32 protein-coding genes are annotated in these 43,491 nt (G+C 73.2%); 19 read left to right on the forward strand and 13 right to left on the reverse strand.

Features of this window, described 5'->3' with window-relative positions:
• The 3 genes from BBK14_RS28465 to BBK14_RS28475 all read right to left on the reverse strand — a co-directional run.
• A partial coding sequence (locus tag BBK14_RS28465) for a helix-turn-helix domain-containing protein (protein ID WP_131802438.1) occupies positions 1 to 348 on the reverse strand: 348 nt, incomplete at its 3' end.
• 212 nt (positions 349 to 560) lie between these two features.
• The gene (locus BBK14_RS40780) at positions 561 to 2,876 is read right to left on the reverse strand and encodes a class I SAM-dependent methyltransferase (protein WP_241831908.1); all 2,316 of its coding nucleotides are present in this window, start codon (positions 2,874 to 2,876) and stop codon (positions 561 to 563) included.
• Positions 2,873 to 5,464 (reverse strand): HAD family hydrolase, encoded by a 2,592-nt coding sequence (locus BBK14_RS28475; RefSeq protein ID WP_071066287.1) that lies wholly within the window; start codon positions 5,462 to 5,464, stop codon positions 2,873 to 2,875. Before BBK14_RS28475 ends, BBK14_RS40780 begins: the two co-directional genes overlap by 4 nt.
• A 341-nt stretch (positions 5,465 to 5,805) precedes the next feature.
• On the opposite strand from BBK14_RS28475, the gene BBK14_RS28480 reads away from it, so the two are divergent.
• The 5 genes from BBK14_RS28480 to BBK14_RS28500 all read left to right on the forward strand — a co-directional run bounded on the left by BBK14_RS28480 (position 5,806) and on the right by BBK14_RS28500 (position 12,259).
• Positions 5,806 to 6,738 (forward strand): ABC transporter permease, encoded by a 933-nt coding sequence (locus BBK14_RS28480; protein ID WP_071066309.1) that lies wholly within the window; start codon positions 5,806 to 5,808, stop codon positions 6,736 to 6,738.
• Positions 6,738 to 7,994: an ABC transporter ATP-binding protein gene (locus tag BBK14_RS28485; protein ID WP_071066288.1), complete on the forward strand. Its 1,257-nt coding sequence runs from the start codon at positions 6,738 to 6,740 to the stop codon at positions 7,992 to 7,994. The genes BBK14_RS28480 and BBK14_RS28485 overlap by 1 nt, the downstream gene beginning before the upstream one ends.
• Before the next feature lie 26 nt (positions 7,995 to 8,020).
• The gene (locus BBK14_RS28490; protein ID WP_071066310.1) at positions 8,021 to 9,421 is read left to right on the forward strand and encodes a glycosyltransferase family 2 protein; all 1,401 of its coding nucleotides are present in this window, start codon (positions 8,021 to 8,023) and stop codon (positions 9,419 to 9,421) included.
• On the forward strand, positions 9,418 to 11,067 hold the full coding sequence (locus BBK14_RS28495) for a glycosyltransferase (RefSeq protein WP_071066289.1): 1,650 nt from the start codon (positions 9,418 to 9,420) through the stop codon (positions 11,065 to 11,067). The genes BBK14_RS28490 and BBK14_RS28495 overlap by 4 nt, the downstream gene beginning before the upstream one ends.
• Positions 11,068 to 11,131: 64 nt before the next feature.
• Positions 11,132 to 12,259, forward strand: a complete 1,128-nt coding sequence (locus tag BBK14_RS28500; RefSeq protein WP_071066311.1) for a glycosyltransferase family 4 protein — start codon at positions 11,132 to 11,134, stop codon at positions 12,257 to 12,259.
• A 197-nt stretch (positions 12,260 to 12,456) separates the two neighbouring features.
• Here BBK14_RS28500 and BBK14_RS28505 read toward each other — a convergent pair whose 3' ends face one another.
• The 5 genes from BBK14_RS28505 to rfbD form a co-directional block, all read right to left on the reverse strand.
• The gene (locus BBK14_RS28505; RefSeq protein ID WP_241831909.1) at positions 12,457 to 14,172 is read right to left on the reverse strand and encodes a DUF2142 domain-containing protein; all 1,716 of its coding nucleotides are present in this window, start codon (positions 14,170 to 14,172) and stop codon (positions 12,457 to 12,459) included.
• Between the two features lie 88 nt (positions 14,173 to 14,260).
• Positions 14,261 to 14,956 (reverse strand): NAD(P)-dependent oxidoreductase, encoded by a 696-nt coding sequence (locus BBK14_RS28510; RefSeq protein ID WP_071066291.1) that lies wholly within the window; start codon positions 14,954 to 14,956, stop codon positions 14,261 to 14,263.
• The gene (locus BBK14_RS28515) at positions 14,953 to 16,596 is read right to left on the reverse strand and encodes a hypothetical protein (protein ID WP_071066292.1); all 1,644 of its coding nucleotides are present in this window, start codon (positions 16,594 to 16,596) and stop codon (positions 14,953 to 14,955) included. Before BBK14_RS28515 ends, BBK14_RS28510 begins: the two co-directional genes overlap by 4 nt.
• Positions 16,597 to 16,662: 66 nt before the next feature.
• On the reverse strand, positions 16,663 to 18,360 hold the full coding sequence (metG, locus tag BBK14_RS28520) for a methionine--tRNA ligase (protein ID WP_071066293.1): 1,698 nt from the start codon (positions 18,358 to 18,360) through the stop codon (positions 16,663 to 16,665).
• A 96-nt stretch (positions 18,361 to 18,456) separates the two neighbouring features.
• Positions 18,457 to 19,422 carry a dTDP-4-dehydrorhamnose reductase gene (gene rfbD, locus BBK14_RS28525; RefSeq protein ID WP_241831910.1) on the reverse strand — a complete coding sequence of 322 codons (966 nt, stop codon included), beginning with the start codon at positions 19,420 to 19,422 and terminating at the stop codon, positions 18,457 to 18,459.
• A 403-nt stretch (positions 19,423 to 19,825) separates the two neighbouring features.
• Here rfbD and BBK14_RS28530 point away from each other — a divergent pair, with 403 nt between their 5' ends.
• The gene (locus tag BBK14_RS28530; RefSeq protein WP_071066312.1) at positions 19,826 to 21,559 is read left to right on the forward strand and encodes a glycosyltransferase family 39 protein; all 1,734 of its coding nucleotides are present in this window, start codon (positions 19,826 to 19,828) and stop codon (positions 21,557 to 21,559) included.
• A gap of 452 nt (positions 21,560 to 22,011) precedes the next feature.
• Here the strand turns inward: BBK14_RS28530 and BBK14_RS28535 are convergent, their stop codons facing one another.
• Both BBK14_RS28535 and BBK14_RS40785 read right to left on the reverse strand, forming a co-directional pair.
• Positions 22,012 to 23,082 carry a glucose-1-phosphate thymidylyltransferase gene (locus BBK14_RS28535; protein ID WP_071066295.1) on the reverse strand — a complete coding sequence of 357 codons (1,071 nt, stop codon included), beginning with the start codon at positions 23,080 to 23,082 and terminating at the stop codon, positions 22,012 to 22,014.
• A gap of 384 nt (positions 23,083 to 23,466) precedes the next feature.
• Positions 23,467 to 23,760 (reverse strand): hypothetical protein, encoded by a 294-nt coding sequence (locus BBK14_RS40785; protein WP_241831912.1) that lies wholly within the window; start codon positions 23,758 to 23,760, stop codon positions 23,467 to 23,469.
• 42 nt (positions 23,761 to 23,802) lie between these two features.
• Here BBK14_RS40785 and BBK14_RS28540 point away from each other — a divergent pair, with 42 nt between their 5' ends.
• The 4 genes from BBK14_RS28540 (at position 23,803) to BBK14_RS28555 (ending at position 29,626) form a co-directional block, all read left to right on the forward strand.
• Positions 23,803 to 25,275, forward strand: a complete 1,473-nt coding sequence (locus BBK14_RS28540) for an LCP family protein (protein ID WP_241831913.1) — start codon at positions 23,803 to 23,805, stop codon at positions 25,273 to 25,275.
• Positions 25,276 to 25,457: 182 nt separating this feature from the next.
• Positions 25,458 to 26,999, forward strand: coding sequence for an LCP family glycopolymer transferase (locus tag BBK14_RS28545; RefSeq protein ID WP_071066297.1), 1,542 nt, complete (start codon positions 25,458 to 25,460; stop codon positions 26,997 to 26,999).
• 197 nt (positions 27,000 to 27,196) lie between these two features.
• The gene (locus tag BBK14_RS28550; protein WP_071066298.1) at positions 27,197 to 28,162 is read left to right on the forward strand and encodes a TIGR03089 family protein; all 966 of its coding nucleotides are present in this window, start codon (positions 27,197 to 27,199) and stop codon (positions 28,160 to 28,162) included.
• Between the two features lie 111 nt (positions 28,163 to 28,273).
• On the forward strand, positions 28,274 to 29,626 hold the full coding sequence (locus BBK14_RS28555; protein ID WP_071066299.1) for a UDP-glucose dehydrogenase family protein: 1,353 nt from the start codon (positions 28,274 to 28,276) through the stop codon (positions 29,624 to 29,626).
• A gap of 42 nt (positions 29,627 to 29,668) precedes the next feature.
• Here BBK14_RS28555 and BBK14_RS28560 read toward each other — a convergent pair whose 3' ends face one another.
• Positions 29,669 to 30,247, reverse strand: a complete 579-nt coding sequence (locus BBK14_RS28560) for a beta-class carbonic anhydrase (protein WP_071066300.1) — start codon at positions 30,245 to 30,247, stop codon at positions 29,669 to 29,671.
• Between the two features lie 426 nt (positions 30,248 to 30,673).
• On the opposite strand from BBK14_RS28560, the gene BBK14_RS28565 reads away from it, so the two are divergent.
• The 5 genes from BBK14_RS28565 to BBK14_RS28585 all read left to right on the forward strand — a co-directional run bounded on the left by BBK14_RS28565 (position 30,674) and on the right by BBK14_RS28585 (position 36,787).
• A complete protein-coding gene (locus BBK14_RS28565) occupies positions 30,674 to 31,249 on the forward strand; it encodes a GtrA family protein (protein WP_241831914.1) in 576 nt (191 codons plus the stop codon).
• Positions 31,250 to 31,494: 245 nt separating this feature from the next.
• Positions 31,495 to 32,097, forward strand: a complete 603-nt coding sequence (locus tag BBK14_RS28570; protein WP_020463351.1) for a TetR/AcrR family transcriptional regulator — start codon at positions 31,495 to 31,497, stop codon at positions 32,095 to 32,097.
• Positions 32,098 to 32,523: 426 nt separating this feature from the next.
• Positions 32,524 to 33,813: a hypothetical protein gene (locus BBK14_RS28575; protein WP_071066301.1), complete on the forward strand. Its 1,290-nt coding sequence runs from the start codon at positions 32,524 to 32,526 to the stop codon at positions 33,811 to 33,813.
• Between the two features lie 230 nt (positions 33,814 to 34,043).
• Positions 34,044 to 36,110: a hypothetical protein gene (locus BBK14_RS37890; protein ID WP_131802440.1), complete on the forward strand. Its 2,067-nt coding sequence runs from the start codon at positions 34,044 to 34,046 to the stop codon at positions 36,108 to 36,110.
• Positions 36,107 to 36,787, forward strand: coding sequence for a hypothetical protein (locus BBK14_RS28585; protein ID WP_071066303.1), 681 nt, complete (start codon positions 36,107 to 36,109; stop codon positions 36,785 to 36,787). Before BBK14_RS37890 ends, BBK14_RS28585 begins: the two co-directional genes overlap by 4 nt.
• A 23-nt stretch (positions 36,788 to 36,810) precedes the next feature.
• Here BBK14_RS28585 and BBK14_RS28590 read toward each other — a convergent pair whose 3' ends face one another.
• Together BBK14_RS28590 and BBK14_RS28595 are read right to left on the reverse strand one after the other, a co-directional pair.
• Entirely contained in the window at positions 36,811 to 37,320 is a 510-nt protein-coding gene (locus BBK14_RS28590) for a PH domain-containing protein (RefSeq protein ID WP_071066304.1), read from the reverse strand.
• A 73-nt stretch (positions 37,321 to 37,393) separates the two neighbouring features.
• On the reverse strand, positions 37,394 to 38,323 hold the full coding sequence (locus tag BBK14_RS28595; RefSeq protein ID WP_083391313.1) for a biotin--[acetyl-CoA-carboxylase] ligase: 930 nt from the start codon (positions 38,321 to 38,323) through the stop codon (positions 37,394 to 37,396).
• Positions 38,324 to 38,406: 83 nt separating this feature from the next.
• Here BBK14_RS28595 and BBK14_RS28600 point away from each other — a divergent pair, with 83 nt between their 5' ends.
• The 4 genes from BBK14_RS28600 (at position 38,407) to BBK14_RS28615 (ending at position 43,386) form a co-directional block, all read left to right on the forward strand.
• Positions 38,407 to 40,002, forward strand: coding sequence for an acyl-CoA carboxylase subunit beta (locus BBK14_RS28600; RefSeq protein WP_071066305.1), 1,596 nt, complete (start codon positions 38,407 to 38,409; stop codon positions 40,000 to 40,002).
• An 81-nt stretch (positions 40,003 to 40,083) separates the two neighbouring features.
• Entirely contained in the window at positions 40,084 to 40,335 is a 252-nt protein-coding gene (locus BBK14_RS28605) for an acyl-CoA carboxylase epsilon subunit (RefSeq protein ID WP_020463358.1), read from the forward strand.
• Positions 40,336 to 40,469: 134 nt separating this feature from the next.
• Positions 40,470 to 42,233 carry an acetyl/propionyl/methylcrotonyl-CoA carboxylase subunit alpha gene (locus BBK14_RS28610; protein ID WP_071066306.1) on the forward strand — a complete coding sequence of 588 codons (1,764 nt, stop codon included), beginning with the start codon at positions 40,470 to 40,472 and terminating at the stop codon, positions 42,231 to 42,233.
• A gap of 436 nt (positions 42,234 to 42,669) precedes the next feature.
• A complete protein-coding gene (locus tag BBK14_RS28615; protein WP_071066307.1) occupies positions 42,670 to 43,386 on the forward strand; it encodes a histidine phosphatase family protein in 717 nt (238 codons plus the stop codon).
• Positions 43,387 to 43,491: the final 105 nt, after the last annotated feature.

Below are 43,491 nucleotides of genomic sequence, written 5' to 3' on the forward strand. Positions count from 1 at the left end.
CAGGCTCCAGCGGGTGAACGGCAGCCCCAGCGCCCTCGGCCTTGTGCGGGCGACCTCGACGATACGGGCCTCGCCCTCCGCGGTGATCCGCCGCGGACGGCCGCCCGCCCACCGCGGGTCCAGGCAGTCCAACCCCCGGTCGTTGAACGCGTGGATGACGTCCCGGACGGTGTCGGGATCAGCGGCGACCAGGGCGGCGATCGCCTCGTTGGTGTTCCCCGACGCCGACGCCAGGATCATCATCGCCCGGCGGATCCTCACCGCGTCGTGCCGACCCCGCCGCACGATCCGCAGCAGGGCTTGTCCCTCCTCGTCCGTCAACCGACGGACATGCACCGGCTTCGCCATCGCAGACCCCTCCCACGAGCAGGAGCAGATACCTGCGCATCACCGCAAACCGAGATCGCCACACCTCACCCGGCAGACGTTCACAGACAGCGCACTAGTGCCGGACCGACCGGTGCTGTCGGGCGGCCCGCCACCGGCAAGGCAGCGCTCTCCACCAATGCGTGGCGGCTCAGTGAGTCCTGGCTATCACCCAACCGCCACGGTTCGGAAGCCTAGTGCTCGGCGTCGGCAGATCCGGCAGATCCGGCCGGGCCGGTGCGCCCGGCCGCGGGGCGGTTGTTGCCGGATCCGTGGTCGGCGAGGCGGGTCAGGCCGGAGCCGAGCCGGGCGACGACGGCACCGCCGACGCGGCTGGCGGGGGAGCTCGCGGCGGACGGCGCGCCGGATCCTCCTGAGCCGCTGGACCCGCCACCGAGGCGGGACCGCAGCGCGGCGTTGGCGATCCGGGCCGCGGTGACCAGCTTCGGCTCGTCCGGGGATGCTGGCGCCCACGGCGGGCGGGGGACCTTGCGCGCGGCGGCCAGCTCCTGCTCGAGCTCGCTGATCCGGTTCAGCCGCTGCAGGTCACGGGCGGCGGCTTCGCTGCGCTCGGCGTCGATCCGGGCCCATTCCCGCTGCCGGGCGCGGGCAGCGCCGACCGCGTCGTCCTGCAGCGCGAGGACACGCAGGTACAGGTCGACGCGGTTGCGCTCCATCCGGGCCAGCAGGGTGTTGGCGACCCAGGGGGCGAGCAGGTCGGCGGCGCGGCGGGCCCAGGGGGCACGGCGGTCGAGGATCACACCGAGGCCGAAGATCGGCGCGATGGTGAAGAAGCGCAGGTCGGGATGCTCGGCGACGAAGTCCTCGACGGCGGTGCGCACACCGTTGCGGGGGCCGCCCTCGGCCAGGGCCCAGGAGAACGCGCCCATGCCGCGGAAGCCCCGGCCGGGGACGGCGTCCGTCCTGTCGATCTCCACGCCGACGTCCCACGAGTTGGGCTGGCGCACCGACTCCGGGATGCGGTCGGGGGCGTAGTACTGGTCCCGGCGGCCGGCGGGCCATCCGACGTCGTGCAGGATCACCAGCGGGAAGTAGGAGCGGCCGAAGTCACGCACGGCGGTCTCGATCATCCCGAGCTCGCCGCGGACCGTGGCGTAGTTGTGGTCTCCGTCGATCAGATAGGCGTCGGTCGGGGCGTGGCCGTCGAGCGCCTCGGGGCTGTAGCCACGGATGACCTCGACGTCGAGACCACCGCCGGAGGACGGCGCGACGCCCGGTTCGGGGTCGATGACCAGCAGCCGCCCGCCGCCGCCCCGCCGCAGCAGGTCGACGAGCAGGGACGTCGTCACGCCGCTCTCCGAGCCGATCTCGGCGATGCTGCGCGCGCCGGATGCCTCCAGCAGCGGAACCCACATCTCGCGCAGGTCCGACAGTGAGTGCAGCAGCAGGGGGGCGAGTGTCTTCTCGGTGATCTCAGTGATCTCGGGGGCGTGGTCGCCGCCGTCGTAGGTGACAGCCGCGAGCTCGGCGAAGCTGTCGCGCACCTCGACATCCGTCCCCGCGGCGGCGGGTGCGCGCCCGCCTGCCCCGCCTGCCCCGGCATCACCCGACTCGCTGCCGGCTGGCGCCTCGCCACCCGGGGCGGTGCCGCCTGGGGCGGTGCCACTCGGGGCTGCGTCTTCCGGGGCTGCGTCTTCCGGCGTCACGTCACTCGACGCGGCCTCACCGCGGGTGCCGCCGCCCGGTGCCCGGAGTTCGGGGCCGCCCGGCGAGGCGCCACCTGAACCCGGCCCCGGCACACCGCCGCCGCTCGCGGCGGAACGACGTGGCGCGGTCCCGGCACTGCCACGCCTTCCTCCAGCCAGTGGATCTGACCCACCCGCGAGCACGTCGAACGTCGCGGAGCTCCCCGGAGAGACGACGTAGCCGGACGAGACGGGAGCGGTCGGGCTCCCCGGCGGCCCAGGTCGTTCCGCGGCGGTTGCCGGCGGCCCGGGGGTGACCGGCGGTCCGGCGGCTACCGGTGGTCCAGCGGTGCCCGATGGTCCGGACGGCCGCGACGACACAGGTCCGGACGGCCGCTCGCCGGGCGCCGAGGCCGGGGCCGCCTCGGGGGGCGGCACCGAGCGCGGCGTGAAGAGCGAGGACGGGGGCAGCGCGGTCGGTGGCGGCGTCGCCGAGGGCCGCACGGACGGACGCTGCTCGGCCGGGGTCCGCGGCAGCGCCGCCGGCGGCACCACGGTCGGCGGCGGCACCACGGTCGGCGGCGGCGCGGCACTCGCGGGCGGCACCGCGCTCCGCGGCGGGGACTGCCCCGGGCCGGAGGCACCGCGTTCGGACGAGCGGCCCGGCCAGGCCACCGTCTGGTCTGTCGACGGGCGGAACCAGCGGCCGGCCGCGTCGACCCCGCCCGGCTGGCCGGCGGGGTCGTCCTGGCCCTGGGCCGGCTGCCTCCCGGCATCCCGCCCCAGGGCCGCACGGTCCCGGCTGTCCGCACGGTCCCGGCCGGTCCCGTCGGTGTCCTCCGGGCCGCCGGGCTCGGACGTCATCGCAGGCCGCCCAGCTCGCGACGGATCTTGCGGGCGGCGCGGACAGGCAGGCCGGTGCGGGCGACACCGGCCGTGCGCACCTGAAGCGGGTCGGCCCGGATCCCCAACCAGCCGAAAGCCATCTCGACCTCGATCGCGTACGTTCCGCCCAGCGTGGGCTGGGAGGTGAAATCGATCGTGTAGATGATCTGGGGATCGTCGCCGACGATCTCCAGCAGGTTGGCCTGCAGCAGGCGGACCCCGACCAGCGCGATCTGCTGGCCGGCGAGGTCGTCCAGCGACGTGACGGTCACCTTGTACGGCTCGACGGCGTTGTGCAGGTGGAACGAGATCGTCAGCCAGTCGAGACGGAGCAGGCCGCGACGGCCGGCCGGGTCGATGCGCACCCGCCGGACGCCGACCCCGTCGATGCGCAGGCGCACGATCGACATCCCGTCCCGGCCGGAACGGGTGACCGCGGTCTCCTTCTGCCCGTGGACGAAGTCGGTGCCGGTGTCGACGTACACCTCGACGGGGCCGGCCGCGGCCTCCGGGGAGACCTCCTCGGCGGGCACCCCGGCCGCGGCCGCCAGGCCGCTGATCACCGCGAGCGACCGGTTCGCGACCCCGGCCACGCCCGCGGGCCAGTACAGCTCCCGCATCGTGATCTTCTCGACGTCCGCGGGGGTCAGGTAGGGCATCCGGCGGACCAGCTCGGGCGGGAGCAGGCCCTCGGTGGAGTCGGAGCCGAAGTTGTCGTCGTGCGCCCAGGCCCCGAACGCCGACGCCTCGGCCGCGGTGGGACGGGAGACGAACCGGGTCAGCGTCCGCAGCGACGCGTGCCGGGCCCCGGGCTCGGACAGCGACGGCATCGCCGTCTCCGAGCGCCGGTAGCGCAGCCATTCCCGCTGGAAGGCGAGGATGCCGTCCTGGACGGCGGTCCGCTGGGCGACCTGGGTCCGCGACGTCCGGTCGATGCTCAGGACGGGCCGGCCGTCGTCGTCGAAGGAGACCAGCGAGCCGATGTCGGGCATACAGAGCTGTTCGAGCACCTCGGGGCTGCGCATGAGCTGGTTGGCCATCAGCTCGGGCTGCCCGCCGGAGGCCGCGTAACCCTCGATCTGCAGGCCGGCGAGGCGGTGCGTGCCGGCGGCGGCGTTCGTCGCCATGTACAGGCCGACGACGTCGAACTCGCGCCCGGTGGAGGCGAGCAGCCGGGCGAGCAGTGCCTGGATGGTGCCGCCCCAGCCCAGGTCGACCAGCACGATGCGGCCCGAGTCTGGCAGCTGGGTGTCGAGGTACTGGACGTAGCGGTCACGCAGCCGGCCGGCGGTCAGCACGATCTCGCTGCGGATGCGCTCGTCGGAGCACAGCGCCTCAAGGGTGTCGTCGAGCAGGCCGGGGACGTCGAGCCGGCGGTCGGTGAGCGAGGAGATGCCGGCGACGTTGTCGATGGCCACCCCGAGCTGGCGCAGCAGCTGGCCGACGCTGGGCGCGTGCCGGCGGACGAGGAACCCGCGCAGCTCCTCGGGGCTGCCCTCGAACACGTTGGCCAGCGCGCAGACCTGCCGGGACGCCCACAGCGTCGAGGTGGTCACCCCGGCGTCGGCGCCCGGGTCGGCGATCAGCCGGGAGAGGAAGTCACCCTCCCGCATCAGGCAGTAGATGTGGTCGGCGCCGTGGTCTCCGGTGCGTTCCACCGCCCAGTCGGCGAACCCGGTGAAGACCGGACCGAACACCGTCGCCCCGGATTCCCAGTAGCGCCGCAGCCCCGGCGGGACGGCGGCGGCGTCCGCCCGGTGCAGCGAGCGGGCCCGCAGCGCGGTCATGCCGTAGTCGCCGTTGGCGGCGTCGAGGGGGGTGTCGTCCCCGGGGCCGGTGAGCAGGCCCTCCAGCTCGATCGTCGCCTTCAGCGAACCCGAGTACTTCGGGTAGTGGATGGCGACCAGCCCGTGCTCGCGGGCGCTCTCCACGTCCGCGACCGGGTGGTCGCCGAGGTGGACGACCCGCGAGGGCTGCAGGTTCGAGGCCGCCAGCATGTGCCGGAACAGCCCGTCGCTCTTACTGATCCCCGAGTCGGAGGAGGTGAAGATCTGGGTGAACGGCACCCCGGCGAGCTCCGGGCGGCTGAGCAGCCGCTCGAGCTGGGCGGCCGAGAAGTATGTGTCGGAGAGCAGGTAGACCGGCAGGCCGAGCTTGGTCATGGCGAGCTCGGCGAGCTCCACCACGGCCAGGTCGGCGCGGCACAGGTCCCGCTCGACGGCGAGCTCGACGTCCATCAGGTCGCCGATGCTGCCCGCGCCGGGCAGCGCGGGGACGAGAACCTGCCAGATCTCGTCCAGGCGCACCTCGTGGGTGCCGCGCACCTCGTGCGAGTGCAGCCTGGCCTTGTGCTCGGCGAAGACCCGCAGCCGGGCGAACTCGCCCGGCGTGACACCGGACGGCAGCTGGCCGAGGTCGGCCAGCCGGTGCCCCAGGGTGATGAACGCGTGAACCGGCTCGGGCACCATGCGCCAGAGCAGAGTGTCGAATACGTCCAGAGTCAGGGCCTGCGCACCGCCCGACTCCAGATGCGACCAGACCTCGCGAAGTCGGACGTCGGTGAACACTGCCCGCCCCCTCCAGGCGACCGGGTCCCCGGTCACCTCTTCTGGGCCGGCCAGGCGCCCGGCGGGAACATGCGGCTCGGGTACGAGGCGCGGTGTTCGAGTCGTGGCGGCTGCCGGCCGGAGCCAGATAGACGGGTCGATACTATGAACCACCCTGGAGGTGGCAGTCACCGGACTGGGGGCATCACCTCTCGGGCGGGTGCGCGGTACGGTCTACGGCCATCGTCACGAACCCGAGTTGACGACACTCGAGGCCAACCGGTGACGGTTGCGCTGGGCGGAGGAGGGGCCGAGCACGGTGCGGGTCCGAGATGCACGCCCGACGCGGGGAGAAGCAGGCCATGTCGAGGGTGGCTGATCTGTCCACGCTCCCGAAACCGGAGCCGACGCGCGGCGCTCCGGCGAACCGTCCGCGCGGGTCCGGTGCGCGTCACGTCGACCATCGCAGCCGTGCGCAGACCCGGGTCCGCTGGGAGCTGCTGCGAAACCTGATCCGCAAGGACCTGAAGGTCAAGTACAAGGGGTCGTCGCTCGGTTTCGCCTGGTCACTGGCGAATCCGCTGCTCCTCCTGGCCGTCTACACCTTCGTCTTCCAGGTCGTTCTGAAAAGTGGGATCGACAACTTCGGCTTCTATCTGATGTCGGGACTGCTGGTCTGGAACGCGTTCTCAGGCAGTGTCTCGGCCGCCTGCGGCGCCGTGGTGGGCAATGCCAACCTGGTGAAAAAGGTGCGCTTCCCGCTGCTGGTGCTGCCGCTGTCGGCGGTCGGCTTCTCCGCGGTGCACTTCGCGCTCCAGCTCGCGGTGCTCTTCGTCGTCATGCTGGGGTTCGGCTACAGCCTGCTCGGGCCGGAGCTACTGCTGCTGATCCCGGCCGGCGCGGTGGCTCTGCTGTTCACCGTGGCGCTGTCGGTGCTGGTGTCCGCGCTCAACGTCCGTTACCGCGACACCCAGCACCTGCTGGACGTCGCCCTGCTCGCCTGGTTCTGGATCAACCCGATGGTCTACGCGTTCGGCCTGATCGAGAACAGGCTGAACGAGTGGACGTGGGTGTACATGCTCAATCCGATGGCGGTCGTCGTGACCACCTTCCAGCGGGCGATCTACGATCCGCCCGAGGGGAACTCGACCGGCTCGGCGCCGATCCTTGCCGATCTGGGGTACCGCTACTACCTCGAACACCTGGCGATCGCCGGGCTCATCTCGCTGGCCGTGCTGTGGCTGGGGCTGCGAGTGTTCCGGCGGCTGCAGGCCGACTTCGCCGAGGACCTCTAGTGCCGTCGCAACCGCTCGCCCCGCCCCCGATGCAGCCCGCGCAGCCGGCCGCCGTCGTGCCGTCGGCACCACCGGCGCCGGGCGCACCGGTGGTCATCCGCGCCGCCGGCGTCGGCAAGAAGTTCGTCGCCTACCACAAGCGCGCCACCAGCCTGAAGGAACGCTTCGTCCGGCGGGACACGACGAGCGGCGAGGATTTCTGGGCGCTGCGCGACATCGACGTCGAAATCGGCCGCGGGCAGACGGTGGGACTCGCCGGGGCGAACGGCTCGGGCAAGTCGACGCTGCTCAAGGTACTCGCCGGCATCCTGCGCCCGACCCACGGCAGCGTGTCCGTCAGTGGTCGGATCGCGTCCCTGCTGGAGCTGGGCGCGGGGTTCAACGGCGAGCTCTCCGGCCGGGACAACGTCTACCTCAACGCGTCCCTGCTCGGCCTGTCCAAGCGCGAGATCGACCGGCTCTTCGACTCGATCGTCGACTTCTCCGAGCTGCGCCACAAGATCGACGACGAGGTGAAGCACTACTCGTCCGGCCAGTACGTGCGCCTCGGCTTCGCCGTGGCCGTGCACGTCGACCCGGACGTCCTGCTCGTCGACGAGGTGCTCGCCGTCGGCGACGAGGCGTTCCAGCGCAAGTGCCTGGCCAAGATCGCCCAGTTCCGCGACGAGGGCCGGACGATCCTGTTCGTCACCCACTCCCTCGACCTGATCGAGAACATGTGCGACCGGATCCTGGTGCTGGAGTCCGGTGGCCTGATCTTCGACGGGCAGCCGGTCGTCGGGACGAAGCTGCTGCGCCAGCGGCTGGGCAGCCTGCCCGCGGACAGTCCGATCCCCTTCGACCTGGCGCCGGTGAAGCCGACGGCGGTGGCGTTCAGCCGCAACCCGGGCGGGCCGACCGAGGTGCAGTACGACCCGGGTGAGCAGCTCACGGTCAGCGTCGAGCTCGACCTCACCGACAGCGCGCCGCAGTACGTCTACCTGCACGTGGAGATCATGGGGCAGGGCGAGATACCGATCTGGATGATGGAGACCCCGCCGGGCGGGGTCAGTCCCGGCCCGGGGACCGCCGTGGTGGACTTCGTCGTCCCCCGGCTGCCCGAGCTGCTGGGGGCGTTCGCGATCAACGTCCGGGTGTCGGACGCGGCCACCGGCCAGCCGGTGACGGTACGGCGCTTCGAGGAGCTGTTCGGGGTCAGCGGCCCGCAGGTCGCCGGGCTGCTCAAGGTCGACTACGAGGCGAGGCTGCGCCGATGACGGACCGGGCGACGAGCAACGGGGCGATGACCACCATGGCCATGAACGTGGCCATGACGGGCCAGGCCGCACCCGAGCCACTCGCCACGATCGTCATCGTGAACTGGAACGGTGCCCACCTGCTCCCGCCCTGCCTGGACGCCGTCGCCAAGCAGGACGCGCCGTTCACCTTCGAGACGCACGTGGTCGACAACGCCTCGGCCGACGACTCGCGCGAGGTGCTGGCACAGCGCTACCCGTGGGCGAAGCTCGTCCCCTCGGACCGCAACCTCGGCTTCGCCGGCGGCAACAACCTCGCCCTGCGGGGTGTCACGACCCCGTACGCGGTACTGCTGAACAACGACGCGATCCCCGAGCCGGACTGGCTGGCCCGGCTGCTGGCCCCGTTCGCCGAGCCGGGCGGCAACCGGCTCGGCGCCGTCACCGGCAAGGTCGTGTTCCTCCCCCGCTTCCTGCGGCTGACCCTGTCGACGCACACCTTCTCGCCGGGGCCGCACGACCCGCGCGAGCTGGGCGTCCGGGTGAGCTCGGTGACGGTGAACGGCCGCGAGGCGCTGCGTGAGGTGCTGTGGGAGAAGCTCACCTTCGGCGCCGAGGGCCCGGCGGACGCGCCGTTCTTCTGGACCCGCGGCGAGGGTGAGCTGTGCGTGCCGGTGCCCGAGGGCGGCCCGGCCACCATCGGCCTCACCTGGGCCGCGGACACCGCCAAGCAGGTCACCCTGGGCTGGGCCGGCGCCGGTGACACCACCGCGACGCGCACGCTGCCGGTGGGCACCGAGCCGTCCACCGTGTCGTTCACCGTGGACGAGGGCGCCCCGCGCGTCGATGTGATCAACAACGTCGGCGGGATCGTGCTCACCGACGGCTACGGCGCCGACCGCGGCTACCAGCAGATCGACACCGGCCAGTTCGACAACCCCGAGGAGGTCTTCACCGCCTGCGGCAACGGCATGGCGATGCGGACCGAGCTCGGCCAGGCGCTCGGCTGGTTCGACGACGACTTCTTCCTCTACTACGAGGACACCGACCTCTCCTGGCGCATCCGGGCCCGCGGGTACCAGATCCGCTACGTCCCGGGCGCGGTGCTGCGGCACGTCCACTCGGCGTCGAGCGTCGAGTGGTCCCCGCTGTTCGTGTTCCACACCGACCGCAACCGGCTGCTGATGCTGACCAAGGACGCGACCGTGCGCACGGCCGTCTCGGCGGTCACGCGCTACCCGCTGACCACCGCGTCGATCGCCGTGCGGACGTGGCGACAGGCACTGCGCTCGCGCAGCCGCCCGGCGGTGCGGCCCACCGTGCTGCGGGTTCGGGTCTTCGCCTCCTACCTGCGGCTGCTGCCGGCGATGCTGCGCCGCCGCCGGGAGGTCGGCGCGACCGCCACCGAACGCCGGGTCAGCCTGCAGAGCTGGCTGGTGGAGCGATGACCACGCCCGGCTCCGGGGAGCCCGCGGCGACCGACCAGCCGGCGACCGATCCGGCGACGACCGTGGAGCCGGTGGCACCTGGCCCGCCGGTCGCGCCCGGGCTGCGGGCGGCGGTCTACAACCGCTTCTGGCACTCGATGGGCGGCGGCGAGCGCCACAACGGCATGATCGCGCAGGTGCTGGCCGCGGACGGGCTCGACGTCGACCTGATCGGGCATTCCGACGTCGACCTCGACGCGCTCGGCAGCCACCTGGGCCTGGATCTCTCCGGCTGCCGGTACCGGCGGCTGCCGGACCGTGGCGAGGACGCGATCGCCGCGCTGTCCGAGTCGTACCACCTGTTCGTGAACGGCTCGTACATGAGCCGGCTCGCCCCGCGCTCGCCGCGGTCGGCCTACCTGTGCTTCTTCCCGACGCCGTTCGACCACGACATGGCCGCCTGGCGCAAGGCCGCGGTGCGCACCGCCGGCCCGCTGCTGCGCGGGGTGAGCCCGGCCGTCAGCTTCGGGCAGGGCTGGTACCCGCCCGAGGGCGGCCGGCGCCGGCAGTGGACGTGGACGAACGGCGAGGGCATCCTGGCCGTCAACCCGGGCGGCGGGCGCACCCTGCGCGCGGACATCGGGCGTCCCGGGGCGAGCGGGGCCGTGCGGCTGCGGGTCGTCGACGCGGACGGCACCGTCCTCGCCAAGCTCCAGATCGACCAGGCGTTCGCGCCGTTCGAGGTAACCCTGCCGTCGTCGACCGCCGGGACGGAGCTCACCTTCGTCAGCGACGTCTTCTCCCCCGGGCCGGCGGACGTCCGCGAGCTCGGTGTGGCCGTCAGCCGGCCGCGGGTCACCGACGCCGACGAGGGGCCGCTGGAGCGGATGGCGCTGCGTTTCCCCTGGCTGCTGCGCGACCCGGCCGACCTCGGCTACCTCGAGGGCTACGACACCGTGATGGCCAACTCCGAGTACACCCGGGGCTGGATCCGGCGGATGTGGCGGCGGGACTCCGACGTGCTGTTCCCGCCGATCCAGGTCGACCGGCTCACCCCGGCGCCGGAGCGCGAGAAGGCCGTCATCACCGTCGGCCGGTTCTTCGCCCCCGGCCTCGGCCATGCCAAGCGGCAGCTCGAGATGGTGCAGTGGTTCGCCGAGCTGTACCGCTCCGGTGCGCTGCCCGACTGGCGGATGTACGTCGTCGGCGGATGCGAGGACTCGCAGAAGCCGTACGTCGAGCAGGTCCGCGCCGCCGGGGCGGGGGTGCCCGTCGAGGTCCTGCCGAACGCCCCGCGCGCCGAGGTGGAGCGGCTGCTGTCGACCAGCTCGGTCTTCTGGTCCGCGACCGGCTACGGCGAGGACGACCGCAAACGTCCCTGGACGGCGGAGCACTTCGGGATGACGACCGTCGAGGCGATGGCCGGCGGCTGCGTGCCTGTGGTCATCGACCGCGCCGGGCAGCGCGAGATCGTCCGGCACGGGGTGGACGGCTACCGCTGGACCGGCCCGGAGCAGGTCGCCTCGTTCACCCGCCGGCTCGCCGCCGAGGACGGGCTGCGCTCCCGGCTGGCCGCCGCCTCCGTGCAGCGGGCCCAGCAGTTCTCCGACGCCGCGTTCGCCGAACGCTGGCACGGCATCGCCGAGCAGCGCCGGCTCTACTCCTGACCGTGGACCCCCTCCTGAGCACGCACTCACTCCTGAGCACGGACTCCTGACCACGGTGCCGAAGCTGCGCGTCGTCCTCGACGGAACCCCGCTGCTCGGGCCGCGCACCGGCGTCGGCCGATACACGGCGGCGCTGCTGGCCGGCCTCGTCGAGCTGCCCGGGGCGGATCTCGACGTGGCGGCCACCGCCTTCACCTGGCGCGGCGGGGCGGGGCTCGACGCCGCCCTGCCCGCCGGGGTCCGCCCGGCGGCGCGCCGCGTCCCGGCGCGGCTGCTACAGGACGCCTGGACACGCTCGGAGCGCCCGCCCACCGAGTGGCTCACCGGGCGGGCGGACATCGTGCACGGGACGAACTTCGTCCTCGGCCCGCTGTCATCGGCGCGCGGTGTGCTGACCGTGCACGACCTGTCGTACCTCCGCACCCCGGACACAGTGTCGGCTGCCTCCGCGCGCTACGCGACGCTGGTGCCGCGCGGGCTGCGCCGCGCCGCCGCGGTGCTCACCCCCAGCCGCGCCGTCGCCGACGAGGTGATCGCCGCCTACCGGCTCGACCCGGACATGGTCACCCCGACCCCGCTCGGCGTCGACGCCGCCTGGTTCGACGCCGCTCCCCCGGCCCGCGGCTGGCTCGCCGCGCGCGGGCTGCCCGAGCGGTACCTGCTGTTCGTCGGGTCGGCGGAGCCGCGCAAGAACCTGCCGGTGCTGCTGGAGGCGCTGCGCCGGCTGCGCGCCGACGCGCCCGACACCCCGCCGCTGGCGCTCGTCGGCCCGCCCGGCTGGGGCCCGACGCTCGACACCTCGGGCTTGCCCGCGGACGCCGTCGTCACCGTCGGCTACCTCGACGACGCCGAGCTGCGCTCCGTGGTCGCCGGCGCGGCCGCGCTGTGCTTCCCGTCCCGCTACGAGGGCTTCGGGCTACCGCCGCTGGAGGCGCTGGCCGCCGGTACCCGGGTCGTGGCCGCCGACATCCCCGCGGTGCGCGAGGTGGTCGGCGCCGCCGCCGGTGTCCGCCTGGTCACCCCCGGCCGGTGGGACGTCTTCGCCGACGACCTCGCCGGAGCCCTCGGCGCCGCGCTCGCCGAACCGACCGACACCGCCCAGGCCGCCGCCGGCCGCGAGCACGCCCGCGCGTTCACCTGGCGGCGCACCGCCGAGCTGACCGCCGCCGTCTACCGCCGCGTCGCCGGCTGAGTCCCCCGCCACCCCGGTACCCCCGTCACCCCGTCACCCCGACGCGCCGGGGTGACGCCCCCGTGCGCCGGGGTGGCCTGCTCGCCGTTTGGTGCCTTTCTCGCCCTTTCGGAGCGAATTTCGCCGGGAATGCTGCCTCAAACGGCGAGAAAGAAACCAAACGGCGAGGAGCCGAGCATCAGAAAACGCGGTGTTCGCTACCTCGGGTAATCGGCTACCTGCGGAACCGGATCGGAGTCCTCCAGCGGTCGAGCACCCTCCGGCTGCCGATCAGCACTGACCCGGGTCGGACGCTTCGTCCTCTTTCGAGATTCCGCGGCGCCCAGCATGGCCATCGAAAGGCCGATCAGGCTTACTCCGAGCGCGCCCAGCACAGCCAGGACGCTCAGTAACACGAGGGCACCATCCGGGCCGACGGCCGTCGCCGCGAGCGCGTCGTGCAGCCGGCCGAGGACATTCCGCCCGGCGAGCTGCGGATCACGCCGAGCCAGCTCACGGCCGAGCATGACCATGACGGTGATCCCGAGCGCCGTGACCAGGGCGGACGTCGGCAGACCGCGTCGCGCGGCCGGGAGCGCCGAGCACGCGCCGGCCAACGCTACGGCCAGCAGAGGCAACGCCGGCAGCAGGTAACGGGTGAAGGGAGCGCCCCCGGCCGCGACGAAACCGACCAGCGTCGCGCCCGCGACCACAGCCTGCGCGATCGCGACAAGCCAGCACAGCACGCCCACCGCGGTACTCCACCGGTCGCTGTCGCACCGGCCACGGCCGCTGTCGCGCCGGAGGTTCCTGGCCGCGCGGACGGCCGCGGCGAGCAGCCCGACGACCGTGACCAGGCCGACGCAGACGGCCATCCACCGGGCCGCGCCGGTCAGCAGGGCCTGGCGGCCGAAGAAGCCGCGGTAGACGAACCACCAGAAGTCACCGGAGGTGAGGACCTCGCGCACCGACCGCGGTTCCGCTCCGGTGGGGAACATGTCGGCGATCAGCCCGGTGGCCGTCGGATCGCCGTAGAGCCTGATGTTGCGCAGGTAGAACCATCCGGCGACCAACACGGTGAGCGCGGCCGTCGCGACGGCGGCGGCGACTCCCAGCAGGAGGGTGCGGGCCCGCTCGGCGCGGGCCCAGCCCGGCGCGCCGCGGCCCAGCACGAACGCGACGCCGACCGCCGGCACGAGAACCGCGGCGGCCAGCGCGCCGCTGGCCCGGCTCAGCGCGGCCGCCGGGATCAGCAGCGCCAGCAGGACCAGAGTGCGCGCCGACGGCCCGCGCCGGGCGAGCGTGAGCGTCGCCACCGTCGCGCCGGTGATCAGCGTGACGGCGAGCGCGTCGTTGTAGACCTGGCCGGCGACCGCGACGAACCCACCGATCACAGCGGTGAAGGCCGCCGCGGCGACCGCCAGGTCGGGCCGGGTGGGCAGCAGGGCCCGGGCCAGTGCCGCCGTGGCCACCAGGGCGCCGATCCCGATCGCGAGGTTGAGCAGCCGCGCCCCGTAGAAGCCGGCCAGCGGATGCCCCGCGGCCCGGCCACCGCCGAGCGGGACGGCCTCGAGCAGGTAGAACAGCGGCGGATGGTTCGCCGTGTAGACGAGGTCGAAGTTGCTCAGCCCGCCGGGGCGTCGGGCGCAGGCGGGCAGGATCGCCACCTCCCGCAGGTCGATCGCGGCCCGCGCCTCCTCGGGGGGCACCCGGCAGCCGGCCGGCAGCCCGGGCATGCCCGGGACGGCCGCGCGCACGGCGGTGTCCAGCTCCGGCAGCCGGCCGTCGGCGACCTCGAGGGCGTAGGCGGTGTGCTGCGCCTCGTCGGCCCCCGCGAACGGGGCGGTCGCGAACGCGGTGAGCAGGCCGACGGAGCCGAACAGCAGGCCCGCGCCGGCCACGCCGAGCACCAGCCAGCGCCGCCGCGGGTCCACCCGGAACCAGCCCGAGCGGCGCTCACCCGGACTCGACCGAAACCAGCCTGAGCGGCGCCCACCCGGGACGGCTCCGGGTGGGGCGGGCTCAGGCCGGGTCGGGCACATCCGCGGCGGCCAGCGCGGCGAAGTCGTGCTCGGCGTGGCCGGCCCGGGTGGCGGCGGCGGTGAGGGCCAGGGTCGCCTCGGCGATCGGCAGCCGTCCCGCGACCGACTCGGTGGCCAGCCGGACGTCCTTGGCGAGCCCGGCCACGGTGAAGGCCGGCGTGGAGTAGTCGCCCGACTCCAGCATCGCCCGCTTGTACTCGACGATGAATCCCAGCGGCCCGGCGGCGAGCTCGGACAGCAGCAGGCTCCGGTCGACGCCGAGCTCGGTGCCGTAGCGGAGCACCTCGGCGGCGGCGGCCGTCGCCTCGGCCAGGCCGAGGTTGAACACCGTCTTGAGCGCGCTGGCGGCGCCGACCGGCCCGACATGGTCGATGCGCCCCGGGTCGCCGAAGGTCTCGAGGATCCCGCGGGCCGCGGCGAGATCGGCGTCGGCGGCGCCCACCAGGACGCGCAGGGTGCCCGCCTCGGCCGGCCCGATCGTGCCGATCACCGGCGCGTCCAGGTAGCGCAGGCCCGCTGCCAGGGCGACGCTGCCCTGCTCGCTGGCGCCGCGGGCCGTCAGCTCGCCGGCGCGCCCGGGTGTCCTGTTCCAGACGGCCAGCTCGTGCCCAGCGGCCAGGATGTGGTGGGCCATCCGGACGCCCATCCGGCCCAGGCCGAGAAACGCGACCTTCACGCGATACCTCCCTCGTTGACGCTCCCGCCGCGGTCGACCGGCCGCGGTCGAAGCACCCGCGCCAGCCCGGCCGCGCCGAGCAGCGCGGCCGGGGCGAGCAGGCCGACGACCGATCCCAGGTAGCGGTAATCGAACGCCGAGGTCAGGGAGCTTAGGAGCAGGGTGGACAGGCTTGCTCCCCCGAGCAGCCAGAACAGCCGACCGGGGCCGGCGCGCCCGCGCGCCCGCCCGACGATCTGAGCCAGCAGCCCGGCGAGCAGACCCAGGCCGACCAGGGGCATCGGCCCGTAGCCCAGCCGGGAATAGAAGGCGAGCAGCTCGACCGGAGGGTCGTTCAGCCGCGCGACGGAGAAGTACCCGTCGGCGGCGTGCGGGCCGTCCGAGACGAGGCGGTTGGTGCCCGTCCGGGGCAGCTCCCAGGTGTCGGCGCGGCTCGTGAGCCTGTTCTCGTACGGGACGGGCGAGAAGTACCCGGCCAGGTAGCGGGCGGTCGAGGTGACCATCGTCCAGGGCTGCTCGCGGATCACGCGCCGGGCGAACTCGCCGGCGAGCTCCTCGCGACCCGGTGGGACCAGGTCGTTGCCCTGGCGCAGCGGCGAGTCGTCCGGCCAGAGGTAGGTCACCGGGGAGCCGCGCTCGCCGACCGGGCGCGGGTCGCACAGCGACAGCAGGTCGGGATCGTCGGGCAGGCGGGCGCAGTCGGCGAACGGGGCGACCCGGCCGTACAGGAAGAACCCCGAGTGCGCGGTGACGGTGAAGCCCTTCCCCTGCCCCGCGCTCCACGCCGAGTACGCGACGACCGGGACGGCCGCTCCCAGGACGAACGCGAGCACGGCCCCCGCCGCCACGACCGCCGCGTGGGCCCGCCGCCAGTGCGTGACAGCCAGGACGACGGCACCGGCCGCGCCCACCGCGAGCGGGCCGTAGCCGACCGTGCGGACGGTGAGGCTGGCGCCGAGCAGCAGCCCGGCGACGGCGAAGCGCCACGCGGCCGGCCGCCCGGGCCAGGCCAGCAGCACGAGCCCGCCGAGGACGAGCGTCCCGAACAGGCTGTCGGCCAGGACGAACTGGCCGAGGTCGAGCACCCAGGGGGCCAGCAGTGCCGGTACCGCGACCACCGCGGCCGGCCAGCCCCCGGTGCGGCCGGCCGCCGCGACGGGACCGTGCCGCTCGAACAGCTGACGCGACGCCGCGTAGAGGGCGACCCCGGCCAGCAGGGCCGCCGTGTGCTGCACGACCACCAGCCGGGTCAGGTGGTCGGGGGCGCCGATGACCCGCAGGAACATCGGGTAGCCCGACGGCCGCCAGTCGCCCGCCCACAGCCGGTTGGTGGCCTGGTCGAGGTAGGCGGGCGAGTCGCCGTAGTAGAAGAGCGCGGGCCGGTAGGCCAGCAGGACGGCGGCCCGGGCCCCGACGGCCAGCGTGAGCAGGATCAGGAAGGCGGCATGGCGCCGCACGAAGCCCCAGCGGCGCGGCGCGGCGGACGGCCGATCCGCGCGCCACCGATCCTCACGATGAGGTCTCGAATTGTGACGATCAGGCTGGGCAGGGTCGGGCTGTAGCGGTAGGTTCCCCGCCGCCGGCCCGGCCTGGGAGGGTGGCGTGCCCAGGACAGGCGGCGGGCCCGATGAGCTCGCCATTGCGCCACAGTCTCCCAGGCCGGTCCGACGCGTTCGGCGGCGCCCCCGGCACGGCGGCCGCCCAGGTCAGGCGTCGGCGTCCAGCGAGGCCTTGTCCAGCGCGCCGACGTCCAGCTTGGTGAACAGGCCGCCGGACCACGCGAGGCGACGACCGGCCGGGACGGGCCGGCGCTCCCAGCCGTCGAGGTCGATGCCCAGCACCTCGGCCACCCGGGCCGAGCTGAACGGCAGGAACGGGGCCAGCGCGGTGGTGATGCCGGAGATCGCCTGGATGGAGACCGCAAGGCTGCGCGCCGCGGCCGCCCGGTCGACCTTGACGGTCTTCCACGGCTCCTCGCGGTAGAGGTAGGCGTTCACCTCGGCGGAGATCTCCATCGCCGCCCGCAGCGCCGCCCGCTGCTCGACCTTGCCCAGCAGCTCGCCGACCCGGACGAGGCCGGCGTCCACCGAGTCGAGCAGCGCCGCGTGCACGCCGTCGAGCTCGCCGGTCTCCGGCAGCTCGCCGTCGAAGAACTTGTTGATCTGGGCGAGGACCCGGTTGACGAGGTTACCCCAGTTGGCGATCAGCTCGTCGTTCACCCGGCGGATGATGTCCGCGTCCGAGATCTCGGTGTCGTTCTGCTCGGGCAGCACCGAGGCCAGGGCGAAGCGCAGCGCGTCCGGCTGGAGCAGGTCGAGGTACTCGCGCACCCCGCGCCCGATGCCCGCCGACTTCGACGCCTTCGCCCCGCCGAAGGTGACGTACTGGTTCGCCGGGACGTCCGTCGGCAGGTTCAGGCCGCCGTAGCCGATCAGCATCGCCGGCCAGATGACGGTGTGGAAGGGGATGTTGTCCTTGCCGACGAAGTAGTACGCCGCCGCCTCGGGGTCCTCCCACCAGGCCCGCCACGCCTCCGGATCACCCGTGGCGGCCGCCCACTCCTTGCTCGCCGACAGGTAGCCGATCACGGCCTCGAACCAGACGTAGAGCCGCTTGCCCGGACCGAGCTCGTCGGTCGGCAGCGGGACGCCCCAGTCCAGGTCCCGGGTGATCGCGCGGTCGTGCAGGCCGTCCTTGACGAACTGCACCGACCAGTTCAGGACGTGCCGGCGCCAGCCCTGGCGGGTCTGCAACCAGTCGAGAAGCTGGTCGGCCAGGCCCGACAGCCGCAGGAAGAAGTGCGTCGTCTGGCGCATCTCCGGGACGGCCCCGGTCACCTTGCTGCGCGGGTCGATCAGCAGCTCCGGGTCGAGGGTGCGCCCACAGTTCTCGCACTGGTCGCCGCGCGCCTGCTGATACGAGCAGTGCGGGCAGGTGCCGACGACGTACCGGTCGGGCAGGAAGCGCCCCGCGTCCGGGTCGTAGAACTGCGAGGTCTCCTTGGCGTAGATGTAACCGGCCTCGCGCAGGCGGGTGAACACGTCCTGGGCGACCGCGCTGTGGTTGTCCGTCCGGGTGCTCGTGAAAAGGTCGAAGCTGATCCCGAGCTCGGACCAGATGCGCAGGAACTCCGGGTGGTACCGGTCGACGATCTCCTGCGGGGAGACGCCCTCCTCGTCCGCCCGGACCGTGATCGGGGTGCCGTGCGCGTCGGACCCCGAGACCATCAGCACCCGGTTACCCGCCATGCGCTGGTAGCGGGCGAAGATGTCCGCGGGCAGGTAGGCGCCGGCGATGTGCCCGAGATGCGGTGCCCCGTTGGCATACGGCCACGCGACGGCGACAAGGACGGGACGGCTGCCGTGCCGCGCCGCCGTGTCGGGAGTCTGAGTGCTCACAGCCATCAAGCTACCCGCTGGACGTCAGCCGAGATCGGCACCGACGACGAGTGCCCGGCTTGGTCGAGGGCCGGGCGGCCCGTGGCCGTGGCAGTGGCGGTGTCAGCCCCGCAACTCGGCGCCGAACTCGGCGAACGCGGCGGCGAAGCCGTCGTCCCAGGAGCGCAGCGGCCGCAGGCCGGCGTCCAGCCAGGACCGGGCCGAGAGCACCGAGTAGGCCGGCCGGCGCGCCGGGCGGGGGAACTCGTCCGTCGTCGTCGGCCTGACCTTCGCCGGGTCCTGGCCGAGCGCGGCGACGATCGCGCGGGCGAAGCCGTACCAGGTCGTCTCCCCGGACGCGGTGCAGTGGTACACCCCGGGCGCCGGGCGCGCGGTGACCAGGTCGAGCAGGCCGGCGGCGAGGTCGGCCGACCAGGTCGGGCTGCCGTGCTGGTCCGCGACGACGGCGAGCTCGTCGCGCTCCCGGGCCAGCCGGGCGATCGTCTTCACGAAGTTGCCGCCGGTACGCCCGTACACCCACGCCGTCCGCACGACGTACGACTCCGGGCAGAGCGCCAGGACGGCCTCCTCCCCCGCGAGCTTCGTCCGGCCGTACACCGACACCGGCGCCGGCGGGTCGTCCGTCTCGTAGGGCTTGGTCGCGTCACCGTCGAAGACGTAGTCGGTGGAAAGGTGGACGAGCGCCGCGCCGGCCTGGGCGCACGCGGCGGCCAGGTGGGCCGCGCCGGTGGCGTTCACGGCGTACGCGCCCGCCTCGTCCGACTCGGCGCCGTCCACGTTCGTCCAGGCGGCGGTGTTGATCACGACGAGCCCGCCCTGGATCTTCGCCGGCCGGGCCTGGTCAGCGATGACCGCACGCACCTGGGCCGCGTCGGCGAGGTCGAGCTCGGATCGGGCGAGCCCGCACCAGGCCCGTACTCGCGGGTTGTCAACCTGCGACTGAGCGTCGAGGAGACGACACAGGTCGCTACCGAGCTGTCCACCGGCACCAGTGACGAGGATGCGCACCCCGCGAGTCTGGCAGACGTATACGAACAGCCGGCGACACCCCGACAGTGACGTCGCCATCACGCGCAGTCGGCCGGACGGCACCGGCCGGCCCGAGAAGGGTGCGGCTACCCTGATCCCGGTGACGCCCGAGACGCCAATGACCGAAAAGCCCGACCTGCGCGAGGATCAGCCCCGCAGGTCAGGCGGCCCGGCCGGCGCGGGCACCGAGGAGGCGACAACCGCCTTCAGGGAAGAGTCAGCTGACCTCGACGCGCCTCCCGGCCCGGACGTGCCAGCCGCACGGGCCACTCCGGTGCCAGCCATTCCGGTACCGGCCATTCCGGTACCGGCCCCGTCCGCCGAACCAGTGGCGTCCGCACCGACCCCGACCCCGACACCGCCCGCGCCCGCGTCGGACGTGCCCGCACCAGGCGTGGCGGCGTCCGCGGCCCGGTCTCCGCGGCGACCGCGGCGCGTTCCGGTGATCGTCCTGCTCATCACCGCACTGCATGTGGCCCTGCTCGTGACCTACTCGTTCGTGTACACGACCTGGGCGGGCTACGACGAGGCCCAGCACGTCGACATGGTCTACGGCCTGCAGCACGGGGCCGGCTGGCCGGCACCGGGCGAGAAGATGATCGCCACCGGGGTCGCGGCGACATCCGACGACTTCGACCGCGGCCGGTTCCAGGACATGTTCCAGTCCGGCGGCAAGCGGCGTGGCTCCCCGTCGTTCGCGGAGATCGCCCCCACCCCGCGCGACGCCCGGCAGTCGTTYGACGAGCTCGGCGGGCCGACCCCGGTGGACGACGGCCGGCTGTCCAACCAGATGATCCAGCATCCGCCGCTCGTCTACGCGATCGGAGCCGGCCTGCTGGAGGCACTGCCCGGCTCCGAGAACTGGGCCTACGACCAGCAGGTGCTGGTCCTGCGGCTGCTCAACATCCTGATCGTGGCCCCGCTGCCCCTGCTGGCCTGGGCCGCGGCGCGCCGGTTCGGCCTGCGCGGCCCGCTCGCCACCGCCGCGGCGGCCCTTCCGCTGGCGATACCCGGGTTCACCAGGGTCGGCGCGACCTTCAACAACGACGGCATCCTCATCCTGGCGACCGGTGCCCTCACCGTGGTCCTGGCCGGGGTCGTACGCGGCGACCTGCGCAAGCGGACCGCGCTGTGGGCCGGCGTCTGGTTCGGCGTGGCCATGCTGTCCAAGGCGTTCGCCTTCGCCCTCCCGTTCACAATCGCCGCCGCCTACCTCGTCGGCTGGCTCCACACCCGGCGAGCCTGGACGTCCGCAGCTACAGCCGGCTCCGAACCCGAACCCGAACCCGAACCCGGAGCCGAGTCGGTTCGGGGCGGGCCCCGGGGCCGGCTGCCGGTGCTGCCGGTGCTGCCGGTGCTGCCGGCGGCGATCGCCGTCGGGCTCGGGCTGGCCATCGGCGGCTGGTGGTGGGTCCGCAACTACCTGCTGTACGACGCCCTCCAGCCGAACGGCTGGGCGACGAACCCGCCGCGCCGCGAGCCTCTCCTGCTCCCCGACTCGTTCCTCACCTGGTTCTGGTACTTCGTCCGGACGATGATCAGCAGGTTCTGGGGCGGTCTCGGCATGTTCGAGCCACCGCAGCTCTCCCCGGTCGCGATCGTCGCCGCCACAGTGGTCACGACCGCGCTGTGCGCCCTCGCCGTGATCACTGCCGTCCGTCGCGCCCCGTCCCCCGCCGGGACACCCGGTTGGCAGGCTCGACTGGCTCGGCTGGCGGCGCCGCTGGTGCTGCTCACCCCGGTTGCCTTCGCGTACCTGATGGTCGGGCAGCGGAGCTGGGCCGAGTACGAGCGCTACACCCGCGGCATCGCCGTCCAGGGCCGCTACCTGTACCTGGGAATCGTCGGCCTCGCGGTCGTCGCGGTCGCCGGGCTCGGCCGGCTGTTGGGCGCGCGTGCCCGGTGGGCGCCGGTGATCATGCTGGTCGGCGGGCTCGTCATGCAGGCCCTCGCCCTGCTCGCCGTGTGCAGCTACTACTGGCTGCCGCGCCAGGTCTCCTTCACTCCCGCCCGCATCCCGGACGTCGTCGCCGCGATCTCCCGCTGGGCCCCACTCCCCGTGGGCGTCACCATCACCGTCGTCGTCGGGACGGCACTGTTGTGGATCATCGCCCTCGCGCTCACCCTCATCCCGGCCCTGCGCCACCGCACCACCGCCGACGCCACCGCCGGCTGACCGCCGCCCGCCAGGGCAAACCGAACCAGCTGATCCGCACCGACCCAAGGCCTCGGGGCTCGGAGGTCGAGGGCGGGTGCGCGGGCCTTGGAGGTCTGTGCGCCGGGGGTCGGAGGTCATGGGTCGACCGCGAGGGAGCCAGGTGTCGACTCAGTCCCACTCGCACGAGCAGTGAAGCCACAGCCCGCGCCGCCACCACCATCACCATCACACGGCCAGACCGCGATCTATCGGGCAAAATCCCCGCACACCCGGGTGGCCTGCTCGCCGTTTGGCATCCTTCTCGCCCTTTCGGAGCGAATTTCGCAGGAAATGCCGCCCGAAACGGCGAGAAAGAAATCAAACGGCGAGTAGCCGAGCACCAGAAACGGACCGGGGCCTCCACCGTCAGTCCGCCAGCCGACGCTCGGCCGGCGGCGGGCAGGCCGGGCGGGAGTCGGGTCCTTCTGCTGCTAGCTGGTCGCGACCGAGACCCTGGAGTGGTCGCCGATCATCAGGCGGTGCGCCTTGGGGAGAGCGCTCGACGGTACGACCTCGGCGTCCCGCCCGATCAGGGAGTCCTCGATGCGGCCGATGCCGCGGATGGTGGCCCGCTCGAGCACGATCGAGTACTCGATCTCGGTTCGTTCGACGACGCACGAGTGGTAGATCGAGGTGAAGGGGCCTACGTAGGTGTCGACGAGCCGGGTGCCGCGGCCGATGATCGCCGGGCCGCGCACCGTCGAGCGCACCAGGGACGCACCCTCCTCGATCACCACCCGGCCGACGATGGTGCTGTGCTCGTCCACGGTGCCGTGGATCGCGGGCTCGATTGACTCGAGGATGTGCCGGTTGGTCTCCAGCATGTCGTCGAGCCGGCCGGTGTCCTTCCAGTAGCCCTCGACGAGGTGCGGCGCGACGTCGTAGCCGCCGTCCACGAGCCACTGGATCGCTTCGGTGATCTCGAGCTCGCCGCGTCCTGAGGGCTTGATCGAGCGGACGGCCTCGTGGATCGCGAGACCGAACATGTAGACGCCGACGAGCGCGAGGTCGCTCGGCGGGTCGGCGGGCTTCTCGACGAGCCGGATGATCCGGCCGTCCGCGCCGAGCTCGGCGACGCCGAACGCCGAGGGGTTGTCGACCTTGGTGAGCAGGATGAGCGCATCGGAGGTGGTGTGGCGGAACTCCTCGACCAGCCCGGAGATCCCACCGATGATCATGTTGTCGCCGAGGTACATCACGAACGGCTCGCCGGCGAGGAAGTCCCGCGCGATGAGGACGGCGTGCGCCAGGCCGAGCGGCGCCTCCTGGCGGATGTAGGTGACGGTGATGCCGAACTGCGATCCGTCACCAACCGCGTTCTCGATCTCGGCCGCCGTCTCGCCGACGATGATCCCGACATCGGTGATCCCGGCGCCGCGGATCGCCTCGAGCCCGTAGAACAGCACCGGCTTGTTGGCGACGGGCACGAGTTGCTTGGCGGAGGTGTGGGTGATCGGCCGAAGACGGGTCCCGGAGCCACCGGCGAGCACGAGTGCCTTCATGATCCGAAACCCTATCGTGGGTCGTTCCAGGAGACAGGCCCTGACTGAAGGTAACCAAAACGTGATGCACGCCACAGCCAGATCTCCACATCGACCTTCTCCCTCGACAAGTCCGCGCGGACGCCGACCCATGAGCGCTTACGCCATCACGTTCCGGGTACGTTGAGTAACCAGGGGTGCGGGTCGCCGCCACCGCGGACCGGCGTGCCAGCCGTCCGACGGGCAGGCCGGTCGACCGACAGGCACGCCGAGATACCCGGCACACCACAGAGGGGGGACGCGGTGACCGGCGCTGGACCGCGCGCCTCGACAGGGCCTCGACAGGGGCCTGAGTCGCCCCGTACCGGCTCCGACCCCGCAGCGGGCGGGCGGCGCCGGCCGAGGTCACGGCCGCGCGCACGCTCGCGCCAGCGCGAGGTCACCCACGCGGACCAGGACGGGTCGGAGGCCGAGCTCACCGAACCGAGACCGAACCAGCGCCGCGGCGGCTGGGACAGGCTCCAGCGCCGGAACCCGGGCGAGGCCGGCTCGGACGCCCGAACCCGGGAGCAGCACCTGGAGCAGAGTCAGGACCACGCCCAGGACGGCGTTCACGACGACACCACCGACCACGACCACAGCACCGACCTCGGTCACGACCTCGGCCACGGCCACGGCCACGGCCACGGCCACGGCCACGGGTCAGGGTGGCTCCCGGGGTCGGCCGGTCGGCGGCGCGGCGTGGCGTCGCGGCTCGCCGTCGTCGTCTCCGCCATCCTGTCGTGCCTGATCTTCGCCTTCGCCGTCGGCGGGTTCGCCGTCTACGAGCACTTCGACCGCCAGATCAACCGGCTGCGGCTGAGCCTGGACGGCGACCGGCCCGCAAGCCCCGTCGAGGGGACGACCAACTTCCTGCTCGTCGGCTCGGACAGCCGGGCCGGCACCGGGGGCGAGTTCCAGCGCGGCGGCGAGGTCGCCGGCCAGCGCTCGGACACCACGATCCTCGCCCACCTCGACGCGAACGGGACGACGACCCTGGTGTCGTTCCCGCGCGACACCCTCGTGCGCATCCCCGGGCACGGCCGGGACAAGCTGACCCAGGCGATCTCCATCGGGGGCCCGGCGCTGCTGGTCCGGACCATCGAGAATCTCACCGACATCCGCGTCGACCACTATGTGTCGGTCGACCTCGCCGGGTTCCGCGAGATGACCGACGCGATCGGCGGGGTCACGGTCTGCGTGAAGGCGTTGCCGGACGGACGGCGGACGAACCTGCGTGACGAGTGGTCCCAGTGGCGGGGGCGGGTCGGCGAGAACCACCTGACCGGCGACCAGGCCCTCTCGTTCGTCCGCCAGCGCCACGGCCTGCCCGACAACGACTTCGACCGCATCCGCCGGCAGCAGCAGTTCATCGGGGCGGTCTTCCGCAAGGCCACCAGCGACGGCGTGCTGACGAACCCGGCCCGGCTGGAGAACCTGATCAGCGCGGTGACGCGGGCCCTGACCATCGATGACGGAACGGACATCGAGGATCTCCGGCTGCTCGCGAAGCGGATGGGGTCGATGAGCTCCGACCAGATCAGGTTCGTGACGATCCCCGTGCACGCGCCGTCGCCGGCCGAGGGCGGGAACGCGCTCGGCGAGCTGCCCCGGTTCGGTTCCGTGCAGCTTTACGACCAGGCGCAGCTTGACGCGTTCCTGGCGCCGCTGCGCGGCCGGGACGGCACCAGCCCGACGGCCGTCCCCACCCCGCCGGCGTCGCCCCCGGGCGAGGTCTCCGTCGACGTGTTCAACGCCGCGCGGATCGGGGGGCTCGCCGCGGCCGTGCGCAGTGACCTCGCCGGTCTCGGGTTCCGCGTCGGAACCCCGCGGGACTGGCCCGCCGGCTCGCTGCAGACCAGCGAGGTGCGGTACGGGCCCGGCGGCGAGGCGGCGGCGCGCGCCGTGCGGGCCGTCGTGCCCGACGCCAGGCTTGTCCGCGACGACGACCTGGCCGACCGGATCTCCCTGGTGCTGGGCGAGTCGTTCGAGAAGGTGGACGCGACCGGCGTCCCCGCGGCCGGGGCCCGAGCGGTCTCCGGGATGCGCCCGTCGGCACCGGGCAGCGCCTCGACGGGGTCCACGGGCCCGGCGGGCTCGACCCTGTTCGGAGCCCCCACCAGGCCGACCGCCCCGGTGACGGCGACCGAGCTGACCACCGGCTGCACGTACTGACCGGCGGCACGTACTGACCGGCTGCACCTCCTGACCGGCGGCGCGCCGATCCGGCCGTGGGCGCCCTCTATCCGCGGGCCGCCCACGGCGCCGGCGAACGGCGCGAATGTGCGGGGCGTCACACACCACCCTCGGATCACCCCAAACAACCACTGGCCATCACCGGGCGTCTGAAGTCTGCGATGAGACGCCCGAGAGACGAGCTTTCAGCCGAAAGATCCGACCTGACCAGGTCGGATGCGGCCGAGCCGCCCGCGCCCGCGACCTGGCGTCCACCGAGCCCACGCGAGCCGCACTTCCGGGAAGCGCGCGTCGCGGAGCCGAACCTCCCAGAGCCGCGTTCCGCGGAGCCGTACTTCACGGAGCCGTACTTCACGGAGGCGCGCCTCGCGGAACCGACGCCCGCGATCGGGTCGCACGCCGCGCTGCCACCGGAGCTGAGCCCGCGTCTTGTCCGGCGGCGGCGCTCGCCGCTGCGCCGGCTGTCCGTCACGCTGGTCGCGATGATCTCGCTGTGCGTCCTGGGGGCCACGTCGGTCGGGTGGGCGGCCTACCGGCACTTCGACAGCGCGATCGACCGCAAGGACTGGACGCCCGTCGCCGGCGCCCGGCCCGCGGTGGTCCCGGGCGACCTGAACGTTCTCCTGCTCGGCAACGACAGCCGGGAGGGCACCCACGGCGAGTTCGGCGACCCGGGCGGCATCCGGGCGGACACGACGATCGTCGCCCACTTCGACGCGGACCGCTCCGTCACGCTGGTGTCCTTCCCGCGCGACACGCTCGTGCCCGTCGTGCCCGCGGCCGCCGCCACCGCCCCGGACGGCCTGTCGAAAATCGCGGACGTCATCCCGCTCGCGGGCGTGCCCGGCCTGATCTCGACCCTCGAGGCGTTCACCGGGCTCAAGATCGACCACACCGTCTCGATCAACCTCGCCGGCTTCCGCGCGATGACGGATGCCGTCGGCGGCGTCACGGTATGCGTCCGGCCGCTGCCCGACGGCAGTACCCGCAACCTCCGGGACCGGGAGTCGGGGTGGCGGGGCCAGCTCGGCGAGAACCGGCTCAACGGCGACCAGGCGCTGGCGTTCGTCCGCACCCGCAAGGCGCTGGGCGAGGAGCGGCTGCGCATCCTGCGCCAGCAGCAGTTCCTCTCCCGGCTGCTCGACGCGGCGACGAGCGCCGGTGTGCTCACCAATCCCGCGCGGATCACCAGTCTGCTCGGCGCCGTCGGTGGCGCGCTGCAGATCAGTGACAGCCTGACCCAGACGGAGATGCTCCGGCTGGCGAAGCGGATCAGCGAGCTCGGCCCGGGCGGCCTGCGGTTCATCACGATCCCGACGTATGTCCCGCTGCCCTCGGCCGGCGCCGTCGACGAGATGGGCACGATCCCGCCGCACGGCATGGTCCTCCTGCACGACCCGGCCGGCCTGGAGGCGATCGTGGGCCCGATGCGGGTCACGGCCGAGAACGGCGGCGGCTCCGGATCGCCCACAGCGCCGGGCGTCTCCGTGGCCGCCGGCGCCGCGCCGGGGGCAACCACGCCGGGGGGAACGGCGCAGGCCTCCCCCTCCGCCAGCCCGAGCGGCACAGCGTCCGCCGGCACGACGGCCACCGGCACGACGGCCGACCGCACCGCGGCCGCCGGCACGACGCCGCTCCCCGGCACCGCCGCTGGGACGGCGTCGGCGGTGCCGGTGCCCGCCGACACCTCCTGCACCCCCTGACCGCCGAACCCGGCTGAGAGGGCCCGATCCCGGTGCGCGAACGGCGTCCGCGCCGTGTCGTGCCTGTGAACGTCCGAGCTGGGGACGGGAGTCGGTAGCGTTACCGCCCGCGGCGGATCGCCGGCGCTCAGCTCGCCGGAACCCGACCACCGCCGGGCCCGCCCGCCGACGAACGACCGGATTGGAGACCAGAACTGTTGGACGTCCGGTTCGTCCCAGCACCGTCGATCCTTCCCGACGGCTCCGTGCCGCCCGACGCGCCGCCCGCGCGGTTCCCCGGGGTGGCCGCCGCACTCGCCGCGCGGCTCGCGCGCGACCCGGCGCGTCCGATGATCACTTTTTACGACGACGCCACCGGCGAGCGGGTGGAGTTCTCCACCACGACGCTGGACAACTGGGTGGCGAAGACGGCGAACCTGCTCGGTGACACGGTCGGCCTCGCGCCCGGGGACACGGTGGGCGTCGACCTGCCGGCGCACTGGACGACCTGCGTCATCCTGCTGGCGGCCTGGTCGGCGGGGCTCGACGTGCATGTCGCCGTCGGCCCGGAGACGCCGGACGGCGGCCCCGGCGGCAAGGGAGCCGAGGGAGCGGAGGGTGCCGGGTCGCCGGCCACCGGCGCCGACGGCTACACCGGCGCAGGCACCGCTCCGGAGGAGCTCGGTGTCGTCTTCGTCAGCGAGGACCGGCTCGAGATCGCCACCGGACTGGGCGTCGACGAGATCGTCGCGCTGTCGCTGCGTCCGCTCGGTGGCCGGCTGCGGCGTCCGGTGCCGGGCGTGCTCGACTACGCGGTCGAGGTGCCGCCGCACGGCGACCGCTACGCGGCGCCGCCGCCGCCCGCGGGCCAGGCGGGGCTGATCCGCATCGCCGAGAGCGCCGCCCTCCGCGCCGGGCTGGGCCCGGACGACCGGATCCTCACCGCGGCCGGGCCCGCCACCGCCGTCGGCCTGCTCACCGGGATTCTCATCCCGCTGGTCAGCGGCGCGTCGGTCGTGCTGTGCCGCAACCTGGCCAGCATCGAACCGGCGGCGCTGGCCCGCCGGGCCGACAGCGAACGGATCACCGCGGTGGACTGGTCCGTGCCGGGGCCACTCACCGAAGCCCTGCCGGCCGGGGTTCGTCCCATCGACCCCGTCGACGCGCATGCCCGGCGGCGGTAGCGACGACGTGACCGGCTACCCGCGGTCCCCCCCGGCCGCTCATGACGGGTGACCTGCCGGCCGTCCGCCGCATCGGCGTGGTCGGGACGGGCTGCCACGCACGCGGTCTGCATGGCCGAGCTGGGCTATGAGGTCGTGGGGCTCGACACGGACGCCGACAAGGTCCGCCGGCTCGGCGCGGGCGAGGTGCCGTTCTTCGAGCCGGGGCTCGAGGAGCTGCTGCGCAAGAACCTGGAGGCGGGCCGGCTGTCGTTCACCTGCGACCCGGCCGAGGTCGCCGGGTGGGCCGACGTCCACTTCATCTGTGTCGGCACGCCGCAGCGGGCCGGTGACGGCGCCGCCGACATGACCTACGTGGACGCGGCCGTCGAGACGCTGATCCGCGCCGGCCTGCGGCCGGACGCGCTCGTGGTCGGCAAGTCGACGGTGCCGGCGGGCAGCGCCGAGCGGCTCGCGCGCCGGCTGGCAGCGGGAACCGGCGGCACCGGGCCGGGCGGTGCCCGGACGGGCGAGGCGGCGCCGGGCGGAACGGGGACAGGCCGGGCACGGACGGCACAGCCGGCGCCGGGCGGAGTCGAGCTGGCGTGGAACCCGGAGTTCCTGCGCGAGGGGTTCGCGGTCGACGACACGCTGCGCCCGGACAGGCTGGTCTTCGGCGTCCGGCCGGGCGGGCGCGGGGAGGCGGTGCTGCGGGCCGTCTACGCGCCGGTGATCGAGGCCGGCACGCCCGTGATCGTCACCGACTACGCCACCGCCGAGCTGGTGAAGGTCGCGGCGAACGCCTTCCTGGCGACCAAGATCTCCTTCATCAACGCGATGTCGGAGGTCTGCGACGCCGCCGGCGGGGACGTGACGAGCCTGGCGCGGGCGCTCTCCCACGACGCCAGGATCGGCGGGAGGTTCCTGCGGCCGGGGATCGGCTTCGGCGGCGGCTGCCTACCCAAGGACATCCGGGCCTTCCACGCGCGGGCGGCCGAGCTCGGCGCCGGCCCGGCACTGAGCTTCCTGGCCGAGGTCGACCGGATCAACCTGCGGGCCCGGGAGCGGACCGTCACCCTGATCACCAGGGCCCTCGGGGGCCGTGCGGAGGGCCGGCGGATCACGGTGCTCGGCGCGGCGTTCAAGCCGAACTCGGACGACATCCGCGACTCACCCGCCCTGGAGATCTCCGCCGAGCTGCACCGGGCCGGCGCCCGGGTGGTCGTGTACGACCCGGCCGCGATGGCCAACGCCCGGCGGCGCTTCCCCGAGCTGGAGTACGCGCCGTCCGCGCACGAGGCGGCGACCGGCGCGGACGCGCTTGCGGTGCTCACCGAGTGGACCGAGTTCCGCGACCTGGACCCGAACGCGCTCACCCCGCGGGTGACCGGGCGGGTCGTCGTCGACGGCCGGCACGCGCTCGACGGCCCGGCCTGGCGCCAGGCCGGGTGGGCGTACTACGCGCTCGGCCGTCCACCGGCCTGACCGTCAGCCGGGGCTCAGCCAGCCGGGGCTCAGCCGCGCGGGTCAGGCGGTCGCCTGGGTGGGCGCGGACGCGGCCGACTGTGGGCTCTCGGTGATCTCATCGAGCTCACCGGTCTCGACGTCGTACACGAACCCGCGCACCGAGGCCGACGCGCGCAGGAACGGTGACGAGCGCAGCGCTGTGACCGAACGCCAGACGTCCTCCGCGGCGCTGGTGAACGACTGGAGCCGCCACGTCGGGCGCACACCCGTCCGCTCGGCCAGTGAGGCGCGGAAGCCGTCGTCGGTGAGCGTCTCCATGCCGCACCTGGTGTGGTGGATCAGGATGATCTCGGTGGTCCCGAGTGCGTGCTGGCTGACGGCCAGCGATCGCTCGATGTCCTCGGTCACCACCCCGCCGGCGTTGCGCAGGATGTGCGCGTCGCCCTCCGCGAGGCCGAAGATCGCCTCGAGGTTGATGCGGGCGTCCATGCAGGCCACGATTGCCACGCCGGTGGCCGGGCTGGCCGGCCGGGCCGAGCCGCCGCCCGCCACGCGGCGCCGTGCGGCGAAGCTCGCCGCACGTGCCAGCAGGATGTCGGTCGTGCCCTGGGCGTGTCCGAGTTCTTCGGGCGCGCTCATGACCGGGGGGTCACCTCCGTCGGTTACGTCGCTCACACGGCGTCACCGCCGCGGAGGCTTGCCACTCTGACAAGAATGCAGTGGACGGGACGTCCACCGCCACCCATCTGCCGCGATCGGGCAGGTGCATCGGATCACGGACACGCCCAGGAGTGCCGACGTATCACGCAGCGCACAGGTGGGAACACTAAGGCAGTGACCCGTCACCTGACGTTGTCTTTGCCCTGGCCGCGCCGAGGCGTCGCTCCCGGCCGGCGCACCTGGCCCGGCCGGGGCACGATGACAGGCGCCACAGGGCGGCGAACCCGGCGGAGCGCCCGGGCGGCGGGCGCGGTTCCCCGCAAGGAACGGACGCCAGTTGGTAAACGGACGATTCGGGACGGCGACCGGACAGGCGTCGGCGGAGTGCGCATTCGGGGGTGGCAGATGGCGCCGCGCAGGTCGTCGGTAGTCTCTCCTGGTGGTCAAAATCGATGTTCTCGAAGTCGATCGGCGCCGCCCGTGGTGAGCCATCGGGTTCCACGTTCACCACTTCAGGTCCTCATCCATGAGGTGGGCAAGTTCGGCGTCGTCGGCGCGGTCTGCTACGTGATCGACTTCGCCGTCTCGAACCTGTGCCACACCCTTCTCGGGATGGGCCCGCTCAGTGCGAAGACCGTGTCGACGGTGGTCGCGGCGACCTGCTCATACGTCGGCAACCGGCAATGGTCGTTCAACCACCGCGCCCGAACGGGCCTGCGCCGGGAGTACACGCTCTTCGTAATCCTGAACGCGGTCGGGCTGGCTATCGCGCTGGCCTGCCTCGGCTTCGCGAAGTACGTGCTCCACCTCGAGGGCGTACTCGCGTTCAACCTGTTCGGGAACGTCCTGGGCACCGGGCTGGGCACGGTCTTCCGCTTCTGGGCGTACAAGAAATACGTCTTCCTGCACCCGGACCACCCAAAGGTGGCGGTACCTCCGGTGAAGGCCGACCGGGTCCCCGAGCCCGCCGGCCAGGCCTGATCCACCCAGGGCGCCGCAAGGCTCCGGGTTCTTCGCGACCCGGCGCCGAACGGCGCCCTGTCCCGTTCTCATCCCATCGGGACTCTAAGAGAACCACGGGGTTCCGGTACCGATCAGTTCTCCTGACGCCCGGCTGCGCTAGGCTCTCGAGGCCAGCCCATGCACAGCGTGCCCGGTTCTCCACCAGTGGTGACTCGCTCACCGGGACCGCCGCGCAGCCGGTTCGAGAGCCAGGAGGGTGCGCCGTGACGCGGCCGACGCTCGCATCGCCCCGGCCGGGCGGTCGCCCGCGCGACGAGAGCCGCGACGGCGCGATCCGCCAGGCGACCCTCGAGCTACTCGCCGAGCACGGCTACGACGGCGTGACCATGGACCGGGTCGCCACCCGCGCCAAGGCCGGGAAGGCCACCATCTACCGGCGCTGGCCGTCCAAGGTCGCACTGGTGATGGATTCGATCACCCAGTTCACCGAACAAACGCTGCAGATCCCCGACAGCGGCTCGCTGCGGACCGAGATGATCCTGTTCCTGACCGCGTTCCATGAGCTGGTCGGCAGTGAGCAGGGCCGGATCATGGCCGAGATGGTCTCCGAGATGCCGCGCAATCCGGAGCTGCGTGCCGCCGTGCGCGAGCGCATGTGGAGCCAGCGCAAGATGATGTCCGAGGTCATCATCACCAGGGGGATCGCGCGCGGCGAGATAACCCCGGAGGCCGACCCGGCCATCCTGATGGAGATCGGCACCGCGCTGATCCTGCAGCGGCTGCTCATCACCGGGGACCCGGTCGACTCCGCCTTCATCGAGCACGTCGTGGACGACGTGATCATCGCCTACGCCAGCCGCGGCTGACCACGGGGCCCGGCCAGCTCCGAAACGGGCCCGCCCGTAGCGGGCCACCTGGAGACCGCGGCGGTGGGACAACAGCGGGACAGGTCCGCGGGAGATCGGCGACGCATCCGCTCCGTGCTGTGACGGTGCGAGAACCAGAACCGATCAGTCATGTCCGAAATACGACCCGCGCCTTCGTTATCAACACGGAGCTCCTACGCTTGAGCCGGCGCCTGGTGTCGAACCCTCACAAGACCCTCCGCGGGCACGCGCTCGACGCCCTTCGGAGACGGGGGACGACCGGGCGCCCGCAAACGCCCGGCGCCTCGGCGCCCAGCCCATACGGCGCCGTCCCGCGGGGCGGTCTCAGGTACCGCCGCTCCACCGCCGGCCACGGTCCATGCCGACCGTCGACGCGGGCGACATAGGCACATCAGGAGGAACGTCATGCAGCCACCGAACCCGGGTTCGCAGGACCCGGACGCCGAGACTCGGCGGGTCGACAGCGGTGGCCAGGGCTACGGCGACGACGCCGAGACCCGGCTCGTGAACGACGGCGGCTACGCGGCGCACCCCGGTGACGAGGCGACGCGGCGCGTCGACGGCGGCGCGGCAGGCGGCTACCAGCAGGGCGGCTACCAGCAGGGCGGCGGCTACCAGCAGCCCGGCTACGGGTCGACCGGTGGCTACGCGCAGCAGCCGGGCGCGGGCTACGGCCAGCCCCAGTCGGGCCAGCAGGGCTACCAGCAGCCTGGATACGGCCAGCCCGGATACGACGGCTACGGCCAGCAGAACCCGCCAGGGCAGCAGGGCTACCAGCAGACCCAGGCCTTCCCTCCGGGCTACGGCGCCGCGCCGGGCGCGGAGGGCTACGGCCAGACGGGCCAGAGCTACCAGCAGCCCGGCTACGGCGACTACGGCCAGCAGGGCTACCAGACCGAGGGCTACCAGCAGCCCGGCTACGGCCAGCAGGGCTACCAGACCGAGGGCTACCAGCAGCCCGGCTACGGCCAGCAGGGCTACGAGGGCTACCCGCCCGGTGGCGGCTACCCGGGCGGCCCGGGGGGCCCCGGCGCGCCCGACCCGAACAAGCGCCGCAACATCATCATCATCGCGGTGGCCGCGGCCGTGGCACTCGCCATCGCGATTCCGGTCGCGCTGGTCGCGACCGGCGGCTCCGACGACAAGCCGTCGCCGCCCGTCGCCTCGGGATCGTTGACCCCGTCCGCCTCCACGAGCCCCAGTGCCAGCCCGTCAACGGCTCCGACCAGCGCGTCGCCGTCGCCGTCGGCGTCCCCGTCGGCGAGCTCCAGCGCGCTCACGGCGGCACAGTCGGCGCTGCTCGCGAAGTTGGACCCGACGACGATGACCGACTGTGAGGCGAACCCGGGCGGCGAGGACGAGGACATCGACGCCTCGCTGTTCTGCACCGCCGACAACGGCCAGCTCGTCGCCGCCTACCACTATGTGGACGCCTCGCACCTCGACAACGACGTCGAGTTCCGGAAGACGCAGGTCGAGGACCAGGGTGACTGCGCATCCGGTGACCCCGACATCTTCACGTGGAATTTCAAGGAAGGTCAGACCGAGGGCACGGCCCTTTGCTACTACTACGAGAACAGTTTCTTCATCTTCTGGACCTATGACCGCGATCAGGTCTCGTTCATGGCGCTGAACGACAACGCGTCCGCGCTGTACGAGTGGTGGGCCAAGTTCGACCCGATCCCGCGAGGCTGAGCGGTCGCCGGCATCCGGCGGCGGCGCCCGGATCCCCGCCGGGCTCCYGCCGGATGCCCAGCGCCCGCCGCGGACGGCCCGTCACCGGCGCAACAGGCCCCTGGTCGGGACGCCTCGGGACGATCCGGCGGAACCGTGTGCCTACCCTGTGACGCGCGGCATCATCAGCATGGTGCCATCATCCGTCCCGGCAGCATCTATTCCGGCCAGATCCCCTCTCGGGAGGAATCGTGCCCAGCCATGGCCCCGGCGACGACGGCGTGTCGCCCGTCCCTGAGCCGCCGGCAGGCCCGCTCTCGTCGCGTGACGACGCGCAGACCGCCGCGGACATCGAGGACGAGCTGGACAGCACGCAGATACTGAGGCCGGACGGCGCGCGGACCGGCCTCTCGCTCAGTGCCCCGCCGCCCGGCGGATCGGGGTGGACCGGACCGCCTCCGGGCCCGCCGGTGCCTCCGCGTGGTCCGGTGTCGTTCGGCGGCGGTCCCGCTCCCGGTGGCTTCCCGGGTCTGCGCCCTGGTCCGCACACCGGTCCGCAGCCGCCCGCGCAGGGAGGACCGGGCGGGCCGGGATGGCCGCCTGCCGGCACGGGGCCCGGCACCGTCTACCCACCCCACCCCGGTGACCGTGGCTTCCCGCCCCCGCCGCCGGTGCCACCCGGCCAGGGCGGACCGCCCCGGGGGCCCGGGTCGCCAGGCCCGGCCGTGCCGCCCGGGCAGTTCGGACCACCGGCGCCGCACGCGCTCTACGGCCAGCCGCCACCCGGCCAGTCGCTGCCGCCCGGCCAGGCCCCGTACGGCCAGCCACTGCCCCCCGGCCAGATCCCGCCCGGCCAGCCCGGCCAGCCGCCGTATGGCCAGTCGCCTTACGGGCAGGTGCCGGACGGCCGGCACCTGTACCGGCAGCCGGCCCCGTACGGGCCGCCCGGCAGGCCCGGGCCGGACCTCCCGCCGATCCCACCGGGCCAGGGGAACCCGCCCGGAACGCCCTTCCCCCCAGGACCAGCCGGCGCTCCCACCGGGTGGGCCGGCTCCCCCGGTGGTCCCGGTGCCGCGGAGGACCCCGGGCCCGCAGCGTCGCCGACGCCGGCCGAGGCCCAGGTCAAGCCGCCGGACGACGAGCTGACCTACCGACTCGCCCCGCCGGGGCCGCCCCCCGCCGTCCCGGACCGGGCGGACTCCCCCGCCGGGGACGGCCCCGGGTTGACGGCCGCGGCCGACGCCGACGCCGGCCGCGCCGAGAGCACTCGCCACGAGCCGGCCACCCACGCGTCCGACCGCGGGAACCACGAGGACCGGTCTTCCGAGTTCCCGGCCCTGACCGGGCCGCATCCGCTGCCGCCGCCGCCCAGGGAGTCGTTCACCATGCGACGCCCGATGCTGCCGCCACCCGGCCGTATCACGGACGGGCCCGTCTGGCCGGTGCCGCCGCCCAGCTACCTCGACTCGCCGTCCGGCGGCGGTCTGCTGCCGGCGATCCCGCCCGACATCACGATGACCAGGGACGGCGCGGCCGGCGACCCCCCGCCGGGGTCCCGCCGCTCGCCGGAGTCCGAGTTCTCATCCGAGTACCCGGCCGGCTCCGACTTCTCGGCCGGCTCCGGGTACCCGGCCGGTTCGGAGTACCCGTCCGGATCGGGGCTCCCGCCCGCCGGCGACGGCGGTCAGGTGCCCGAGCCGGCCGGCCGACCGAGCCGCAGCGTGATCATCATTGCCGCCGTGGCCGCCGTGATCGTGATCGGCGCGGTCATCGGCATCGTGCTGGCGACCCGCGGGGACGACAGCGCCGAGACGACCGCCACCTCGATCCCGCCCGCGGCCGCGGGCGTCCCCACGGACATCCCCGGTGAAGCCCCGGCGGGGCAGCAGCCGACGCCGCAGACCAGCAGCCCCGAGGACACCCTGCGCTCGCTGCTCAACCCGGTCACGATGACGGGCTGCGAGACGCCGCCGGTCAGCGACGGCGCCTACGCGGACGCCACGCTGCAGTGCGTGGGCGCCGAAGGCGTGACGGTGACGGCCTACCACTTCCCGGACCACTCCGCGCTCGACCGCCAGATCGGGGCACGCGAGACCTACTACACCGATGTCGGCAACTGCGACGACGGCCAACAGAGCTCCGAGGAGTGGAACTCGCCGCTGGAGCCCAACGGCGGGTCACGGCTGTGCTACCTGTTCGCCCAGCGCTTCATCACCTTCTGGACCATCGACGACGACCTGGTCGCGTTCTCCGCCTCGGATTCCGACCCGAAGCGGCTGGTCACCTGGTGGCAGACGTTTGACCCCATCCGCCGATGAGGCGGCTCCTGCCGGCGGGCGGGCGGACGCGCGTCCTGATCCCCGGCGGGCTGGCCCTGGCCGCCGTCGCCACGGCGGGCGTGCTGATCGCCCGCGCGGCCGGCGGGCCGTCCACCTCGGCTGACCCGGACACCGGGAGATCACAGCCGCCGGCGACGGTCTCCGCGCCACCGGCCCCCCGGGGCACGAGTACCTCGCCCGAGCCGGCGGACCTGGACGGCCCTGAGCGCGAGCTGGYGGCCCGACTGTCCTCGTTCGAGATCACCGGCTGCCGGGGGGCGACCACCGAGGCCGCCGCCCCGGGCGGATCGGGCGACCCGGCCGACCCGCGGGCGGCCGGCGTCCAGGCCGCGCTACGGTGCGTGCCGGGGGTGGCGGCCTCCGGGACGCCGCCGGCAGACGTCCTCGTGCTCGGCTACATCGACGAGGCGGCCGTGGCCTCCGACGCTGCCCGGCGCGCGGCGGCGATCGTGGACGTCGGCTCCTGCGAGGCGGGCCAGACCAGCACCGAGGCGTACCTGCTGCCGTCCCGGCGTACGGGCACCTTCGTCTGCCAGGCCGCCCCCGGCCGCTTCGCCGCCTACTGGACGATCGACAGCGAGCGGGTGGCGTTCGTCGCGCAGAGCGACGACCCGGCCGGGCTGATCACCTGGTGGCGCGGCTTCGACCCACTCTGAGCCGTGGCCCGGCAGTGATCCGGTCAGCCGCCGGAGCGGCGGCGGCCGTCCGCCGCCTCGGCCAGCTCGTACAGCGTGGCGTGCACATCCTCGACCCGCGGGACGTGTGAGAGGACCATCCGCCCGCGCTCGCCCGCGCTCTCGATGGAGAGCGTCCCCGCGCTGAGCATCCGGTCGAGCAGGCTCTGCTCATAGGAGACGTCGTTGAGCCAGACGAGCGGGATGTCGCGCCCGGAGCGGGTCACGATCCCCTCACGGATCATCAGCCGCTCGGTCGTGATCACATAGTGGGTGGTGATCCAGCGCAGCCAGGGGGCCGCTCCGAAGTACCCGATGGCGGCCAGCCCCAGGGCGAGGACGAGGTACTGGACCGCCTCACGCAGGAAGCCGTCCGGAACGAAGAACACGCCGAAGGTCGTGAGGGCGAGCGCGGCGACGACGGAGAATGCCGGCACCACCAGGCTGCCCCAGTGCGGGTGCAGGTGGAGGACCACATCTTCGTCGTCGGTCAGAACGTCGTCGGGGAACGCCACCGCCTGATCGTCGCATCCCGGACGACCGCGGCACACCGGTGGGCCGCCCCCAGCTGGCACAACACAGCCGTCGTCAGCGCAGATGGACGATGTCGGCGGCGCTGAACGCCCGGCCGTCGACGATGAGCCGGCCGAGCTCGTCGACGTCGGTCGCCGTGCCGTGCGTGGACGTCCCGTCCGGAAGCTCGACGCGGACCCGCCGGCCCAGCGTGGCGCACGTGTCGCGGTACTCCCCGCGGGCCCGCTCGGGCGCCGCCTCCCACCGGCCCAACGCATCGACGAGGTCGGTCAGCAGGGCGCCGAGCAGGGCGGATCGGTCCAGGCGGGCGGGGTCGGCGCCGAGCAGCAGCAGGCTGGTGGAGCGCGGCGGCAGCTCCGCGGCGCGGGCGGTGACGTTCAGCCCGAACCCGATCACGGCCGCCGGCGGCACGGCCGGGCTCGGGGCCAGCTCCACGAGAATGCCGGCGAGCTTCGCCCCGTCGACCTGCACGTCGTTCGGCCATTTCAGCACCGCGGGCACGCCCGCGTACCCGCGCAGCGTGCGTACGAGCGAGGTGCCGACGACCATCGGCAGCCAGCCGAGCCACCGGGGCTCGATCTCGGGGCGCACCAGCACGGACACTATGAGCCCAGCGCCGGCCGCTGACTCCCAGGAGCGGTCGAGCCGCCCGCGGCCCGCGGTCTGCCGCTCGGCGGCGAGCACGAGCCCGTCCGGGGCACCGTCCGTAACCGTGGGCGAGCGGGCGACCGCGGGCAGTCCCACCGCGCCGGGCAGGCCGCGGGCGATCCGTCCGAGCTCGGCGTTGGTCGAGTCGATCTCGTCGACGACGGCGAGCGCCAGCCCGAGACGGGCTGCGAGCGGGCGGAGAGTGTCGGCGTCCAGCGGCCGTCGTGCCCCTGGCGGCACCGCCGGGGCTGGGCTGTGACCTGTGGCAGGGGGCGAGATGGCCGGCGCGGCGGGGGCCGTTCGACGCCCGGGGGATTCGGCGGGATGCACTGGCACGGGACCACCTTCCCAGAGGTCGGGTGAGACGGTCTCCACAACAATCGAGCACGTGGACCACCGACCGCCGTACGCTTCGCGGTATGGCTCTCCCGGCTTCCCCGCAAGAACCGACGCCCGAACCGCACAGCACAGCCGGCCGCCTCGCCCGGCTGCAAGCGGTGACCGACGAGGCCGTCCATGCTGGTTCGCAGCGCGCGGTGGACGCGCAGCACGCCAAGGGAAAGATGACGGCCCGGGAACGGATCGAGGCGTTCCTCGACCCCGGCTCGTTCGTGGAGACGGACGCGTTCGCGCGCCACCGCTCGCATGACTTCGCGATGGACCGCAACCGCCCCTACGGCGACGGCGTCGTCACCGGCTACGGCACGGTGGACGGCCGCCAGGTCTGCGTCTTCAGCCAGGACTTCACCGTCTTCGGCGGGAGCCTGGGCGAGGTCTTCGGGGAGAAGATCGTCAAGGTCATGGACCTCGCGCTCAGGACGGGAGTGCCGGTCGTCGGTATCAACGACTCCGGCGGCGCGCGGATCCAGGAGGGCGTCGTCTCGCTCGGCCTGTACGGGGAGATCTTCTACCGCAACGTCATGGCGTCCGGCGTCGTGCCACAGCTCTCGCTGATCATGGGCCCGTGTGCGGGCGGCGCGGTGTACTCACCCGCGATCACCGACTTCACGCTCATGGTCGACCAGACCAGCCACATGTTCATCACCGGCCCGGACGTGATCAAAGAGGTCACCGGCGAGGACGTCGGCATGGAGGAGCTGGGTGGCGCCACCACCCACAACTCCCGCAGCGGCGTCGCGCACTTCCAGGCCGCGGACGAGGCCGACTGCCTGGAGCTGGCCCGCGCCCTGCTGTCCTACCTGCCGTCGAACAACATGGACGAGGTGCCGGCTTACACCGAGGTCGCCGACGTCGAGGCCGAGGTCGACCCGGAGCTCGACACGTTCATCCCGGATTCGCCGAACACCCCGTACGACATGCACCATGTGATCGAGCGGGTCCTGGACGAGGAGGACTTCCTCGAGGTCCACGCCCAGTTCGCGCAGAACATGATCGTCGGCTTCGGGCGCATCGACGGCCGCTCGGTCGGCGTCGTCGCCAACCAGCCGATGCAGTTCGCCGGCACCCTGGACATCGACGCCAGCGAGAAGGCCGCGCGCTTCGTGCGCACCTGCGACGCGTTCAACATCCCGGTGCTGACGTTCGTGGACGTTCCCGGCTTCCTGCCGGGAACGTCGCAGGAATGGAACGGCATCATCCGGCGCGGCGCCAAGCTCATCTACGCCTACGCCGAGGCGACCGTTCCCAAGGTAACGATCATCACACGCAAGGCCTACGGCGGCGCCTATGACGTCATGGGTTCGAAGCATCTGCGCGCCGACATCAACCTGGCGTGGCCGACGGCCGAGATCGCCGTGATGGGCGCCCGCGGCGCGGTGAACATCATCTATCGCCGCGAGCTCGCCGGCTCGGAAGCGCCCGAGCAACGCCGCAGCGAACTGATCCAGGACTATACCGAGCATTTCGCGACGCCGTACATCGCCGCGGAGCGCGGATACCTGGACGCCGTCATTCCGCCGTCGGTGACGCGGCGCGAGGTCATCCGGGCGCTGCGCCTGCTGCGCACCAAGCGCGAGACGCTCCCACCGAAGAAGCACGGCAACATCCCGCTGTAGGCCGCGGCACTCCGCCGGAGCCGGGATCGCGGGACCGAACGACCAAGGACCGAACGACCAAGGACCGAGGAGGAACGGCCGGTGGCCGACAGACCCGACGAGCTTCCCGGCCGGGCGCACCTGCGGCTGGTCCGCGGGGACGCGACCCCGGAGGAGATCGCCGCGCTCGTGGCCGTCCTGGCCGCACGGTCGGCCCCGGCCGCGCCGCCCGCACGGGTCAGGTCCACCTGGGCCGACCCGGCGTTCCGCCTGCGTGGCGGGGTCGCGGCCGGGCCCGGTGGCTGGAGCCGGTCGGCCCGCACGGGCGGCATACGCTTTCCCGCGGGCGGGTGACCAGACAAAACCGATCATGGCGTCGGCGGCGGGGCAGGTCCTTTCCACCCTCGCTGGCAGAGCAGGAATGGCAAAGAAGAAATATGGTGCGGCCCGACTCGCCTAGACTCAGGCCGGACGAGGACGGGAGGAACGTGCGTAAGATCCTCATCGCCAACCGGGGGGAAATTGCCGTCCGGGTGGCGCGGGCCTGCCGCGACGCGGGATATTCAAGCGTCGCCGTGTATGCGGAGCCCGACATCGACGCCATGCATGTCCGGGTCGCGGACGAGGCGTACGCGCTGGGCGGGACAACGCCCGGCGACTCGTACCTGAGAATCGACAAGATTCTTCAGGCGTGCGAGCTCTCCGGCGCGGACGCGGTGCACCCCGGCTACGGTTTCCTCTCGGAGAACGCGGATTTCGCCGAAGCCGTGATCTCCGCCGGGCTTACCTGGATCGGCCCGCCGCCGGAGGCCATCCGCCGACTCGGTGACAAGACCGCCGCGCGCCACATCGCGCTGGCCGTCGGCGCCCCGCTCGCCCCGGGCACCGCCGACCCGGTCGCCGGGGTCGACGAAGTGGTCTCGTTCGCGAACGAGCACGGCCTGCCGGTCGCCATCAAGGCCGCCTTCGGCGGCGGCGGCCGCGGGCTCAAGGTCGCGTGGAACGCCGAGGAGCTGCCCGAGCTGTTCGAGAGCGCGGTACGCGAGGCCGTCGCGGCCTTCGGCCGGGGCGAGTGCTTCGTCGAGCGCTACCTCGACCAGCCCCGCCACGTCGAGACCCAGATCCTGGCCGACACGCACGGCAACGTCGTCGTCGTCGGCACCCGCGACTGCTCCCTGCAGCGGCGCTACCAGAAGCTCGTCGAGGAGGCCCCCGCGCCGTTCCTCACCGAGGAGCAGAACACCGCGCTGTACGAGGCGTCCAAGTCGATCATCCGCGAGGCCGGCTACGTCGGTGCCGGCACGGTGGAGTTCCTCGTCGCCAAGGACGGAATGATCAGCTTCCTCGAGGTCAACACCCGGTTGCAGGTCGAGCACCCGGTGACCGAGGAGACCTCCGGCGTCGACCTGGTGCGGGCCCAGTTCCGCATCGCCGAGGGCGAGGCCCTCGACCCGGTCGACCCGACCCCGCGCGGCCACTCGATCGAGTTCCGCATCAACGGCGAGGACCCGGGTCGCAACTTCCTCCCGGCGCCGGGCACCGTCACCACGTTCACGGCTCCGGCCGGCCCCGGGGTCCGCCTGGACACCGGCGTCGAGAGCGGCAGCGTCATCGGTGGGGCGTTCGACTCGCTGCTCGCCAAGCTCATCGTCACCGGGGCGACCCGTCAGGAAGCCCTGGAGCGGGCCCGGCGCGCGCTCGACGAGATGGTCGTCGAGGGCATGGCCACCGCGCTGCCGTTCCACCGCGCGGTCGTGCGCGACCTGGCGTTCGCGCCGGAGGCGGCGGACGAGCCGTTCCGGGTGCACAACCGCTGGATCGAGACCGAGTTCGACAACACGATCCCGCCGTTCGCCGGCGGCACCGACGCCGACACCGAGACCGACCCGCGGGAGACCGTGGTCGTCGAGGTCGGTGGCAAGCGGCTGGAGGTCGTCCTGCCCGCCGGGTTCGGCGCGGGCGGCGGCGCGGCCGTCTCCGCCGGTGCCGCGGCACCCAGGCGGCGCTCGGCGAGCAAGGCCGCGGCCAAGGTCACCGGCGACGCGCTGACCAGCCCGATGCAGGGCACCATCGTCAAGGTCGCGGTCAGCGACGGCGACACCGTCGAGGCCGGCGACCTGATCGTCGTCCTCGAGGCGATGAAGATGGAGCAGCCCATCAACGCGCACCGGGCCGGGACCGTCGGCGGGCTCGCGGCAGCGGTCGGGGCTGTCGTGACCAGCGGTGCCATTCTCTGCGAGATCAAGGACTGACCGAACGACGCCCACCGGCGGCGGCGTTCCCCAGGCGGGGAGCGCCGCCGCCGTCGTTTCCGGCACGGCCGCGGTGACGGTGACACCGGCGGTGGCGGTGGCAGCCATCCGCGGTCGGCGCTGGCCCGATCGTCCCGACCCCCGATCCGATCACTCTGAGCTTCAGCTCGACCGCGGTGGGCGGCGACTTGATCGCGGTGGGCGGCGCGCCGGCCGCGATGCGGAACGCTCCCGCCGGGGTACTCCGATCGGGTGCGCCGCACGGTGGCGTCACGCGGTTCGGGGCGCCGAAGCTCCGCCACACTCTAGGCACAGGTCCAGGTGAGGACGATGCCGTCCGATCAGCGACGTCGCGGGGCGCCAGACGGCTCGCGCGCGGCGATCCGGGCCGTTGTCATGGCCGCGGGTTCTGCCGCCCTGGCGCGAGGAGACGCGCATGCCCGACACCGATCTGCTGCTGGTCCGGCACGGCGAAGCACACTGCGACACCGCGGGCATCGCCGGCGGCGATCTCGGCTGCACCGGTCTGACCAGGCGAGGACGTTCCCAGGCGGAACGAGCCGCCCGCCGGCTGACAGTCATGCACACCACGGAGCGCCGGGTGGACGCGGTGTACGCCGACCCACGCCGCCGGGTCCAGGAGACAGCGGAGATCATCGCCGGCAGGCTGCGGATGCCGGTGATCCTCGAGTCCCGGCTGACCGAGCCCTGCCACGGCAGCGCCGACGGCCAGCCCTGGGCCGACATCTGGACCACGTTCGGCGGCACCCCCGCGGACCGTCCCGACGACCCGGTCGCCCCCGGCGCGGAAAGCTGGAACCACTTCGTCGACCGGGCTGCCGCCGGCCTGCGGCACATGGTGGAGCGCCACCGCGGCCAGCGAGCCCTGCTCATCACGCACGCGGCGACCGTCGAGGTGGCGCACGCGACAATGCTCGGGCTCCCGAACGGCCCCGACCCGCGGGCCGCGTTCGTGCTGGCGCACGCGTCCATCACCTGGTGGTCCCACCGCGCCTCGGAAACCGGCCCGCCCCGGTGGCATCTGGTGTGGCACAACTCCACCGCGCATCTCGCCCTCGGGCTACCCGACCGGGACGTCGAGCCCGCCATCCGGGCGCGGCGTGACGTACGGCGGCCGCCGGGCCGTCCGTAGGCTCTAGCCCGTGACTCCTCCGACGGTTGGAGCCGTCGGCTTCTCAGGCCGCTTCGTCGGCCTGACGGGCCAGCCCGACCCGAAGGATGTTGACCGCCGCGTTCA

This window comes from Parafrankia soli (assembly GCF_001854695.1).
In the GTDB taxonomy this organism is placed as follows: domain Bacteria; phylum Actinomycetota; class Actinomycetes; order Frankiales; family Frankiaceae; genus Parafrankia; species Parafrankia soli.

Excerpts from the sequence above, each read along its gene's own strand:
- BBK14_RS28600 (WP_071066305.1), top strand. The coding sequence starts at position 38,407 with ATGGCTCTCCCGGCTTCCCCGCAAGAACCGACGCCCGAACCGCACAGC.
- BBK14_RS28615 (WP_071066307.1), top strand. The coding sequence starts at position 42,670 with ATGCCCGACACCGATCTGCTGCTGGTCCGGCACGGCGAAGCACACTGC.
- BBK14_RS28495 (WP_071066289.1), top strand. The coding sequence starts at position 9,418 with ATGACCACGCCCGGCTCCGGGGAGCCCGCGGCGACCGACCAGCCGGCG.
- BBK14_RS28490 (WP_071066310.1), top strand. The coding sequence starts at position 8,021 with ATGACCACCATGGCCATGAACGTGGCCATGACGGGCCAGGCCGCACCC.
- BBK14_RS28535 (WP_071066295.1), bottom strand. The coding sequence starts at position 23,082 with ATGAAGGCACTCGTGCTCGCCGGTGGCTCCGGGACCCGTCTTCGGCCG.
- BBK14_RS28515 (WP_071066292.1), bottom strand. The coding sequence starts at position 16,596 with ATGGCGAGCTCATCGGGCCCGCCGCCTGTCCTGGGCACGCCACCCTCC.
- rfbD (WP_241831910.1), bottom strand. The coding sequence starts at position 19,422 with ATGGCGACGTCACTGTCGGGGTGTCGCCGGCTGTTCGTATACGTCTGC.
- BBK14_RS28565 (WP_241831914.1), top strand. The coding sequence starts at position 30,674 with ATGGCGCCGCGCAGGTCGTCGGTAGTCTCTCCTGGTGGTCAAAATCGA.
- BBK14_RS40780 (WP_241831908.1), bottom strand. The coding sequence starts at position 2,876 with ATGACGTCCGAGCCCGGCGGCCCGGAGGACACCGACGGGACCGGCCGG.
- metG (WP_071066293.1), bottom strand. The coding sequence starts at position 18,360 with ATGGCTGTGAGCACTCAGACTCCCGACACGGCGGCGCGGCACGGCAGC.
- BBK14_RS28480 (WP_071066309.1), top strand. The coding sequence starts at position 5,806 with ATGTCGAGGGTGGCTGATCTGTCCACGCTCCCGAAACCGGAGCCGACG.
- BBK14_RS28555 (WP_071066299.1), top strand. The coding sequence starts at position 28,274 with ATGGCCGAGCTGGGCTATGAGGTCGTGGGGCTCGACACGGACGCCGAC.
- BBK14_RS28545 (WP_071066297.1), top strand. The coding sequence starts at position 25,458 with ATGAGACGCCCGAGAGACGAGCTTTCAGCCGAAAGATCCGACCTGACC.
- BBK14_RS28560 (WP_071066300.1), bottom strand. The coding sequence starts at position 30,247 with ATGAGCGCGCCCGAAGAACTCGGACACGCCCAGGGCACGACCGACATC.
- BBK14_RS28575 (WP_071066301.1), top strand. The coding sequence starts at position 32,524 with ATGCAGCCACCGAACCCGGGTTCGCAGGACCCGGACGCCGAGACTCGG.